A 56,326-nucleotide genomic window follows, 5' to 3' on the forward strand; every position below is an offset into this window, starting at 1 on the left:
ATGGCCGATACCGAACTCGCAGCCCGCATCAAAGCCGCCCTGAACGCCGTCGAAATCCCCGGCGGCGGTGACCTCGCGAGTTTTTCCGGCCTTTCAGAAATCATCGTCACCCCCAGCGCCGTCGCCTTTGCCGTCGGCGTGCCGCAGGGCATGGAAGCCGCCTTCGGCCCCGCTCGCGAAGCGGCCATCGAAGCGGTGAAAACCCTCTCCGGCACCCGCAAGGTGATGGTCTCCATCACCTCGGAAAAGCAGGCGGGCCCCAAATTCTCCCACGGCTCCCCCAGCCGCAGGGCAAGACCCGCGTGAAGGGCGTCCGCCGCATCATCGCCGTCGGCTCGGGCAAGGGCGGCGTCGGCAAGTCGACCACCTCAGTCAATCTCGCCCTGTCTCTCGTCGCGGAAGGCCTGAGAGTCGGCATGCTCGACGCCGATCTCTACGGCCCTTCCATTCCCAAACTGCTGGGTATCGAAGGCCGCACCGCCCTGCGCGACGACGGCATTTTTGCGCCGCACGAGGCCTTTGGCCTGAAGGTCATGTCGATCGGCTCGATGCTCGTCCCCGGCCAGGCCGTCGTCTGGCGCGGCCCCATGGCGACCTCCGGCCTCCGCCAACTGCTGCGCGAAACCGATTGGGGCGATCTCGATGTCCTCGTCATCGACCTGCCGCCCGGCACCGGCGACATCCATATCGGCCTTTTCCAGCAGACCATCGTTGATGGCGTCGTCATCGTCTCGACCCCGCAGGACCTGGCGCTAATAGACGCCCAAAAGGCCATCGACATGCTCCGCCGCATGTCTGTGCCCATCCTGGGGCTCATTGAAAACATGAGCTATTTCATCGCCCCGGATACCGGCAACCGCTACGACATCTTTGGCACCGGCGGCGCCGAAAAGGCGGCTGCGCGTCTGGAGGTACCCTTCCTCGGCGCCATCCCGCTGGTCATGTCGATCCGCGAAAATTCCGACGCGGGTGTGCCGCCCGTATCGGTGGACCCGCAGGGAGCGGAGGCGTCGGCCTATCGCCTGATTGCGCAAAGGCTGGTTGCTGGCATGCCAGTCAGCAAGGCGCCGTTCTAGGCGGATTCTTGCACCGAAATCGATTGCTGAAATCGATTGCATGACTTTTCCGAACAGGCTATCCGGCTAGTCCAACAAGGGCGCAGCGCCCGGCGGAGGGCTTATGTTTTCGATAGATCGTAAGGATTTTGGTCCGGACTTCACCTTTGGCGTCGCTACGGCCGCCTATCAGATCGAAGGCGGTCAGCGCGATGGTCGCGGCACCTCGATCTGGGACACGTTCTCGGCGACCCCGGGCAATGTTCACAATGGCGATACGGGCCTCAACGCCTGCAATCACTACGAACTCTGGCCGCAGGACCTCGATCTGATCCGCGATGGCGGCTTTGACGCCTATCGCTTTTCGCTGTCCTGGCCGCGCCTGATCCCCGAAGGCACCGGCGCCATCAACCAGGCCGGTCTCGACTTCTACGATCGCCTGATCGACGGCATGCTCGAGCGGGGCCTCAAGCCATACGCGACGCTCTACCACTGGGACCTGCCCTCGGCCCTGCAGGACCGCGGCGGCTGGATGAACCGCGACATCGCCAACTGGTTTGGCGACTACGCGACGCTGGTCGGCGAAAAGTTCGGCGACCGACTTGCCGCCACGGCAACTATCAACGAACCCTGGTGCGTCGCTTTCCTTAGCCATTTCCTCGGCATTCACGCTCCGGGCTATCGCGATATGCGCGCCGCCGCGCGCGCCATGCACCACGTGCTCTTTGCCCATGGCACCGCCATCGACGCGCTGCGTGCCACCGGTACCAAAAACCTCGGTATCGTGCTCAATCTCGAAAAATCCGAGCCTGCGACCGACAGCGAAGCAGACAAGGCCGCCTGCAATATCGGCGATGCGCTGTTCAATCGCTGGTATCTCGGCGGCGTCCTCAAGGGCCAGTATCCCACTGAACTGACCGAATGGCTCGCGCCCTATCTGCCGGCCAATTATCAGGCCGACATGTCTGTCGTGTCGCGTCCGCTCGATTGGCTGGGGATCAACTACTATACCCGCGGCCTCTATAAGGCCGCCACCGAACCCGGCCGTCCCTTCGCCCAGATCAAGGGCCAACTCGAACAGACCGATATCGGCTGGGAAATCTACCCCAAGGGCCTGTCGGACCTCCTGGTGCGCGTCTCAAACGAATACACCAAGATCCCGCTCTACGTGACCGAGAACGGCATGGCCGAGGTCGAAGGCGACGACGATCCGCGCCGCGTAAAATACTATGATGAGCACCTCAAGGCGGTGCTCGCTGCCCGCGAAGCGGGCGCCGACGTGCGCGGCTATTTCGCCTGGTCGCTGCTCGACAATTACGAATGGGCCGAGGGCTACAACAAGCGCTTCGGTCTCGTGCATGTCGACTATGAGACGCAGCAGCGCACGCCCAAGGCGAGCTATCGTTCTTTCCAGGGCATGCTGCACAACACGCGCTAGACGTGTATAGGTCCGCATCTCTTTAATGCGATGCGGACCGTAAACTGCCATGACCTCTGAACTCACCGACCTGCCGGAATCCCTGGTTCGCCTCGAAGACCTGCTGGCCGAGGCCGGCGACGAGGCCATGCTGCTTTCCGAGCTTGATGGCTTCCTGTGCTGTCTGGCCGTGGGGCCCGAGCCGATTGTCCGCGAAGAATGGTGGCCGTTCGACTGGCTGGCTGATGAGCGCGACGGCGCCAAGCCCGGCACCGGGGAGCTGGAAGCGTTGATCGTGGCACGTCTTGCCGAGATCGAGGGCGAACTCAGCGCTGGCGAATATGCGCCGCTCTACGAGGTGGACGAAGAGACCGACGAGGTCGTCTGGCAGGTCTGGATGGCGGGCTTCCAGCAAGCCATGCTGCTGCGCTTCGACTACTGGGACGAGTTTCTGCGCGAAACCAGCGACGACGCCCGCGGCGAGGCCGCCATGCTGCTCGCTTCAGGCCTGATGCTGTCTTCGCCCGATACCAAGCCTGACGATACGGCGGGCGAGGAGGAATGGGCCGAGTATGACGAAGTAATCGAGGCAATGCCCGAAAACCTCGCCGTGGCAGCCGTGCTGCTCCATCAGCTGCACAAGGCCGACTAGGCCGCGACGTCGGGCAGGCGAGCTTGCATCAGGGCCCTGGTCAGCCGGTGCTGCGGCGCTGCGAACAGGGCTGCGGGCTTGCCCTCTTCGACGATCTTTCCTGCCTCCATCACCAGCACACGATCTGCCATGGCGGCGACCATGTCGAGGTCGTGGCTGATGATGATGTAGGTGAGGCCAAACTGGTTCTGCAGTTGGGCCAGCAGATCAAGCACATCGCCACGCACCGAAACATCGAGCGCCGATACCGGCTCATCGAGCACGACGAGACTGGGGCGCGTTACAAGGGCGCGCGCGATGGCGAGGCGCTGCCGCTGGCCGCCGGAAAATTCATGTGGGAAGCGGGCGAGCATGCCTCGCTCGAGCCCGACAGATTCTATCGCATCAACAAGCCGCTGTTCGTGTTCGCCATGGTCGAGGCCCGGTACGAGCCGCAGGGGCTCCCCAAGCGACTGGGCAATGCTCAACCGCGGATTGAAACTGCCGAACGGGTCCTGGAACACCAGCGAGAGATCGGCGCGGCGAGCCGGCGGCAGATCGCTGCCGCGATAGGACGTGCCTTCGAGGTGCACCTGACCCGAGGTGGCGCTGTCGAGGCCGACGATCATGCGGGCGAGCGTGGTCTTGCCGCAGCCGGATGGGCCAACCAAAGCAAGGCATTCGCCCGCGGAAACGCGGAAGCTGACATTGTTCACTGCCAGCAATGGCTGCTGCCCCCAGCGCCAAAAACCGCCTTGCGAGAAAGCCCGCGTCAGATGGTCGACCTCTAGCAAGGTCTTGTCGGCCACGTGCGGTTCGCCCTGGCGCGGCGCCATGCGCGTCGCCGCAACCAGTTTTTGCGTATAGGCCTCAGCCGGCCGTGACAGCACCTCTTTTATCGCGCCGCTTTCGACAAGCTTGCCACCGCGCAACACGGCAATCCGATCGCAGAGAGCGGCGACGGCGCGCATGTCGTGACTGATGAAGATCAGCGTCATCTGCCGCCGGTCGCAGATTTCCCTGATGAGATCGAGCACCATGCGCTGCGTGATGACGTCGAGGGCCGAGGTGGGTTCGTCGGCAATCATCAGGTCTGGTGCGCTGGCGAGCGCCATGGCGATCATCACGCGCTGGCGCTGCCCGCCCGAGAGCTGATGCGGAAAACGCTCGGCATGGCGCGCTTCGAGCCCGACCTCTTCGAGGAGGCCGGCAACGGCGCTGTCACCATCATGGCCGGTCAGCTTGAGCGCTTCCTCGATCTGGTCGCCAACCCGCATCAGCGGATTGAGCGCCGTCATCGGTTCCTGAAAGACCATGCCGATGCGCTGGCCGCGCAGCCGCGCCATGGCCTTTTCGTCTTGCGGCAGGGGAGCACCATCGAAGAGGATGGCGCCGGATACTTCAGCATTTTCAGGCAGGAGGCCGGTGATGGCCAAGGCTGTCAGCGACTTGCCCGAGCCGCTCTCGCCGATGACGCCGAAACGGTCGCCCTTGTTGATGGTCAGGGATAGGTCCGAGATCGCCGGCTTGCCGCCAAAACTGATCGTGAGTCCTGTGATTTCAACCAGCGACATTGGCCAACCCTCGATTGCGCAGGCGCGGGTCGAGCGCATCGCGAAGGCCGTCGCCAGCAATGTTGAGCGCGATCACGATGACGACGATGGCGAGCCCCGGCGCGAGGCTGAGCCAGGGATGGATCAGGAACAGGCTTTGTGCATCGCGCAACATCAGCCCCAGACTCGTGGCAGGTGGCTGTGTGCCGAGGCCGATATAGGAGAGGCCGGCTTCAGCGAGAATGCCGAGGGAGAGCTGGATCGTGCCCTGCACGATAATGAGGCTAGCGATATTGGGCAGCAGGTGCCGCAGAGCGATCATTGGCCTGCTGAGGCCGGCTAGTCGCGCGGCGGCCACGAAATCGAGCGTCGAAATGGCCAATGCGCCGCCGCGGGCCACTTGGGCAAAAACCGGCACATTGAAAATGCCAATGGCGATCACCGCATTGCTGGCGCCGGGCCCCATCAGCGTGGCGATGAGAATAGCGATGACCACGGCCGGGAAAGCGAAGGCGAGATCGGAGAAGCGCAGCACGACCCATTCGACCGGCCCGCCATAAATGGCTGCAGCAAGCCCCAGCGGCACACCGATACCGGCCCCGATGAGGACGGCCATGGCGCCGACGGTAAAACTCGTCAGTGTGCCGGACATGATCAGCGAGAGCATGTCGCGGCCCAGTTGGTCCGTGCCCAGCCAATGCTCCGGTCCCGGCGTCGCAAAGCGCCGGGCGATGGAGATGTCGGCGATAGGGTAGGGCGTCCAGATGAGCGAGAGCAACGCGAGAATCGCGAAAAGCACTGTGGCGCTGAGCCCGATGACAAGGCCGGGATGTTTCAACATGTTGCGCCAGCTCATATCCGCCGCTCCCGCAAACGCGGATCGACAAGGCCATAGGCGAGATCGACAACGAGCATGGTGAAGCTGACGACGAGCACGAGAATGATCGTGGCGCTGCGCACCAGCACGAGATCACGCTCAGAAATAGCGGTGAAGATCAGCCTGCCGAGGCCCGGCAGGTAGAAGACGTTTTCGACGATGATCGTACCGGCGATGAGGAAGGCGAATTGTAGCCCGAGAATGGTCAGCACCGGCAAGAGCGCGTTGCGCACGCCATGGCGCCACAGCGCCTCACCAAAGGTCATGCCCTTGGCGCGGGCAGTGCGGATGAAATCCTGTGTCGAAACATCGACCAGGGCCGTGCGCATGACGCGCGCCAGAATGGCGGCCTGGGGCAGGGCGAGCGCGAGGCTGGGCAGCACCAGACCGCGGAGCGAGGCCCAGGCGTCTTCATTCCAGGGCGTAAAGCCGCCCGGCGGCAGCCAGCGCAGGGTGACAGCGAAGAGCAGCGTGAGCAGCATGCCGAACCAGAAATTGGGTATGGCGACGCCCGTCTGCGCGAGCACCATGAGCGCGGTATCGATGAGCTTGCCGCGATGGCGCGCGGCCAGAATGCCGAGCGGCAGACCGATGGCGACGGAAATCACCATGGCAAAAAGTGTCAGCGGCAGGGTGACGGACATACGCTCGGCGATGAGGCCAGCTACCGGCAATTTCTGCGTCTGCGAAAGACCAAAGTCGCCGCGCAGCATGCCGAAAAGCCAATTGCTGAAGCGAACGATGGCTGGGTCATCGAGCCCCATCTGCAGGCGCAGCGCGGCGACCGCTTCGGGCGTGGCATTGATGCCGAGGATGAAACGCGCGGGATCGCCGGGGAGGAGATCGAGCAGGAGGAAGATGACGGCAGCGGCGATCAGCAGCGTGACGAGGAAGCCGAAAACGCGGCGGAGGATATAGAGGGTCATGGGGTGCGAGCCCCACATGCCGCGGCTCCCGCCCCCTCCCCAGCCCTCCCCGCAAGGGGGAGGGTGACCGGCCGGTGGCTTTGATCAAATAGTGCCAAAAACTGGAAGCGGCACCTCCCCCTTGACGGGGGAGGTTGGGAGGGGGTGCTGGCAGGCCGGAAATGTCCAGTATGCCCTCGGCGTCGAAGTTTCTATTCAACCCAATGGACGTCGCGCAGCACCACACCTTCGACGGGTGCGTTCTGCCACATGCCTTCGAGCTTGGCGTTCCAGACGCCCGTCTGGGCGAGTTCGAACAGGAAGCCGTTGACCGCATCCTGGGCGATGATGGTCTGCATCTGTTGTGCCAGCTCCTTGCGCTTGGCCTCGTCGGTCGTGGCATTGAGCGTCTCGTTGAGGGCCTGCACTTCAGGATTGTTGTAGCCAAAATAGTAGTCGGGATTGGCATAGATGCCAATGTCGAAGGGTTCGACATGGCTGATGATGGTCAGGTCGAAGTCCTTGTTGGCAAAGACGTCTTCCAGCCACTGTGCCCATTCCATGTTGATCAGCTCGAGCTTGATGCCAACCTTGGCGAATTCGCTGGCAATGATCTGGCCGGACACGCGGGCATAGTTGACCGGCGGCAGCTTTAGGGTTGCCGAGAAACCATCGGGATAACCGGCCTCGGCCAGCAGTTCCCGCGCCTTGTCGAGGTCATAGGGATAGGTATTGGTCAGGTCGACATAATAGGGATGGTGCGGGGCGAAATGGCTGCCGATCGGCACGCCATAGCCATAGGTCGCGCCATCGATGATGTCCTGGCGATTGAGGGCATGCGCCATGGCTTGGCGCACTTCGAGCTTGTCGAAGGGCGACTTGGCGTTGTTGGTCGAAAGGATCGTCTCGCCCTCGGTCGAACCAACCAGAACCTTGAACTGCGGATTGCCGTCAAACACCGGCAGGGCTTCGGCGGCAAAATTGTAGGTGCCGTCGACATCGCCGGCGAGCAGCGCATTGGTCATCGTGGCGGTATCGCCGATGAACACATAGGTCGCCTTGGTCAGCGCCGGCTTCTCGCCCCAATAGGGACCGTACTGCTCGAGAATGACGCGGCTGCCGCGATCCCACTGCACGAAGGCGAAGGGGCCGGTGCCGATCGGGTCGGTCGCGTTATTAGCGGCACTTTCGGGGGCAACGATGACGGCATCACCGCGGCCGATATTGAAAAGGAAGAGACCATCCGGGCGCGACAGGGTGAATTCCACGGTCAGCGGATCAACAACGGTGACGGCCGAAATGGCTTCATAGAGCGCCTTCTGCGCATTGACGCTGTCTTCGGCCAGAATGCGTTCAAAAGTGAATTTCACGTCTTCTGCGTCGAAGGCGGTGCCGTCGTGGAAGGTGACGCCGTCATTGAGCGTGAAGCGATAGGTGAGCCCGTCCTCGCTGACGGTCCATTCGGACGCCAGACCCGGCTGCACTGCGCCGGTTTGATCGATACGGGTCAGCCCCTCGAAGACATTTTGATAGACGACGACGTCGATGGCCTCGGCGGCGCCGGCCGTCGGGTCGAGCGCTGGCGGCTCAAGCGGGGCGCCGACGCGGATTTCGGTCGATTGCGCGAACGCAAGGCTGGTGGCCAAAAGCAAACCGGCACTGGCCAGCGCGAAAGACTTGGTCACTCTCATATCTGTCTCCCAGAAGTCGGCGCGGCTCGGCGCCTTTCGCTAGGTATAGGCAAAGTTGCGCGCTGGTGCACCCGCATTGGGCGCTAAACTTTTCGCCTAAGCGTCTATCCGGTGGGAAGAAAGACCTTCCGCTAGTCGGTCGGCAGGTTGTCCACGAGATCGGCAGGAATTCGGAGCGAAAAGAGCACACCATTTTGGCCGGCCGGATCGACCGACAGCGAGACTGCATTGACCGCGAGGAGTGAGCGGGTGAGCGCGAGACCAACGCTCGAGCGAACCGGTGCCAGCGCCTGGCCGGTCTTGCTCAGACCATCACGGAACACCACGAAGCGTTCGGCCATGTCCACGGCGTGATTGGAGCTGTCGCGCACATGGATGGCGATGCCGCCATCGTCGAGCAGCTGCGCCGAAATGACGACCGTGCTGCCCACCGGGCTCTGGTCGATGGCGCTGGCGAGCAGGTTAAGCACGGCCTGCGCCAGCGAGGCACGATCGGCCGTCACGCGCGGCAGGGTTTCGGAAATGGCATTGCGCACGATGATCCGCCCGGCATTGGCCTGGTTGCGGATGCGCAGCACGCAGGTTTCGAGCAGTTCGGTCAGGTCGAGGCTGGCGCGTTCGGCGAGGTATTTTCCTTCACGCAAGCGCGCATAGTCTTCGAGCTCGTCCACCAGCGCCGCAATGTCATTGCCGGCGGCGGCAATGTCCTCGGCATAGGCCTCATAGCGCTCGTCGCCCAGTTCGCCAAAGGCCTTGCTGCGCAGCAGTTCGGCAAAGCCGATAATGGTGTTGAGCGGTCGCCTGACGCCGCGGCCGATGCGGGCGAGTAGCGCCGGGTCGGCATCCGGCGCGCCAAGGGCACGGCGCGGCGCGAGATTGCGCGGTCGCACCATGGCGAAATAACCGCTGACGATTCCGGCCTGTCCCTGGGCGAAAAGCACGATCTCGGACTTGTTGTCGAGCGAGCGCAGGATGATGGCGGGGCGCTCTGTCTCCGCAAAGCGACCGGGACGTTCGAGGAAGCCGCGAAGCGCAAAACCATCCTCGGACGAAATCAGTGCCGAGAGCGGTTTGCCAAGAATGGTGTTGCCGCCGCCGAGTGCCGCCGAGGCCGACGAATCGGCTAACCGAACCACCCCGGTGCGGCTCAATTCGACAAAGCCGTCGCCACGCAGTTCGGCAAAGGCCTGGGCAAAGGCGCGTACCGCATCTTCGTGACCGGTGCGGACTTCTGTCGTGCTGGCCGAAAGCATCAGCGCCGGCCGGCCCTGCCAGGAGGTCGACTGCAGGCGGGCGGTCACCGGCACGAGCGTACCATCACGCTGCACCAGATGATTGACCGGGCCAGCATCCTGTTCCCCGTTGCTGGCCGGGAAAATGGCAGTAAGCCCCGCCTGCCGCAGGGACTCCACGGACTCATAGCCAACCATTTCGGTAATGGCGCGATTGGCAAAGAGGATCTGCTGATCGCGGAAGACCAGAATGCCGAGCGGCAGGCGATTGAGTACCAGGGTCTCGCCGCCGAGACTGACCAGCGACCCGCCCGCCTTTTCAGGGCCGGCTTCTACAGTGGCCGGTATTGTGGGCGACGCTGCACCCTGCAGGCCAACGCGGTCGTTGAGAATGCGCGACAACTCGTCGAAATTGTAGCGCGAAACGCGCTCCACCAGATCGTGGCTGACTTCCGGCTCGCTTCCGGCCGGGAAGAGCGAATCGTCCTCCGGACGCTCTTCGACCACCTCGGGCAGCACGGTTGTGCGAAAGCCTCGGCCGGTGATCTTGAAAAGCCTCGGCGTGATTTCGTCCGACTGTGCAGGTTCTTCGGCAGCGGCCGACTGCGGGACTTCGTCATCCGCTTCATTGAGAGGCGTATAGAGGTCTTCGTCGGCCGCGAGACGATCCACTAGCGCGCTTAGGCTGCGGTAGAGCGGGCGTTCGTCGTTTTCCTCCGGCGCTACAGGGGGCGCCTCGTCTTCTTCGTCGAGGTCCGAAGCGTCTACCTCGTCGGTGAACACGGTCGGCTCCGCGGCGGGGGCATAGACCGTTTCAGGATCCGCATCCTGCCAATCGTGCAGCTCGCGGCTGTACGAGTCATCGGGCGCGATGGTGGCTTGAGGCGCACCGGCAATTTCGTCTTCGGGCTCGCTTTCGCTCTCGGAAAGCACCTCGATTGCCGCAGTCTCTTCAGGAGCCGGAGCGCTTGGCTCTTCGATGACCTGGTCAATCGCTGCCGCTACGTCATCCTGCGGTGATGCAGGGTCGTTCGGCGCGACTTCTGGGGAGGCTGGATCTGCCGACGATGACTCGGGTGCTGCGCTATCCGGCGACGTGCCGGCGGCGGCAAGAATTTCGGGATCGATGGGATCGACCGAGACGATGAGGAGATAGGCTTCCTCGCCTTCGAGCAGCAATGGCGTCGTGGCGCAGGTCGCCGAAGCCGGTTTGTCACCGGCATTGAACTGGAAGCGCGCGAGGCTCGTGCGGCCGGGCGAACCGAGGCGGATGGTGCGCGCCACCTGTCCCTTGAGCGGCACCGCAAGCGGGGCAAGCTTCAATCCGCTTTTCTTGAGCTTGGCCAGAAACAGGCCTGCGGCCGGGTTCGACCAGATCAGCCTTTGCCCATCCTGCGACCATAGCCAAGCCGGCCGCGCGTCTTGCGCGTGCTGCAGCACCCGGCGGGCATTCGGCGATGTGGTCCACTCGGCATTCATAGACAGCGTGTTGAGGCCATTTGTGTTTGTGCCAGAACGACACAAATTTCAGAAAGTTCTTTAAGTGTTCTTCATTATCGTGCCGCTGAAAACGAATCCAGCCCGCGGCACACATCCCGCCCATTCAATCGTCGCCATGGTTAAATGCGAGGTCCTAAGGAATGGTCACAAGGCCCACTGCAATTGGTTGAACGCGCGCTTCGCGGCGTCTGTCCACAGGGTCAAAATCGGTGCTTGTCATTGTGACGATCTCGACCTATGTTCCGCCCGCTTTCGGCAGCCACCCTTGGCGCCGTCGCGGTATGCCGCCTTAGCTCAGTTGGTTAGAGCGCTAGATTGTGGATCTAGAGGTCCCCCGTTCGATCCGGGGAGGCGGTACCACCTTCCCCCAGAAAAGTTTGAACCTCGTACGTGACCCAGGAACAGTCTGCGTCCGGCTCAGCGCGCCAGAACCTGGGGCGGGCGTCATAAGCTGCGCCCCTCGGCGCCGTGCCATAGGCTGAATCGACGTCGACTTCGCCTGTCAGTGTTCATTTTTCGCTTTCTGCGGTGGCGGGTCGTCTCGGTGGCTCCCAACCCGTCTGGCGACCTGCTCATTTTGACAAGGGAGGACACGTTTACAGGGTGAGGCGGAGCGTCTGGATGCTTTCGGCAATGTCAATAAACGCCTGCCTGAGCGCAGCGCCATTCTCAGCAAGATAGGCATGCTCGGAGCTGGTCGCGCAGCTGGACATGAAGTTGCGGGCGGCAGCGCTGTCGATGATCTGAAAGCCCACAGTGTACACGGTTATGCCGGCGGCCTTCATCGACGCGCAATACTGATTTGCCTGATAGTAGGGGTTGCCGTTGGGCGCGTTGCAATTGATATGATCAGAGGCATTGCCGCTGCCCGACGTCGAGTCCTGGCTGATGACTCCGTCGCAGTACACGCTGTTGTATTCGCCATCGGTCATGATGATGGCCATCTTGGCCACCTGCGGGTCGCCGTAGGACCCCGGGCGGTTGTCGGCGGACGGCCAGATATCACCGAAATTCGGTGACAGCATGTACCAGGTCCAGGCGACGCCCAGATGGCCGCCTGTGGATCCGCCTGCCGCGAGCGCGTTGATGCGTGTCTCCAGCAGCCCGCCGTCGTCGGTAAGCGGCGTGACGGACTGGAGTGAGCACGGGTTGCCGGAAGCAGCATAGTTGCGGCCGAGATAGGCCGTGCTGGGCGCCGCATCGGTGAAAGGCATGGCAGTACGCTCGCTGACACAAGTGCTTACCTCGAAAAAGCGCATGTTTCCTTGCATATTGCGGAAGTAATAGTAACGGCAGCCCGAGAGAACGCAGTAGGCTTCGCCGCCCGAGGTATAGTTGCTGTAGTTGGGGCCGAATGTCCCCGAAAGCGCGAAGCTGGCTCCCGTTACGGAACTGAGTTGGTAAAGCCTGTTGTTGATCTGGCTCATGCCGCCAACGTCCTTAAGGTAGACGTTTTGGCCTGTGGCGAAGTTGTGCCCGCTTGCGGTAACGACAACTTCGCATCCCGAGGCCGCGCAGGGGCGGACGGTTCCGCCGCTCGAATAGGTACCATAGGAGCGTCCGTCTACGCCTTGCAGGGTAAAGCGGTTGGTTGAGACGCTCGTAACCGTGAAGGCCTTGCCGTTGAGCTGCGTCATCCCCGCAACACCGCTGATATAGACGGAGCTGCCATTGGTCAGTCCGTGGGCCGGCGCCGTTACCACCACTGGCTGGGCCTTCGTAGCTCCCGTTATCGGCACCCCTGCACGGCTCGCCCAATAGGCGGCCGACATGGGATGTGCCGGTTCAATCGGCCCACGCGCCTGTACAGCCTGGGCGCCAAGATTGACACCGACGGAATAGGGCACCAGCGCGATACGACTCCGGCTTCCCGGCTCCACATCGGCCATAATGATGTCCACGAGTTCGTTGGCGGCCACCTTGAGGTCGGCCACCCGCTGGCCTGCCATGGACCCGGTGACATCGAGCGCCACGGCGATTTCGATATCGGTGTTGCCGCGTGCTGCCTCGGAATTGATCGCGGCCCCGAGTTGATGCACGCCGAGGAGGGCGACGAAGATAGTCGGCACCTCGGCCTGTGCGGTCAAGGTAATCGAGCCCCGCGCAAGGTCGAGGGTGGCAGACAACACGTCTACTGTAGCGGACCCGCTGACCTGACGCCTTACCAGGGCCTCGGCCTGCTGCCTTAGAGTTTTTTCATCAGGAAGGGGATCGGCATAGACGCTTGGCTGCAACGCCAGCGCGGCCGCGTCCAGTGCGACCTGCGCTTGCGAACGGGTACGCTCCAGTTCCACGAAATCGACAACCGCCCCTCCGAAGGCGACGAGCACGATCGCCATGACGCCGAACATGACGGCGAAGGCGCCGCGCTCATCGGCGAGAAAACGCCGGAACGGCGAGCGAAGAGTCAGTTTTGGCGCCATGCTGCAGCTCCCTCAAACGGGTGCACGGAGTTTTGCCGCCAAATCCTTGCTAAAGAACCACCACTTTTGTGTTCAATTGCACACGACCGTAAAGATCGATCACGTCTTCGTTGGTCATGCGGATGCAGCCGGACGAAACGTTCTGGCCGATGCTCCAGGGCTCATTGGTGCCGTGGATGCGATAAAGGGTCGAACCGAGATAAAGCGCGCGAGCGCCGAGCGGATTGTTCGGGCCGCCTTCCATGTGGGCAGGCAGGCCCGGCTGGCGCTTGCGCATTTCGGCCGGCGGGGTCCAGCCCGGCCATTCGGCCTTTCGTGAAACGCGGTGCGTGCCGCTCCATTCAAAGCCGTTGCGGGCAACGCCGATGCCGTAGCGCAGCGCTCGGCCGTCGCCGAGAACGAAGTAGAGAAAATGCGCGCCGGAATCGACCACGATCGTGCCGGAGCGTTCGCCGGTTGGATAAGGAACGACCTGTCGCAGATAGACCGGCTGGACCTGGCCGCTGGCCTGCAGCGCCAGGGCATGGCGTGGGCGCTGGTTGGTGAGGGTCACGCCGGGCGGCGGCGCGAAGCGCCAGCCTGGCTGGAAACGGGAATCTGCAAAGCCGGGCGCGACCTGGGACAGCACCATTGCCGCCGCTGCAAAGCCCAAACCAACCAACCGCATCGTCTTGACCATGATCATCGAGCCCCCTTTGGCACCGGGCGCAATTGTGCCTCGCAAGCCCCAAGGACCGGTCAACCGGCATGGTAAAGGAAGCGATAGAAGTGAGGGTTAGCAGGCGGTTAAGTCGCCAGCCGCCCTGTTGCTTCGGAGCAACACGAACGCGGCCTGCGACAGACTGTCTCACTTTGCCCTTGCCGATCACGGAGCCGCGATCTAGAAGCGCAACGTCCGCATCTGCCAACCGAGGGAGGCACTTTACATGAAAGCCATGTTTGTCCGCCGTTCGGGGAATTGGCATCATCTTACCCGTACCAACCGACATCCGGTACAGGGCTAACAAAGCCTTCGGTAAGTCTTTCGGGTTCTTTGCCCGCGGATCGTCCAACTCCTGCTGAAGCGTAGACCGACTCGTACTGCGTCCGCTCTCCGCTTTTTCCTTCCTTCATAACCAATGAGGCCGGCAGGGTTGCCCCTTGCCGGAGCAAAAATGTCTTCAAACGCGCTTTCCGAGCGCAGCGTCGTGCTGCGTCTTGAATTCTCCATCGCCGATGCCGTGCACCAGCGCGGTCTCGTCCCTGTCCTTGCCGCTGCACTCGCTGCCTGGTGGAACCGGCCCCGCGTGCCGTCCGAGCTGCCCGCTTACCTGCGGGAAGATGTCGGCCTGCCGCCGGTTGCAGAACCCGTCCAGTGGCACACTCTTCCTACGGCCTCTCTGATTCCGCATCGCAAAGGCCGGAGGGTGACGTGAGGCCCCTTGGCGGCCGGGGTCCTCCCCGGCCGCTGCCCGCACCAATAGCTGCCCAACCTGTTGTTTCCCCAAAACCGATGGGCTAGAGCAGGGGTCCCGAAGGGGGAAAGGTTTTGGCGCGCTTTGCGTGCGCAAAACCTTAGCCTGCGCCCGCCTCCCAGAGTTGTTCCGATGACCGAAAAGACCAAGCTGATAAATCCCCGCCTGCCGCGCGGTTTTGAAGACCGCACGCCCGGCGATATCGCTGCCGTCGGCCAGATGATCGAGACGATCCGCAAGGTCTATGAGCGCTATGGCTTCGACCCCGTCGAAACGCCGCTCTTCGAATTCACCGAAACGCTCGGCAAATTCCTGCCCGATACCGACCGGCCCAATGCCGGCGTCTTTTCGCTGCAGGACGATGACGAGCAGTGGATGAGCCTCCGCTACGATCTCACCGCTCCGCTCGCCCGCTATTTTGCGGAGAATTTCGAGACGCTGCCAAAGCCCTATCGCTCCTATCGGCAGGGCTATGTGTTCCGCAACGAAAAGCCGGGCCCGGGTCGCTTCCGCCAGTTCATGCAGTTTGACGCCGACACAGTTGGCGCACCGGGCGCCGAAGCCGACGCCGAAATGTGCATGATGATGGCCGACGTCATGGATGCGCTCGGTCTTGGCGGCAAATACATTGTCCGCGTCAATAATCGCAAGGTGCTGGACGGTGTGCTTGATGCCATCGGATTGGCAGACGACCCCGCTCGTCGGTTGGTCGTGATGCGAGCGATCGATAAGTTGGATCGGCTAGGCCCAGATGGTGTGCGCCTTCTGCTGGGCACCGGCCGAAAAGACGAGAGCGGCGACTTCACTGACGGCGCTGGCCTCAGCTCGGAGCAAGCAGAGTTTATCCTCGGCGTCTTGTTCTCTAACATCGCATCTGAAGAGAATACCAACAGGATTGGGGGGCCTGAAGCTGCGAGGGCATTGAGACCAAACGCCCGTTTCCCCGTGAACGATTATATCAACAATGTCAGCCCGTCTTTCACTGAGGGGATCGCCGAGCTCAGCCGAATGAAAAGTCTCTTTTATTCGGGTGGTTACGGTCCTGAACGCATCAAGATCGATCCATCCGTGGTCCGCGGCCTCGAATATTATACCGGCCCGGTTTTCGAGATCGAACTGACCTTCAAGGTGCAGAACGAAAAGGGCCAGGACGTTGTCTTCGGCTCCGTCGGTGGCGGTGGCCGTTATGACGGCCTCGTCTCCCGCTTCCGCCGCGAGCCCGTTCCGGCGACCGGCTTTTCCATTGGCGTTTCGCGCCTTGCCAATGCCCTAAAACTGACCGGCAACCTCGGCGCGAAGGAGCCCGTGGGCCCCGTCGTCGTCCTCGTCATGGACAAGGACCAGACGGCTCGCTACCAGGCCATGGTCTCTGAATTGCGAAAAGCCGGCATTCGCGCCGAAATGTTCCTGGGTTCGACCAAGAACTTTGGCAAGCAGGTCTCCTACGCCGACAAGCGCAACGCGCCGGCCGTGGTCATCGAAGGCAGTCAGGAGCGTGAGCTGGGAATTCTGCAGATCAAGGATCTGGTCGCCGGCAAGCAGGCCGCCGAAGGCATTACCGACAATGCCGAATGGAAAGCCGCGCGCCCCGGCCAGTTCGAGGTCAAGCGCGAAGACCTGGTTTCGGCCATCCAGAAACTCTTGAGCGAGCAGTGATGCTTTTTCGGCAGGGGCAAGAGCCATGACTAACGCCGCGATGCGACGGGCCCAGCTCGAAGCCCTTGTCGAAGCCCAGGGTGGCTGCCGCGCCACGCCGCCGCTCTTGCTGCCGGCCGATCCTTACTTTGATCTTGCTGGCGAGGAATTCGGCCGCCGTCTGCTGCTCACCAGCGATCTGACCGGCGCCGAGCATTGCCTGCGGCCTGAATTCACCCTGCCGATCGTGCGTGATTACATCGCCGATGGCACGCGCCAGCCGGCCGCCTTCACCTATCTCGGTCCCATTTTCCGCCAGCGCGAAACCGGTCCCGTTGAATTCGATCAGGCCGGCATCGAACTGCTCGCACAGCCCGATGGCGAAGTGGCGCTCGACCAGGTCTTTACCTTCGCTCGTGCTGCCCTCTCCATCTATGGCCTGCCTGCCCGCGTTCGTCTTGGCGGTGTTGGTCTCTTCGAGGCGCTCTTGGTGCAGGCCGATATGCCTGCCGCCTGGCGCCCACGCATTCGCCACCGTTTTGGCCACACCGAAGCCATGGAGCGCCTGCTGGCACGCCTTGAGGCGGCGCCCGACGCGCCGCGGCAGGAGCAACCCTCGCGCGATGTGCTGATCGAGGACGTTACGGCCCGCATGGTGTCATCAGGCCTCAGCCTCTCCGAAGGCCGCACGCCCGAGGAAATCGCTGATCGCTATCTCGAACAGCAGGCATTGGATGCCGCGCATGTTCCGGCCAAGACGCTGAAACTGCTGCGTGATTATCTCGCCATATCAGGCGATGTGCTCTCGGCCCTGCGTCAGATCGAGGCTTTGGCCGATAGCCACAAGCTCATTCTCGGCGCGCCCATCCGCGCCATTCGCCGTCACCTCGACAAGCTCGGCGAAGCGCGTGTGGACTTCGACGCCGGTTTCTCGCCGCGGCTCGATTACTATACCGGCATCGTCTTTGAAATGACCGGCCGTAATGGCGACGTCCTGGCTTCCGGCGGACAATATGATCGCCTGCTGGAGCGCCTCGGTGCCACGGCGCCCATCGCCGCCTCAGGCTGTGCGCTCTGGGTCGATCGCCTCGAAGCGGAGATATCGGCATGACCGGCATCACTCTCGCCGTGCCCTCCAAGGGGCGCCTGGAAGAACTGACGCGCGAGTGGTTCGCCGCGCGCGGCCTCACCATTTCCCGTCCCGGCGGCGCGCGTTCCTATCTCGGTGTCATGGAAGGCGAACCCGACGTGACGGTGCGCTTCTTCCCCGCTTCGGAAATTGCCCGCGAACTGATCCGCGGCAATATCGATATCGGCGTCACTGGCCGCGATCTCATCCACGAGACCAGCGAAACCGGCCCGGACAGCGTGCACTTTGCCCGCTCGCTCGAATTCGGCCATGCCGATGTGGTCATTGCCGTGCCTGAAGCCTGGATCGATGTCACGCATCTGCATGACCTAGCCGATGTCGCTTCGGACTTCCGCAGTCGGCACAAGCGCTGGCTGCGGATCGCGACGAAGTACATCACCATCACCCGCCAGCACTTTGCCCGCGCCGGCATTGCAGAATATCGGATCGTCGAAAGCCTTGGCGCGACCGAAGCCGCACCTGCTTCCGGCGTGGCCGATATCGTCGTGGACATTACCTCGACGGGCTCGACCCTCGCGGCCAATGGCCTGCGCGTGCTCGATGATGGCATCATGCTCAAGAGCGAGGCCAATCTCATTGTATCGCGCACCGCTGACTGGCCGGACGAGAAAAAGCGCAAGCTCAATTCTCTGCTCGCCCAGCTTGCCGCTGATCCGCTTTAGCCCGGCCCGATAGATGCTCGATCCCTTGACCCTAGTCGCCCTTGGGGGCGTCGGCCTTCTCGCCGGCTTCGTCGATGCCGTTGCCGGCGGCGGCGGCATGCTGACCATTCCGGCTCTGCTCTCGGCCGGCCTGCCGCCCATTGCCGCACTCGCCACCAACAAGATGCAGTCGGTCATCGGCACCGCCATGGCGACCTATACCTATTGGCGCAAAGGCTTCGTCTCGTTCAAGCTTCTGATACCATCGATTGCCGTGACCTATGCGGGCAGCTTTCTCGGCGCCCTCACGGTCAAGCAGATCGATACGTCATTGCTCAACCTCGTCGTGCCCTTCGCGCTGATCGGCGTCGCGCTATACTTCCTCTTTGCGCCCAATCTCTCCGACGCCGATCGGGCGGCGCGCCTCGATTTTCCCAAATGGGTGCCGCTTCTCGGCTTTGCCATCGGCTTTTATGATGGCCTTTTTGGTCCGGGCACCGGCTCGTTCTTCACCATCGGTTTCGTGCTGCTTTTCGGCCTCGGCGTGACCCGCGCCGCAGGCAATACCAAGCTGCTCAACCTGACATCGAACCTCGCCGCGTTGACTATCTTCATTCCGAGCGGCGACGTCGTCTGGCCGGCCGTGATGTGCATGGCCGTCGGGCAGATCATCGGCGGCTATGTCGGCGCGCATGCCGGCATTCGCTTCGGCGCCAAGCTGATCCGCCCACTGGTCGTGGTGATTTCCATCGCAATGGCGATCAAGCTGATCTTCTGGCCCTGAGGGCAGCGGTCTAGAGTTCGCTGCCGAAGGCAGCTTCCACTGCACGCATGGTCTGTGGCCCGAAACTGCCGTCGATCGTGCCCTTGTAAAAACCGTCGCTCTTGAGATGTTCCTGGATGCGGCGGCGGAAATTGGGCGAGGTCTCGGCCGAGCCGATTTCCTTGAGTTCATCGAGGGCAAGATCGAGCCCATTGACGAGCGCCAGATAGGCGAGATCGCCGGCCTTGCGCGAATCCATGGCAACGCCATCCCCATAGAGATAGCGCAGCGCCAGGGCCCAATGGCCGTTGGGCTCGCCTGCGTCTGAAGCACGCTGGTACCAGGCGGCGGCTTCCGTCGCATCCTTGGCCACCCCATGACCGCCGAGATAAAGCTCGCCAATGGCGTAGAGCGCGTAGGAATAGTCGTTGTCCGCTGCCTTGCGGAACCAGTTCATGGCTTCGTCATAGTCTTGGCCGACGCCTTCGCCGAGCCGGTACATGCTGGCGACATTGCTCATGGCGGCGGGAAGGCCGGCCTCTGCGGCTTTCATGTACCAATCGAAAGCCTCGAAGAAATCCTGCTCGACATGCTCGCCGCGGTCATACATCAGCGCCAGCCGGTTCATCGAATAGGCATCGCCCGCATTGGCGGCCAGCGAATACATCTCGAAGGCATAGGCATAGTCCGGATCGCCGCCATTGTCGGCGAAATAGGCTTCATCCGCCTCGGCGACGATTTCGGCGAGATCGTCGGGATCGTTGGGGTCGAGATTGGTCGTCTGGGTCTGTTCGGTCGTGGACTTGGTTTTCGTCTTCTGCGCCAGGGCCGCAGAACTGCCGCCAAAGACCAGCGCCAGCAGTGTGATTGCCATGACCAGAAAACGCATCGGAACCTCCCAAGCCCTAGATGCCTGAGAATGAAACGGCGCGGGCTTTTCTGTCAAACCACTCGGCGGTGAAAATACGCCTCGTGACCTGACGACAAAAGAAAAAGGCGCGATGTTGCCACCGCGCCTTTCCACGAAGTTCGTGACTGGGAAGAAACGAGCTTCGAAGCTACTTGGGTCGGACTTCTTAGAAGTCCATGCCGCCCATGCCGCCCATGCCGCCGCCGCCCGGCATTGCCGGTGCTGCGTCCTTGGGGGCTTCGACGATGGTGGCTTCGGTGGTGATCAGGAGCGATGCAACCGAGGCAGCGTCTTCGAGAGCGGTGCGGACGACCTTGACCGGGTCGATAACGCCCAGGGCAACGAGGTCACCATATTCGCCGGTCGCGGCGTTGTAGCCGAACGAAGCCGAAGAGTTCTCGAGGATCTTGCCAACGACGACGGAGCCTTCGGCACCGGCATTGTTCGCAATGGTGCGCACCGGTTCCTGGAGGGCGCGGCGCACGATGGCGATACCGGCTTCCTGGTCGGCGTTTGCACCCTTGACGGTGATGGCAGCAGCGGCGCGGAGGAGGGCAACGCCACCACCCGGCACGATGCCTTCTTCAACGGCAGCGCGGGTTGCGTTGAGCGCGTCGTCGACGCGGTCCTTGCGTTCCTTGACTTCCACTTCGGTCGAACCACCGACCTTGATCACGGCAACGCCACCGGCGAGCTTGGCAAGACGTTCCTGCAGCTTCTCGCGGTCGTAGTCCGAGGTGGTTTCCTCGATCTGTGCCTTGATCTGGCCAACGCGGCCCTGGATGTCGTCGGCCGAACCGGCGCCGTCGACGATCGTGGTGTTTTCCTTGGTGATTTCAACGCGCTTGGCAGTGCCGAGCATGTCGAGGGTCACGTTCTCGAGCTTGATGCCGAGATCTTCGGAGATCACCTGGCCACCGGTCAGGATGGCGATGTCTTCAAGCATGGCCTTGCGGCGGTCGCCAAAGCCCGGGGCCTTGACGGCAGCAACCTTGAGGCCACCGCGGAGACGGTTGACGACGAGGGTCGCGAGAGCTTCGCCTTCGATGTCTTCAGCAATGATCAGCAGCGGGCGCTGCGACTGAACGACGGCTTCGAGGATCGGCAGGATAGCCTGCAGGTTCGAGAGCTTCTTTTCGTGCAGCAGGATGATCGGGTCCTCGAGGACGGCGGTCATCTTCTCAGCATTGGTGACGAAGTAGGGCGAGAGGTAGCCACGGTCGAACTGCATGCCTTCGACGACATCGAGTTCGGTCTCGGCGGTCTTGGCTTCTTCGACGGTGATGACACCCTCGTTGCCGACCTTCTGCATGGCTTCCGAGATCATTTCGCCGATGGCGGTTTCGCCATTGGCAGAGATCGTGCCGACCTGCGAGATTTCCGAGGTCGAGGTGATCTTCTTGGCCGAACCCTTGAGCGAGCCGACGACTTCGGCAACAGCCAGGTCGATACCGCGCTTCAGATCCATCGGGTTGAAGCCGGCAGCGACGGCCTTGACGCCTTCGACGACGATGGCCTGGCCCAGAACGGTCGCAGTGGTGGTGCCGTCACCGGCAATGTCGTTGGTCTTGGAAGCGACCGAACGCAGGAGCTGCGCGCCGAGGTTTTCGAACTTGTCTTCGAGTTCGATTTCCTTGGCAACCGAGACGCCGTCCTTGGTGATGCGCGGGGCGCCGAAGGACTTTTCGATGACGACGTTACGACCCTTGGGGCCGAGGGTAACCTTCACCGCATTGGCGAGGATGTTGACGCCGCGCAGCATCTTTTCGCGGGCGTCGGTCGAGAACTTTACTTCTTTAGCGGCCATGTGAGGCGCTCCTTAGAATGGGTTGAACGACAAAAGGGCGAGAGGCTTAGGCCTCGATCACGCCCATGATGTCGCTTTCCTTCATGATGATCAGGTCTTCGCCGTTGAGCTTCACCTCGGTGCCGCTCCACTTGCCGAAGAGCACGCGATCACCGGCCTTGACGTCGAGGGCGGCAACCTTGCCGTTCTCGTCGCGGGCGCCGGGGCCAACGGAAACGATGATGCCCTCGGAGGGCTTTTCCTTGGCGGTGTCGGGGATGATGATCCCGCCCTTGGTCTTTTCTTCACTGTCGACGCGACGGACGACCACGCGGTCATGCAGGGGACGGAAGCCCATGATTTTTTCCTCTTGGCATCATTTCTGAATGCAATTTCGGGCCTGTTAGCACTCGAAGTGGCTGAGTGCTAGCAGGGTGCCCGGATATAGGGATGCGGCGGCGAGAGAGTCAAGGTTGGGTGAACGGAGATTTTGCTCATGCGTTAACACCGTCAGATGAACCTCATGCAAAGGAGGCTGCTGTGGCCGCCGACGAGACGACTTCCATTGTGAGCCCGATTGCCGGACGGGTGCATATCTTCTTCGACGATGGCGAAATAGCGAGCACGCTCAAGGCTTTGCGCTTGGAGGAGCCGGGCCGGAAACCACAGATTTTCGTGCCCCTCGATGCCGTGCATCCCGGGATTCTGGAGCTCTCGGAAACCCGGCGCAAGGAGCCGGGAAAGGGCGAGGCACATTACTATACGATCAAGACCCTGACCGCCGACGGGCCCGATGAAGCCTGGTACTATCCCTATGCCGACGGCGCCTATGGGCCGATCCGCGACCTCATCACCTTTGGTGGCAAGCGCGTCAAAGTCAGCGTTTCGGACGTCTAGGTGTTAGCATACTGTTAGCATCGAGACTGACGCGGGGGCGGATAAGGGCAACGGGACGCCATTTCCGCCCCACTTTCCGCTTTCTTCCGCGGCACAGGTGCTGCATAAGGCGAGACATGAGCGAACAATCTTCCTACCAGATCAAGCTGCGCCTCAAGGGCGGCAGCGGTCCCAATGCCAACTGGCACTGGGAAATCCATGATGCCGACGGCAAGGTCGTCAAGACCGGCAGCGCCGTGGGCCCCGAGCACAAGGCCTTCGCCACGGCGCGGATCGCCAAAGAGAAGCTGGAAAAAACCCAGTCCAAATAGGCCGGTCGTCCGGCCCGGATAGCGTCCCATGTCCGCCCCCGACAAAATTTCTGCCCAAGCTCTGCCCGCGCGTGCGACCAATCCCATGCGCGGCATCATGCTCAAGGTGGTGTCGGTCTTCTTCTTCGTGGGCATGGCCACCATGCTCAAGGCGACCCAGACGGTACCATCGGGACAGATGGTATTCTTCCGCTCCTTCTTCGCGCTTTTGCCGGTTCTGGCCTATCTCGGCTGGAAGGGACGGCTGGGCAATGCCTTCGCGACCAAGCGGCCCTTCGGGCATATCCTGCGTGGGCTTGTTGGCGTTGCGTCGATGAGCCTGGGGTTTTTCGCCCTGACGCGCCTGCCGCTGCCCGAGGCGACGGCGATTTCCTATGCCACCCCGCTCCTGATCGTCATCTTTTCGGCTGTGCTGCTCAATGAGCGCGTGCATTTCTTTCGCTGGACGGCTGTTGTTGTCGGGCTCGTCGGTGTCGTCATCATTCTCTGGCCGCGCCTGACCGTTTTTTCGGGCGGTGCGGCACTCGGTGATGCCGAGGCGGTGGGCGCGCTCGCGGCTCTACTGGCGGCGGTGCTCTCCGCCTTTGCGATGATGGCGGTGCGCAATCTCGTTCACACCGAGCGGACCGAAACGATCGTCACCTATTTCTTCGTCAGCGCCAGCGTGCTCTCGCTGCTGACGCTGCCCTTTGGCTGGATCTGGCCGACGCCCGAACAGACGGCTCTGCTGATTGGCGCCGGGTTCTTTGGCGGCATCGGGCAATTGCTGATGACCTCGTCCTATCGCCATGCCGATATGTCGGTGATCGCGCCCTTCGAATATGTGTCGCTGATCCTCACCATCGTGCTGGGCTATTTCATCTTCGCCGATGTGCCGACGCTGACCATGATTATTGGGGCGTTGATCATCATCGGTTCGGGCATCGCGGTGATCCTGCGCGAACATCGGCTGGGGCTTGATCGGGTCAAGTCCAAGGAAGCCAACACGCCTTGATCGCGCCGCCCACAGACCTATCTTAGGGCGACACGGGCAGGGGGCATCAATGGCAGCGACGGCAGCCGTCATCTTTTCAGCCGTGATCATTGGGCTTGCGCTGTTTCAGGCCAATCTCGCCGCCGGCGCACCCTGGGGCCGTCTTGCCTGGGGCGGGCAATATCAGCGCTTGCCTCTGGGTCTGCGCATCGGCAGCGCGGTTTCAATCCTGATTTATGTAGGCTTTGCCGCGATAGTGCTGGGGAAGGCCGGGCTCGTGGCCGTGAGCGGCGACTGGCTTGGGCCGGCGACCTGGGCCATCGCGGCTTTTCTGGCCCTAGGGACGGTGATGAACGCTATTTCGCGGAGCATGCCCGAGCGGCTGGTGATGACGCCGGTAGCCGCGGTGCTGTGCGGTGCCGCGGTGATTGTGGCGCTGGGGTAGTAGGTCCGCCCACTCCCCCAACTGTCGTCGCCACCGGGCTTGTCCCGGTGGTCCATGCTTGAGGCGAAATGGATTGCCGGGACGAGCCCGGCAATGACGATGGAGAAGGTGATTGGGTGTGGAGCCGCGCTAGCGCTTCACCCGATAGTGCGACTGGACGAGGCCGGAGGGGAAGGATTTGGTCTCGATGTGTTCGAGCGCGATGTCCTCTACCAGTGGACCGAAGAGCGGAATGCCCTCTCCGAGGAGGATGGGGATGCGGCTGATGATCATGTCTTCGATGAAGCCGGCGCGCAGGAAGGACTGGATAAGCTGGCCGCCATCGGCATAGACGCGTTGCCAGCCGCGTGAGGCGGCAAGGTCCATGGCCTCTGCGGGCGTTGCCGCAAGGACTTCCACCTTGTCCCTGAGATTGTCGGGAACTGACGCCGGGTCGAGGCTGCGGCTCAACACCAGAACCGGCTTTTCATAATACCACTGATCAAAGGTCAGCACTTTTTCATAGGTGCCGCGACCCATGATGATGCCGTCCATCCTGGCGATATGGGTGTTGTAGCCATGGTCTTCGCCAAGGCTGGAAAAGTGCGTCAGCCAGTCGATGTCGTCATTCTTGCGAGCGATATAGCCGTCGAGACTGGTGGCGATGAAGACATGGGCTGATGGCATCGGGCGCTCCTGTGAATGCACGAGATTAGGCGCGCGACGTGTCAGGGGGTGGCAGGAGCGGGCGGATAAGTGGGGTGGTGTTGGTTCGGCCCTAGGCGCCGAATCCGCAGCTATGCAATAAGGGACTTCCTTAATAGTGCCGATAAGTGGAGAGGGCGGTGACTGGAGAGACATTTCATCCAATCGTTCAGAAAGTCTCGGGTCAAGTCGCTGAGAAGCTGGGGGCGCAGGTCGCCGAGACCGTCGAGCGTTGCCTCATGGATATGCTGACGAGAACAGTCACTTATTTGCCCGATGGAACGGCATTCGTCATTACGGGCGACATTCCGGCAATGTGGCTCCGTGACTCGACTGCACAACTGGCGCCGTTCCTGCACCTTGCGCACCAGGATTCCGGGTTGGCCGATCTGATTGCGGCGGTATCGAAACGCCAGCTCGATTATGTGCTGCTCGATCCCTATGCCAATGCCTTCAACGCCAGCGGCAATGCCGCAGGGCACAAGGACGTATTTCCGCAGTCGGCCTGGGTGTGGGAGCGCAAATACGAGATCGACTCGCTCGCCTATACGATCCAGCTGGCCTATGACCTGTGGGCAACAACCCGCCGAACCGACCATCTGCAAAGCTTCGTGGATGTGGCCAAGGTCGTCATCCAAACATGGCGGACCGAGCAGGACCATGAGCGCAAGTCGACTTATCGTTTTGACCGTCTCGACTGTCCTCCGAGCGACACGCTGACGCGCGAGGGGCTGGGGCCGATCACTGGCCATACCGGCATGACCTGGGCTGGGTTCAGGCCCAGCGATGATGCATGCGTCTATGGCTACAACATTCCCGGCAACGCCTTTGCTGTGGTGGCGCTGCGATACATCGCCGAACTGGCGGTGGAGGTTTTTGACGACCGCGCCCTCGCTCAGGACGCTGATCGACTGCGCGAGGACATCGAACAGGGAATCGAGCGCTTCGGGCTGGTCGATGTCGATGGCCAAGACCCGGTCTACGCCTATGAGGTCGACGGGCTTGGCAACAGCTTTTTCGCCGACGACGCCAATGTGCCGAGCCTTCTTTCGCTCCCCATGCTGGGCTGGTGCACGGCAGCGGACCCGATCTACCAGGCGACTCGCGCCCGCATTCTGAGCAAGGCAAACCCCTACTTCTACGCCGGGACGGCTGCGTCGGGTGTCGGCAGTCCGCACACGCCGCCGGACCATGTCTGGCCGATTGCCCTGGCGGTGCAGGGGCTGACCAGCGATGATCCCGCCGAAAAGCGTGCCTTGCTGGACCTGTTACTGGCCACTGACGGTGGAACCGGGCTCATGCACGAGTCCTTCCACGTCGATGATCCCGCAAAGTTCACGCGACCATGGTTCTCCTGGGCCAATGCCATGTTTTGCGAGCTGGCGCTTGATGTTGCAGGCTTGCGCAGTTACCGCCGCGCCGCGGTCCGCAGCTAGGTAGCGGGAAGCCCATTGCGCCGAAACGGAGATTCCCGCTTTCGCGGGAATGACACCGTGGGTGTGGAGGCGTTATGGCTGGTTTCAACCCGCCTTCTGCATCTCCGCCCAGCTTTGACGCTTGCGATAGATGGTGGATGGGCTGATTTCGAGCGCCGCGGCGGCCATGGAAATATTGCCGGCGAAGGCGGCGATGGCGTCTTCGATGATTTTTTGTTCCTGCTGCCACATGGGCAGGATAGCGCGGCGGGTCTCGGCGCGCGGGGCAGGGGCTTCGACCGGCGCAAAGGCCTGGGATTCGATGTCGGCGGCATTGAGCATGCCGATATCGATATCCCCACCATCGAACATGACGACGATGCGGCGCACGAGGTTCTGCAATTGCCGGACATTGCCGGGCCAATCGGCGGCGGTCAGCTGCTGGGAGGCTTCATTGGAGAAGCCGCCAAAAACCTTGTGCTCTTCGCGCGCATAGCGCTCGAGGAAGTGGCGGGCCAGGACCATGATATCAGTCGGGCGCTGGCGCAGCGGCGGCAGGTGGATCGGCAGGACGTGCAGGCGGTAGAACAGGTCCTCGCGAAATTTCCGCTCGGTGATCATCTGCAGGGGATTGCGATTGGTGGCGCAGATGACGCGCACGTCCACCTTGCGCATGTTTGCTTCGCCGACGCGGGAAATGGTGCCGGTCTGGAGGAAGCGGAGGAGTTTTGACTGCAGGGAAAGATCCATTTCCCCGATTTCGTCGAGGAAGAGCGTGCCACCATCGGCGAGTTCCGCTGCGCCCTTGCGGTCTTCATGCGCGCCGGTAAAAGCGCCGCGGGCGACGCCAAAAAGCTCGCTTTCCATCAGGTCGCGCGGAATGGCGGCGCAATTGATGGCGACAAAACGCTTGCCCGAACGCGGGCCTTGGCTGTGGAGGGCTTCGGCGCAGACATCCTTGCCGGTGCCGCTTTCGCCGGTGATGAAGACCGGGGCGGACGACGTCGCGACGCGCCCGATCTGTTCATAGATGAACTGCATGGCGTTCGACGCACCGACAAAGCCGGCAAAATCGGGGACGGCCTGCGGCAGGCTCGTGTCGAGCCCGAGCGAGCGCGGGCGGCCGTGACGCTGGGCCAGTTCGCCGATGCGGGTGGCAAGGGTTGGGCCGGCAATGGGCTTGGTGACATAGTCATGCGCACCGGCGCGCATGGCGCCGACGGCAGCGGTTACGGAAGCGCCGCCAGCCATGGCGACAACGAGCGCGCCTTCGGCATGGCGCACGACGCGGCCCATGCCTTCATCGTCGCGCTCGGCAATGTCATTCAGGCTCGGCATATCGGCCAGAATGATGTCGAATCGGTTGGCGCGCAGCATGTCGAGGGCCTCGCGGCCGGACTTTGCGAGGGTAACGGAGGGCGTGCAGAGCAGGGCCTGGCTCAACGATTCGCCAATCTGAGAGGCCGCTTCCGCGTCGCTGTCGATCAGCAGAAGCCGTCCGCTCAGCGCGTTGTCGAGGCCGGAAATCATTGCCATTACGCCCAAATCCTAGTGTTTCGCCATGCGTCCGACCGGTGCCGGACAGCCATGACGTCTGCGGGGATTGTTGACGAACAGGGTAAATAATCCGTTCTTTACCTGTAGGATCGCGTCTCAGCGCTTTTTCCATAGCAGAGGCAATGATATGACTTGCATGTCGAATCTAGCCACAATCTGAACCTGGGACGCTATGCAGGCTCTGGTCTATCTCTTTATCGCGCTTGCTGGTTTTGCGATTGGCGCAATGACCTATTTCGCCTTGTCGTTCACGCTTGCCGAAGCGATCCTGGTTGCGCTGGTCGTTGCTTGCATTGCCACCCTGGTTACCGAACGCCGTTTGCGGCTGCGTGCGGAAAAACGCCTCGAACGCGGTATCGAGGATCTCTCCAGACTTCTGGCAACCGACGCGCAGGCCGGCTCAGTGCTCGGCCGCCGCATCAACGCCCTCTCCGAACTCAATCCCGGCCAGCGCCTCGAAACCATCGAGGCTGATATTTCCGTGCTGGGCACGGTGATCCGTCAGGTGGCTGAGGCCGTTGCCGAAATCGAGGAAAAGGGTGCCGCGCCGGCAGCCATTCCCGCCAGCGATCGATTTGTAAGCGAGGCGCCGCGGCCCGTTGCTGCGCCGCCGCGGCAAGACGAGATCGAGCCGATCATCCCCCTCGAAATGGTCCGTCAGGCGCTGGGCAACCAGCGCCTTGTCTATCATATCCAGCCCGTTGCGCGCCTGCCGCAGCGTCGTCCCGCCGGCTATGACCTCATTCCGCGCCTGATGCTGGAAGATGGCGACCTGGCAGAGCCGGTCGATTTCCTGCCGCGCCATGGCGGGGAGGATGTGCTGCAGCGGATCGATGGCACTGCGCTCAACGAGGCCGTGGCGATTGCCCGCCGCGCCCGTACCGGCGGTCAGGCGATTTCGCTCTACATTCCGCTCTCCAGTGCGACTTTGCGCGACAGCGCCGCAGTCGAGCAGTTGCTGGCCATTCTCGATGCCAACCGCGTCATTGCCACCGGCCTGATCTTCACCATTGCCGAAGTCGAATTCCAGGAACTGATGCAGACGGCGCGCACGGCGCTGCAGGCGATCCAGCGGCGCGGGGCTGGCTTCTCGCTCTCCGACACCTCCTCGCTGCGGCTCAATTTTGCCGATTTGTCTGAACTCGGCGTGCGCACGATCCGGGTTGGCGCCGGCCGGCTGATCAATTCATCAGAGACCTATACCGACTTCCACCTCTCCGATATTGCCAGCTATGTGGGTCGCTTCGACATCACCCTGCTCGCCACCGGGGTGACCGACGAGCGCCAGATCGTCGAACTTCTGGACAATGAGATTACGCTGGTGCAGGGCAATCACGTTGCCCCGGCCGGCCCTGTGCGTCCCGACCTGCTGCTCGAGCCGACCCGCACTGTGGCGCCGCCGGCCCCGCAGCGCCCGGAGGCCGCGCGCCGTCGCGCCGAGCTCTGAAATCAGCAGTTCCATCGGTTTCGGGCTTGATCGCCCGGACCGAACTGCCACATAGCAGCCTGAGACATTTTTAGACGGGAACTGACCCATGTCCGCAGCCGCGCCCCTGCCCATCATTTCCGGCCTTGCCGAACTCGCGGGGCGCTATGATGCGGTGCTGAGCGATGTCTGGGGCGTCATCCACAATGGCGTCTCGGCCTTTCCCGAGGCTGTCGAGGCGCTGGTGAACTATCGCCGTGCCGGCGGCAAGGTGGTGCTGATTACCAATGCGCCGCGGCCGTCTCCGCCCATCGTTGCCATGCTTGATCGGCTCAACGTGCCGCGCGAGGCCTATGATGCCATCGTCTCCTCGGGGGACGCGACGCGGACGATGATTTCGAAATATCGCGGGCGGGCCATTCACCACGTCGGTCCGGCAACCGAAGACGACGCGCTTTACGACGGGTTCGACCTCAAGCGCACCGGGCCTGAAGAGGCCGAAGTGGTGGTGGTGACCGATCTCGACACCGACGACGACACCCCCGAAATGTATCGCGAACGCGCCAAGTTCTGGCTTTCGCGAAAACTGCCGATGATCTGCGCCAATCCTGACAGGGTGGTCGAGCATGGCGACCAGATCATTTATTGCGGCGGCGCGCTGGGCGATCTTTATGCCGCCATGGGCGGCATGGTGCTGATGGCAGGAAAGCCCTATCAGCCGATCTATGAAGAGGCGTTCCGCCTCGGCGAACTGGCCGCGGGCAAGACGCTCGACAAGAGCCGGGTGCTGGCCATTGGCGACAGCGTGCGCACCGATGCGACGGGCGCGGCGCAATTTGGGATTGATCTTCTCTTCATTACCGGTTCGATCCATGCGGCCGAGCTTGATGCGTTCGGCAAGCCCGATCCGCAGGCGATTGCCGACCTGATCGCGCCGAGCCGGGCCCATGTCGCCGGTTTCCTGCCGCGTCTTGCCTGGGCGTCCTGAATTGAGCGATTTCGTGCGTCTTTCCGGTTTTTCGGAGCTCCCCGCGGCGCTCAGGGGGGCCTATATCGCCATCGGCAATTTCGATGGCATGCATCGGGGCCATCAGCGCGTCATTGCGGAACTGCGCGAGCGGGCACATGCCGCGGGCGTACCGGCGCTGGTTCTGACCTTCGAGCCGCATCCGCGCGACGTCTTTGCGCCGACGCCCTTCATCTTCCGTCTGACGCTGGGCGATGCCAAGGCGACCATGGCCGAGGCCCTGGGGCTTGATGGGATCATTATCCTACCCTTCGACACAGCGTTTTCGCAGATCGAGGCGGAACGGTTTGTCGCCGATTTTCTCGTCGGGGCGCTCGGGGTAAAAGGCGTTATCATCGGCTCCGATTTCCATTTCGGCCGGCAGCGGCGCGGCACGCCGAGTTTCCTGCGCGAAAAGGGCGCCGAGCTTGGTTTTGCGGTGGAAACGTTGGATCTGGTCGATGAGGGCGACGAGGTCATTTCGTCCTCGCGTATTCGCGCGGCGCTATCCGAAGGCGCGGTCACGGCGGCAAATCGGCTCCTGGGCTATCACTGGTTTTTTGAAGGCTGCGTGGTCAAGGGCGACCAGCGCGGGCGGGACCTGGGCTATCCCACGGCCAATACGATGACGCAGACGGGCTTCCAGCTCGCCCAGGGCGTCTATGCCGTGCGGGCCAAGGTCGGCGGGAAGCTGCTCGACGGCGTGGCTGCCTATGGCAAGCCCATGTTCGACAATCAGCGCCCGCCCTTTGAGACGCATCTCTTCGATTTTGACGCCGATATTTATGGGCAGACCATTTCGGTGGCGCTGATCGGCCATATCCGCGGGCAGGAAGTGTTCAAGGGGCTCGACGATCTCATCGCCGCCATGGATCGCGACAGCCGCAAGGCGCGCGCCATGATCGCCGAAGCGCGGCCGATTGGGGCGCTGGACGAGAAGCTGGGCTTTTTCGGCTAGCGCATTTCGCGCTTCATTCGGCACACTTACCCACTCGATTGCCACCTATCGAGATCTCAGGATGGGCCCCGGCCTTCGCGGGGTGACAGCCAGTGGGTGCGGGCTCTAGTCCTCGGCCAGGAGCAGCCGCATGAGGTCGGTCTGCTTGCGGACGCCGGTTTTGTCGAAAATGCTGGTCAATTGGGCACGGGCGGTTGCGTCGGAAACGCCGCGCTGGTCGGCGGCGGCTTTGCGGCTGCCGGTTTCGACCAGGGCCAGAGCCAGTGCCATCTCGGCCGCGGTCAGCCCGTAGCGCTGCTGCAATCGCGCGAACCGGCGACGCAGGCGGCTCTGCGGGTCGGAAATAATGATGATGACCGCGGGCCGGCGCCCGGCGGGATAGAGCAGACCGCCGGGATAGGGCGCGCAATGGACGCCCAACGTGCCCTCGGGTGTCGCGATCTGCATGCGACCGCCGGAGGTGTGGTCGGGCGCCTGCAGGCAGACCGCGATGAGGCGCGCCAATTGCCGGTTCGTTGCCGGGTCGTCGCAGGAGATACGGCCGTGGCGCTGGCGCAGCCGGCCGTCCTCAAAGAGCTGTCTGGCGCTCTCATTGCAGTCGAGCAGGGTGCCGCGGGCATCGAGCAGAATGGCGCCTTGTCCGGCGAGTTCGAGCACATCGAGGCTGGAGCGCGCCATGCCGCTGAACTGGCCGATGAGCTTGTTGATCTCGAGTGCGCGGGTCAGAGTCGGGAGAATGGCCTCGAAGCGGGCGATCTGGTCGGATTCGATGGCGCGCGACGCATTGACCATGAGAGCGCCATGCCAGCCGGTGCTGGTGGCAAGCCGCACTCCGAAGGCGCGGTTGTAGCGCTGGGGCACGCACCATTCGTTGTAGAAGGTATCGCGCTGAAAATCGGCAAACTGGGACAGGGACTCGTCGACGACGATTGCGCCGGGGGCATGCCCCATCATGTCGCGCATCAGCGCATTGCGATCGTGGAACGTGGTGAAATAGCGCTCGATTTCGGCGGGGTTGGTTCTCGGTGACAGCATCTGTGGGAGCGAACCGGGGGCGCCGCCGCCAAGGGTTGCCTCGACGCTGCCCAGGTAATCGGCGAGGCGCATCAACATGTCCGGCCAGGACGCGTCGTCCTCTGCCGCCTGCCGGATCGTACCGAGGATATCCTCGAAGCGTCCCATCGCCTGGCCCACATCGCGCACCGGGCGCGTGTCCCCCATCGAACATGTGTTCGATGCTGGCCCCAGCATGAGCCAGTAAAAAATCCCGGTCAATCCAGAGGGTTGGTGCCATCTCGATCACTTTTTCTTTGGCACTGTCCCGATCAGGGGAATTTCGTATGCCCGTTCGCTTCGTTGCCCTGTCCCATCGCCGACGACGGGCCCTGACGATCGGCCTGCTCCGCGGCGCCTGCCATGCCGGTTGAGACCAATCGGCCGCGTATTCTTCTGGCCTGGGAAGGTGGGGCCGGGCGGGGGCACGTGATGACCCTCAGGGACATTGCCGAGGCCCTTGGGGTCGATGCCATCTGTGACGCTGCGCTCTGCCGCATGGAGCATGCAAAGGAGCTGGAGCCCCATTGCGACACCGTATTTCAGGGCGCCCGGCTTTCGACCAATCGCGCGCGGCGCGAGGCGGCGGGCAATCCGCATGTTGCGACCTGGGGGATTTTCTCGGCGATCTCAATTTCTGGAATCCGCAATTCCTGATCGCCCAGATCAAGTGGTGGCTGGAGACGATCAAGGCGCGAAAGAGCCGGCTGCTCATCGCCGACTTTGCGCCCTGCGCGCAATTGGCGGCGCAGATCGCCGGAATTCCATCTGTTGCGGTGGGCACGGGCTATTCGGTGCCGCCTGCCGGGCTCGACAGCTTTCCCATTCTCCTGCCCGAATATTCCGAGCGGGTTTTTGCCGAGGATGAACTGTTGCGGGCGGTCAACATGGCAATGGCTTATTTTGGTGGCCGACCGCTGGCAAGACTGTCCGACATCTATGCCCAAAGCACGGCAATGCCGCGCACCATTGCCGGCCTCGACCCCTATCGGGACTGGCGACAGGCGCCGCTGCTGCCCCCGCTCAATGAAAGGCTGCCCCGTCCCGATGGCAGCGGCGACGAGATCTTCTTTTACTTCTCGACCAGCGAGACCGAAAATCACGCGCTCGTCGACGCGCTCATCGGCCTCGACCTGCCCATGCGCGCTTTCATACCCGGGGCCACGGCCAATATCAGGGAGCTTTTCGTCGAAGCCGGCGTGACCGTGGAGACGCGGCCGGTTCCCTTTGCAGAGATCAACCGGCGGTCGCGCCTGCTGCTCCATTCCGGCCAGCACGGCACGCTCTGCATGGGGCTGAGCATGGGGATCGGGCAGGTCGCCTTTCCCCAGCATCTCGAACATCTCTTCCATGCGCGGCGCGCGGCCGAACTGGCGCCCGTGCGGATCGTCAATTCCGGAACGAGGGACGCCGATGAAATCAGCGCCACGATCATGGAAGCCTATGAAATCGGCGGGGGCGATGCGGCGGCGGCAGAAAAACTGCGTCCGGACCTTTTCGGCGATGCCGGCGCCATTGCGCGCGGACGGATCCTGCCGCTCATTCAATAGGCTGCAATGCGCGGTTCGGCGTTGCCGATGGCCCTCGCCGTGGATGGCGTGGCAAAATCAACCTTTGCCCCCTTTGTCCTCACTTGCTAAAAGGCGGCCCAATCTTCCAAAACCGATTGCCGTTCCATGACCGATACCGCTGCAAGCGCGACCGAAAAAGACTATTCGGCCACGCTCTTCCTGCCCGAAACCGAGTTTCCGATGCGCGCGGGCCTGCCCGACCGCGAGCCGATCTGGCTCAAGCGCTGGCAGGACATGGATATTTACGAGCGTCAGCGCGAGCAGGCCAAGGATCGGCCGCTGTTTACGCTGCATGACGGCCCGCCCTATGCCAATGGCAATATCCATATCGGCCATGCGCTGAACAAGACGCTGAAGGACCTGGTGAGCCGGTCCATGCAGATGCTTGGCCACAACGCTGCCTATATCCCCGGCTGGGATTGTCACGGCCTGCCCATCGAATGGAAGATCGAAGAGCAGTACCGCGCCAAGGGCAAGGACAAGAATGAGGTTCCGGTGGTCGAATTCCGCCAGGAATGCCGCGCCTTTGCCGAAAGCTGGGTCGATATCCAGCGCGAGGAATTCAAGCGCCTGGGCATCCTCGGCGAATGGGACAATCCCTATCTCACCATGAGCTTTGACGCCGAAGCGCAGATCGCGCGCGAGCTGATGAAGGTGTCCATGTCTGGGCAGCTTTATCGCGGCTCCAAGCCCGTGATGTGGTCGGTGGTCGAGCGCACGGCGCTGGCCGAAGCTGAAATCGAATATGCCGATTATGAGAGCGACACGATCTGGGTGAAATTCCCGGTCAGCCGGTTTGGTGGGGTCGAGCCGGCTGAGGGAAGCAAGCTTGTTCGGCCGAGCGTGGTGATCTGGACGACCACCCCCTGGACCATCCCGGCTAACCGGGCCATCTCGTTTTCCAGCAAGATCGCTTACAGCCTTTACCGCGTGACCGCGGCCCCCGATGGGAATTGGGCGGCGGTTGGAGACCAGTACATCGTCGCGGACAACTTGGCTGAAGACGTGATGAAGAAGGCCAAGGTCGAAGCGTACGAAAAGGTCTTCCCCGTCAGTTCGGAAATGCTCGCCGGTGCGCTGGCCGAGCATCCGCTGCGCGGCCTTGCCGATGGCTACAACTTTGACGTGCCGCTGCTCGACGGTGAACATGTCACCGACGATGCCGGTACCGGCTTCGTGCACACAGCCCCGGGCCATGGTCTCGATGACTTTGGAATCTGGATGGATTCAACGCGCCTGCTGCAGGATCGCGGCATCGATCCGTCCATCCCCTATGTTGTGGGCGACGACGGCTTCTACACGTCCGAAGCGCCCGGTTTTGATGGCGCGCGCGTCATCGACGACAATGGCAAGAAGGGCGATGCGAACAATCGCGTTATCGCCGCTCTCGCCGAGCACGGCAATATCATCGCCCGTGGCCGCGTGAAGCATCAGTATCCGCATTCCTGGCGCTCCAAGAAGCCGGTGATCTATCGCAACACGCCGCAATGGTTTGTCTATATGGACAAGGCCATCGAGGGTGTGGAGGGCGATACGCTGCGTCACCGCGCGCTCAACGCGATCGATGCGACAAAGTTCTACCCCGCTGCCGGCCAGAACCGGTTGCGCGCCATGATTGCGGACCGTCCCGATTGGGTGCTGAGCCGTCAGCGCGCCTGGGGCGTGCCGATCACGGTTTTCGTGCACAAGGAAAGCGGCGAAATCCTTCGCGATGAGCTGGTCAATCACCGCATTGCCCAGAGCTTTGAGGAAGAGGGTGCCGACGCCTGGTACAAGGCCGGTGCTGCGGAGCGCTATCTCGGGGAGGGCCACAAGGCCGCTGACTACGAGATGGTGACAGACGTTCTCGACGTCTGGTTCGATTCCGGTTCGACCCACGCCTTTGTGCTGCGCAACAAGCAGAAGTGGCCGCACCTGAAATTCCCGGCCTCGATGTATCTCGAAGGCTCGGATCAGCATCGCGGCTGGTTCCATTCGTCGCTGCTCGAAAGCTGCGCGACCAATGGCTACGCGCCCTATGACAGCGTTCTCACCCATGGCTTTACCATGGATGGCGAAGGCAAGAAGATGAGCAAGTCGCTCGGCAATACCGTTGCCCCGCAGGACATCATCAAGCAGTACGGCGCCGATATCCTGCGCCTTTGGGTGGCTTCGTCGGACTATTCGGAAGACCTGCGCCTCGGCAAGGAAATCATCCAGACGACGGTGGATGCGTACCGAAAACTGCGCAATACGCTGCGCTGGCTGCTGGGCAATCTTGCCCACTTCAAGGCTGACGATGTCGTTGATTTCCGCGACATGCCCGAGCTTGAGCGTCTGATGCTGCACCGTCTGGCGCAGCTCGATGCCGGCGTGCGCTCGGCCTACAAGGAATATGACTACCGCAAGGTCGTCTCGCTCTTGTCGAACTTCATGAACATCGAGCTTTCGGCGTTCTACTTCGACATCCGCAAGGACACGCTCTATTGCGATCCGATCTCGTCGGCAAAACGCCGTTCTGCGCTGACCGTGCTCGACCATCTGTTCAACGCGCTGACCGCCTGGCTGGCGCCGATCCTGGTCTTCACCATGGAAGAGTGCTGGCTGGAACGGCATCCGGGCGAGAACGAGTCGGTCCATCTGCGGCTCTTCCCGGACATTCCGGCGGAATGGCTTGATGACGATCTCGCCGACAAGTGGCAGCTCATCCGCGGCGTGCGTCGCGTGGTGACCGGGGCGCTCGAAATCGAGCGTCGCGAAAAGCGCATCGGTTCGTCGCTGGAAGCGGCGCCGAAGGTGTTCGTCTCGGACGCGCGCTATATCGAGGCGCTCGAAGGGCAGGACCTGGCCGAGATCGCCATCACCTCGGCGATTGCCGTGTCGCAGGGCGAAGGCCCGGCCGAAGCGTTCAAGCTTGACGATGTGCCGGGTGTTTCCGTGGAGCCGGCTCTGGCCGAAGGCAGGCGCTGCGCCCGTTCGTGGAAGGTGCTGCCCGAAGTCGGATCCGATCCCGAATATCCGGACGTGACCTTGCGCGACGCTCAGGCGCTGCGTGAGCGTGCGGCGGCCGGGCTCTAACCCGGTGGCCGTCACGAGGGCAGCTTCGCCCGCCATTTACACCTCGCTTGTCGCGGCCGTGCTCGCCTTTGGGCTCGACCGCGCGCAAAAGGGCTATCATATCGCGGCCGAATGCTATGGCATCGGGCAGGCGAACTGCGTCGAGATCTTCACCAACTACGTCCCGTTCTCGATGACCGGCTGGCGGGGTGGCGAAATCGTGCCGGTGACCTCGTTCTTCGACTATGTGCTCGTTTGGAATACCGGGATTTCGTACGGCCTGCTCGATGGCCTGCCGGTGTGGACCTTGGGCGCGATCATGATGGTGGCGATCATCGGGCTTTCGGTCTGGTGGTGGCGAGCCGATGCGCCGCTGGTGCGGCTGGGTCTGGCCTTTGCCATAGGCGGAGCGCTCTCCAATGCGCTCGACCGGCTGATTTTTGGCGCAGTCGCCGACTTCTTCCATTTTCATTGGGGAAGCTGGTCATTCTACATCTTCAACATCGCCGATATGGCGATCACGCTGGGGGTGATCCTGTTGCTGATCGACCTTGTTGGCTTCGGGAAAAGCAAGCCAAAGCCGGCCGATTGAGGCTCGCGCACCATTGTGCTGCCCGAATCTGGCCTTAGGGCCTCAAATGCGCTATAAGCGCCGCCATTATCGTAAGGGACGTTTCATGCGTATTGGATTGACCGGCCACAATGGCCGTATTTCGGCCGCGGCGCGTGCAGTGCTGGCAGGGCTGGCCTTGGCGGCGACTTTGGCCCTGGGCGCCTGCACCACGGTCGAAGGCACCAATGCGCTGACCGATTTCGGCACCTTTGAACGCGACGTGTTGAACACGACCGCGCGCGGTGTTGGTCTTATCCCTGGCGAAGCACCTAAGGAAGATTTGACCGCGGCCCGCGCTCCGCTGGTGCTGCCGCGATCGGGCAACAACCTGCCGGCACCGAGCACGCAGGTCGCTGCGGCGCAGCTGCCGGCTGACAGCAATACCGTGCAGATCGATACCTCCAATCTTAGCGAGGCCGATATCCAGCGCCTGCGCAATGCCAAGGTCGTTGACCTGCGTTCGCTTTCCGGCCGTCCGCTGACGCCGGAAGAAGCCCGCGCCCTGACCGCTCGCATGAGCGCAGCAGGCATGCAGGTGACGGGAACCGCTGGCCGGCCGCTCTATCTGCCGCCGGATGAATATTTTACCCGCGTGGGTAGTGCTGATCTCGTTTGCCGGGCCGCCAGCGGCGAGCTCGTTCCGCTCAGCGATGCGCGTTGCCCAGAGGAAGTGCGCCGTGCTCTGCGAGCGCAAGGTCCGAGCAGCACGATGCTGAGCGGTGGCGCCAGCGCCAAGCTGACCACGAACGAAGTTACCAACCAGTAGTACCAGATCTACTGGAGCTGACCCCTGTTTGGCGGCCGGATGATCCGGCCGCCTTTCGCTTTCTCCGCGCCGCCCAAAATGGGTCCCGCATGACATGGAAGTCCTGTTCGCATGAGCGACACACCAAAACCCGAAACCGCTGATCGTCTCGCCAAGGTCATGGCCCGCGCCGGCCTCTGCTCCCGCCGCGATGCCGAAGGCTGGATTGCCGCCGGCCGCGTCATGGTCAATGGCAAGAAGGTCATTACCCCGGCCTTCAACGTCACGAGCCGCGACAAGATCACGGTAGACGGACAGCCGCTGGCCGAGCGCCAGGGTACCCGCATCTGGCTCTACCACAAGCCCGCCGGGCTGGTGGTGACCGAGAAGGACCCGGAGGGTCGCCCGACGATTTTTGAGGCTCTCGAAGAGCAGGGCCTGCCGCGCGTCGTTACCGTGGGCCGTCTCGATATCAATACCGAGGGCCTGTTGCTCCTCACCAATGATGGTGGGCTCAAGCGCGTGCTTGAATTGCCGTCTACCGGCTGGCTGCGCCGCTATCGCGTGCGGGCCTATGGTTTTGTGACCCAGGCGCAGCTCGACGCGCTCAAGGACGGCATCACCGTCGAGGGTATCAATTATGGCCCCATCGAAGCCACGCTCGAACGCGAGCAGGGGCACAATGTCTGGATCGTCGTGGGTCTGCGCGAAGGCAAGAACCGCGAAGTCAAGAATGTGCTCGGGGCGCTGGGTCTTGAAGTGAACCGCCTGATCCGCGTTTCCTATGGTCCGTTCCAGCTCGGCGACCTCAAGGAAGGTCAGATCGAGGTGGTGAAGGCCAAGATGCTCAAGGACCAGCTTGGCAAGAAGCTGGCCGAGGCGGCCAATGTCGATTTCGACAGCGATATGCCCGAAGGTCTGTTCCCGCCCCCACGGCCCAGCAGCGAATCGCCGCGTGGCCGCTCGCCCCGCGGTGCCCCGGCCGGTGGCGGGCGCTTTGATTCTCGCGGTGGGTCCGATGACCGCCGCTCGTTCCGCGACGATGATCGTCCGGTGCGGCCGCGCCGCATTCATTTTGACGACGATGGCCGCGCGCCGGAAGAATATGAACCCAAGGGTCCGGGCCGTCCGGCGCGTGCGCGCGTTGACGCTGACGACCAGCCGGCGAGCAATTATGGCCGTCCGCCGATCCGGGCGCCGCGGCCGGATCGTGCCGATCGCCCGGCGGGTGACCGCAAATCGTTTGGCGACAAGAAGCCTTACGGGGATAAGAAGCCGTATGGGGACAAGAAGCCTTACGGCGAGCGCGATCGCAAGCCCTATGGTGACAAATCGTTCGGTGACCGGCCGCAGCGCAGCCGTCGTCCGGATGGCGATGAGCGTCCAGCCCGCAGCTTTAACGATCGTCCGCCGCGTCGCGATGATGACCGTCGCGGTGGTGGCGAGCGCCCGCAGCGCGGCTTTGGTGACAAGCCAGCGCGTAGCTTCGGCGATCGTCCGGCGCGCGGTGGTGATCGTCCGTTCGGAGACAAGCCGGGTCGTGGTTTTGGTGACCGTCCATCTCGTGGTGGTGGCGAACGTCCCGCACGCCCGTTTGGCGACAAGCCGGGCCGCAGCTTTGGCGATCGTCCGGCCCGTGGCGGCGAGCGCCCGGCACGTTCGTTTGGTGACAAGCCCGGCCGTAGCTTCGGTGATCGCCCGGACCGCGGCGACCGTCCCTCGCGTCCGTTCGGCGACAAGCCCTCGCGTGGCCCCCGCTCGGATCGTCCGCAGCGTGCTTTTGACGATAGCCGGCCACAGCGCCGCGATGATCGCCCGGGTCAGGGCCGCCCGCAGGGTGGTCGCCCCGGTGGCCGACCCGAAGGAGGCCGCCCCGGCGGTCGGCCCGAAGGCGGACGTCCCGGCGGCGCGCGCCCGACGGGTGGTCGCCCCGGCGGACGCCCAGAGGGCGGCAAGCCATTTGGTGGCAAGCCGAGCGGCGGTGGTCGTCCTTCCGGCCCGCGCAAGCCGCGCGGCTAAGCCATGCGGATTGTCGCCGGTAAGTTTCGCGGCAAGCAGCTCAATTCGCCGTCGGACGATTCCATTCGCCCGACGGCAGACCGCGTGCGCGAGAGCATGTTCAATATATTGGGGTCACGGCTCGGGCCGGTGCTGGAGGGCAAGCGGGTGCTTGACCTTTTTGCCGGCACCGGGGCGCTGGGGCTCGAAGCCCTGTCGCGCGGTGCGTCCCATGTCACCTTTGTCGATGTCGGTGCGGAATCGCGCGGGCTGATCCGCGATCACATCCAGGCTTTTGGCGTGGCGGGGATTACCAAGCTGCTGCGTCGTGACGCGACGGGGCTGGGGACGCCGGGCACGTTCGGGCAGTTCGATCTTGTTTTTCTTGATCCGCCCTATGGGCAGGGTCTTGGCGAGAAGGCGCTGGCTGAATTGGCCGGCAATGGCTGGCTGAAACCCGGCGCGACGCTGGTCTGGGAAGAGAGCGTCGATGTGCCGGTGACGGTGCCAGAAGGCTTTACGCTCGATGACGAGCGCGAATATGGCGCTGCAGCGGTGCGGTTTCTGACGTTTGGAGAGGCGGCCTAGTTCAGGCCGCCTTTTTGAGGCAATCCGCGCAGCGGCCGCGGATTTCCATAGTGGTGCGTTCCACCTTGAAGCCGCCCGTGCGGGCCCATGAGCCCAGCCGCTCTTCGATCACTTCATCGGCGAATTCATCAACCTTGCCGCAGCTTTCGCAGATGGCGAAGGCGATGAGGCCCTTGCGATGGCAATGCATGTCGGCGCAGGCGACGAAGGCGTTGAGCGATTCAAGCCGATGGGCGAGGCCCCGGTCCACGAGCTTGTCGAGCGCGCGATAGACCTGCAGTGGCGCGCGCAGGCCATCGCCACGCAGCTTGTCCAAAATGTCATAGGCGCTGAGCGGGCCCATCGAGGCCGTCAGCGTGCCTAGCACGAGTTCCTGATTGCGGGTGAGGTCCGTCGGAATGTCGTGACTATGCGCCATGGCTTTCTCTCCTGCCGAACAATCTTGCGGTCGGTACCGTGAGCGAGACGAGGAAGATCAGCAGCGCCGCGACGACAATGGACGGTCCTGAAGCGGTATCCCAGGTGAGCGAGCCGTACAAGCCAGCGATGACGGATGCGGCACCAAGAACTGCTGCCACCAGCGCCATGATTTCAGGCGTGGCGCTGAGGCGGCGGGCGGTGGCGGCGGGAATGATCAGGAGCGAGGTGATGAGGAGGACGCCGACGAGCTTCATGGCAATGGCAATGACCGAGGCCATGAGCAGCATGAGGAGGATGCGGCTGACCTCCGGCTTCAGCCCTTCGGCTTCGGCGAGCTCGGGGCTGACCGTGGCGGCGAGAAGCGGGCGCCAGTTGAGCGCGAGGATCGCGAGGATGGCGATGCCGCCGCCATAGATGATGTAAATATCCTCCATCGAGACGGCGAGGATGTCGCCGAAGAGGAAGCCCATGAGGTCGATGCGGACCTGCGTGAGAAAGCCCACAAGCACGAGGCCGACGGCGAGGGAGGAGTGGCTGAGGATGCCGAGGAGGGCGTCGGTGGAGAGCGTGTTCTGGCGTTGTAGGAGGAGCAGCGCACCGGCGACGAGGGCGGCGACGGCGAAGACGCCAAGGGTCATGTTGATCGAGAGCAGGATCGAGATGGCGACGCCGAGCAGGGCCGAATGGGCCATGGTGTCGCCAAAATAGGCCATGCGGCGCCAGACGACGAAACAGCCCAGCGGGCCGGTGACGGCGGCGAGGCCGATGCCGGCGACAAGGGCGCGGGAGAAGAAATCACCGAGCATGGTCGTGCTCCGAGTGATCGTGATGCACATGCCCGTGCGGGTGCTCGTGCTCGCCATGCTTGCCGACGAGGCAGCCGTCGTCGTGGTGTTCGTGATCGTGATGATGCTCGTAGATGGCGAGCGTGTCGGCGGCGCGGGCGCCGAACAGGGCGAGGTATTCCGGGCTGCGCTTGACGGCGGCGGGGGTGCCGCGGCAGCAGACGTGGCCGTTGAGGCAGATGACAGTATCGGTTTCGGCCATGACGACGTGGAGATCGTGGCTGATCATCAGGATGCCGGCCTGGGTGGTGTCGCGGATGCTGCGGACCAGCTCGTAAAGCGCCACTTCGCCGGAGAAATCGACGCCCTGCACCGGCTCATCGAGGACAAGGAGATCGGGCTTGCGGATCATGGCGCGGGCAAAGAGCACGCGCTGGAATTCGCCGCCAGAAAGCTCCTGCACGGCGGCGTGAAGCAGGCGACCGGCACCGACGGCGGCGAGGGCAGCTTCGATCTCAGGGCGGGAGAACCGGCCGGTCAGGTTCATCAGGCGCTCGACCGTCAGCGGGAGCGTCCAGTCGATGCTGAGCTTTTGCGGCACATAGCCGATCTTGAGGCCGGGTTTTCTCGATACCGTACCGGTCGAGGGCTTCAGGACACCCGTCGCCATTTTGGCGGTGGTCGATTTTCCCGAGCCATTGGGGCCGATGAGCGTGACGATTTCGCCGCGCGCGATGGAGAGGTCCACGCCCTCGACGAGGACGCGGCCGCCACTGCGAACCCCGGCATTGGTGAGCGTGATGAGCGTTTCGCCCTTCATGCGCATGTCCATGAATGTTTCCACAAGTGCACTTGACGCTGTCATTTACGTTATAGCATAACACTGCCGCAAGCGTAATAACATAACATATCGTTCGCGATATGGAGCAGACAAGAGGTGCCTTCATGAACCGGCTGATCCCCTTTGCCACACTCGCAGGCCTTTTGCTGACCGGCACGGCCATGGCGGCGCCCAATGTGGTGGCCTCGACAAAGCCTGTGCATTCACTGGTTTCGGCTGTGATGGCCGGGGTGGGCGAACCCAGCCTGATCGTCAAGGGCGCGGCCTCGCCACACACCTATTCGCTGCGGCCTTCCGATGCCTCGGCGCTCGAAAATGCCGATATCGTGTTCTGGACCGGGCATGGCATGGAACTGTTCCTTGCCGATGCGCTGGAGACGCTGTCGACCAAGGCGCAGACGGTGGAGCTGGCGGAATCGGAGGGGGATTGAGCTGCTGCCCATGCGCGAGGGCGGGGCATTCGAGGCGCATTCGCATGGCGATGAGGATCATGCTCACGAAGGGCACAGCCATGACGATCATGGCGGAGACCACGCGCATGAACACGAAGAAGGCGACATGCATTTCTGGCTCGATCCGGAAAATGCCAAGCTGATGGTGGCGAACATTGCCCAGGTGCTAAGCGCGGCTGACCCAGAGAACGAGGCGACCTATCAGGCCAATGCCGAAGTCGAAATCGAAGCGCTGGGTGCGCTCGAAAACGAGATTTCGCGGACGCTGGACGGGGTCAAGGACAAGCCCTTCATCGTCTTCCACGATGCCTACCAGTACTTCGAGAGCCGCTTTGGGCTTGAAGTGGCGGGGACGATCACCGTTTCGCCTGAGGCCATGCCGGGCGCGGCGCGGGTCGATGAACTGCGCAAGAAGGTGAGCGAGCTGGGCGCCACATGCGTGTTTGCCGAGCCCAATTTCGAGCCGGCGATTGTCAGCACGATCGTGGAGGGCACCGAGGCCAAGGCCGGGGTGCTTGATCCTGAGGGAAGTGCGCTGGCGGAAGGGCCCGGGCTTTATGGTGATCTGCTGCGGGGTATCGCGGCGGGGCTGGTGGACTGCCTGGGGTAGGACGGTTCCCGCGAAAGCGGGAAGCTCCCAACGCCAAAACAGAGATTCCCGCTTTCGCGGGAATAACGCGGTGGGCTTGAAGGCCTGATAGCGACCCGGAATGGACGCTGCCCTTTGACGGGGAATGCCTTTGCTCGCCCAAATTTTCGCCTTTCAACGTAACGTTCTAACATATCGGAGCATCTATGCGTCATATCCTTACGTCTCTTCTTCTTGCCACGGCGCTGACTGTGCCGGCCATGGCCGATGATGTCACTGCGTGGCGGCTGTTCGTCAGTGATCATGCCGAGGGTAAGGTGACTGCCCTCGATGCAGTCAGCGGCGATGTCCTGGGCAGTTTTGCCCTGAAAAGTCCGGCTTCGCTCGTTGCCAGTGAATCGGGCGAGGCGGTGTTTGCCGTGCAGGGCGCGGGCAATCAGGTTTCGGCCATTCGCTCGGGCATTGCCGTGGATGATCATGGCGATCACGGCGATATCGAGGTTTCCGAACCGACCCTGGTCGACGCCGTACTCGAAGGCGAAAAGCCGGCGCATTTTGTCCAGCATGATGGCAAGGTCGCGCTGTTCTTTGACGGGTCGGGCAAGGTCGATCTCTTCAGCCCGCATGAATGGGCGGATGAGGGCAAGATCACAGCCACCCAGCTCGACAGCGGCACGCCGCATCACGGGCTTGCCGTGCCGTGGGGTGATTTCACGCTGGTTTCGACGGCCAATGCCGAAGACGAGAAGAAGCCACGGATCGGGCTCAATGTGATCGACGCGGCGGGCAATCTGGTGGGTGAGACCCATGCCTGCCCCGATCTTCATGGCGAGGCTGCCTCGGGCAATCTGCTTATCGTTGGTTGCGGCGATGGCGTGCTGATTGTTTCAGGCTCAGGCGAACCGCAGGTGACCAAGCTCGACTATGCCGGCCTGCCGGAGGGCAAGACCACGACGCTCATCGGCGGCAAGGGGATGCAGTATTTCCTCGGCAATTATGGAGCCGACAAGGTGGTGATCATCGATCCTGCCGAGGCCGCGCCCTATCGTCTCGTCGACCTGCCGACGCGGCGCGTGCATTTCGTCGCCGATTCTGTGCGGCCGAAATTTGCCTACATTTTCACCGAGGACGGCTTTTTGCGGCAACTCGATGTGGTGAGTGGGGAACTGGTGCAATCGGTCAAGGTGACCGAGCCCTATTCCATGGATGGCGAATGGAGCCTGCCGCGGCCGCGCATTGCGGTGGCGGGCGACAAGGTTGCGGTGACCGATCCGCTGAAGGGTGTGGTGCATATGGTGGACGTGACTGATTTTGCCCTCGCGGGTGAAATCGCGGTCGACGGCGCGCCCTACAATATCGTCGCCGTCGGTGGCTCGGGCAGCCAGCACTGATCCCAAGCAGGAGGGGCCGCTACTTTAGCGGCCCCTTGAAGATGAAGAAGGCGCCGAGTGCGATGAGCGCGAAGCCGATGCCATGGTTCCAGGTGAACTTTTCGCCCAAATAGAAGACGGCAAAGAGCACGAAGACCGAGAGGGAAATGACCTCCTGAATGGTCTTGAGCTCGGCGCCCGAATAGACGCCATAGCCGATGCGATTGGCGGGGACGGCGAGCCAGTATTCGAAGAAGGCAATGCCCCAGCTGATGAGCACGACGGTCCAGAGCGTGGCGCTCGGGAACTTGAGATGCCCATACCAGGCAAAGGTCATGAAGACATTGGACGCGATCAGCAGGCCGATCGGTGCCAGCGTGGCAAAGTTGAAGCCCAAGGCTTCCTCCAGCAAGAGCAGATGATTCCGGGGCTCCTCATAGCATTGCCGCGGCGTGCCAGGCCCCAAGAATTTCGCTTAGCTACCAGGCGAAATAGAACATGGATTTGGCGAGAATCACGATCAGCACCATGTGGATGAAGACGCTGATATGGGTGAGCCGGAACCGCTCGGAGGTCATGCAGCCGGTTGAGGCCGCCCGCATGGCAGTGATGAAGTGGACGAGGACGCTGAGGGCCAGCGTAATCTTGATGGCCAGGAGCACCGAGAAGGAATTGTTCCAGTGAAGGCCCGAGGACGAAAACTGCTCGTAGCCTAGGTAGAAGCCGCTGAGGAACAGCGTCCCCACGACCCATGGCATGATCTGGCGGGCGCGGCGCACGAGGCTGGTTTCGACCGCCTCCATGGTGGCATGGCCCAGATGAGGGCGCATGCCTTCGAGAATAAAGACCTCGAAGAACACCACGCCGATAAAGGCGGTGGCGCATAGAAGGTGGATGATGACCGCATAGGGATAGAGCATGGCCGGCCCCAGATAAGCTGATTATCTGAGTAGGGTTTGGCCGGCCACGCCGTCAAGCACGCCCCTAGCGCAGATGCTTGGTGGGTTGCTCCAGCGCAAAGATCTCGTCGGAGAGGCTTTCCACCTGCTTGCGGATCAACGCCTGCGCGTCATAGAGGCCGCGATTATAGTAATAGGCGCCCATCTTGTCGGCGAAGAACTGCATCAGCATTTCGGCCGGAATGGCACCGATGGACTGATCCAGCTCCAGGCGAAAATAGTCCTGAATCTCGCCGACAATGGCCTTGGTCTCTTCACGGTCGAACTTGATCGGTTTCATGGAAAAACTCCTTCAGCACCGGTTCATAGCGCGAGTCGCCAATTGTCGGCACGCGCAAGCTCGGCCAGAATGCCGCAGCTTGAGGAGGACATTTTCATGATCGCCCGCATTTCGCTGCTTGCCCTGAGCCTTGCTCTTGTTGCCGTGCCCGCCGTGGCCAAGGACAAGGCGAAAACAGCGCCGGCCGCGCCAGTCGCTGTGACCTGCGATGGCGTTTTCGGGCCGAAGAGTTCGGATACGCTGGTGCGGGAAACCTTTGGCGAGGACAATGTCGAGACGGGCATGGTCTATGGTGTTGAAGGCATCGAGTTCATGGCGACGACTGTCTTTCCCAACGAACCCGACCGCGTCATGCAGTTCAGCTGGTGGGACGAGGAAAAGCTCGAATATCTCAGTTCTCTCGAATTGGCGCCAAGTCAGGAAACCCCGACCGGCATCAAGATCGGCATGAGCGTCAAGGAAGTGGAGGCCATCAATGGTGAGCCTTTCACCATTGGCGGTTTCTGGTGGGACTATGGTGGCGGTGCCGTGTTCGAAACGGGGGCGCTGGCCAATCCCGAGGCTGGCTGCGGCTTTTGGTTCCGCTTTGCGCCGACGGACGACTATTCTGAGGACGTGGATGTGACGCCCGTCTCCGGCGAAGTGACGGTGCCGTCGTCAGAGCCGCTGCTGGAAACGCTCGATGTGCGCGTGCAATCGATCAACTTGGGCTATCCATGGCCTGAGGAACTTCCGCAACCGGACTATTGAGGCGGGAACGGCATGCACAACACGATCATCTATCTTATCGGCCACTATGGCGTGGGCAAGCTCACGGTCGCCAAGCGGATTGCCGCGACGACCGGTGCGCGGCTGTTCGACAATCACCTGGCCAATAACGTCATCTTTTCGCTGATCCGCGAGGACGGAAGGACAAAGATCCCTGACGGCGCCTGGGACCTGATCATGACCATCCGACGCCAGGCGCTGACCGCAATGGCCGAGATCGCTTCGGCCGAGGCGAGTTTCGTGCTCACCAACGCCCTGATGGGGGACGATCCGCTGGATCGTCTGATTTATGACGAAGTGGTAGCGACCGCGGCGCGGCGGGGCAGTGTTTTCGTGCCGGTATTTCTGTCGGCCTCGGCGGCCGCCCATGCCGTCCGCATCCCTTCGGCCGAGCGCGAAGAGCGGCTGAAAATGACCGATGAGGCGGGCGCCGCCCATGTGCGCAAGATGCGGCCGCTATTGGCTGTAGACCATCCTCACCGGATCGATCTTGAAACCACCGACCTGCCGCCGGAGGAAGTCGCACGGCGCATCATCGCCCATGCAGAGCACTGTGCTCAGCAGATCGCGACCAGCGAGGCGGTCAGCTGATCGACCAGAGGATCGAGTTTTGGCCGGTCTGACTGAGCATAGTCGAGCCGGAGCGCGGCATAGCTCTGGCCATCGCAAAGCGCGATCATGCGCTGGTGCAGCACGCGGCCAGATTTGGTCGCCGACCAGATGGCCCAGGTGGGTGTGGTTGACTGCGCGGTGAGGCCCCAGCCGGCGCCGGTGTCTTCGGCCAGGCGGGCATGGGCCTCGGATTCAAAATCCGGCTCGGTGACGAAATAGCCGCCCCAGACCGTCAGGCGCGCAACGCGGCCATCGAAGAGGAACACCTGGCCATCACCATTGGTGCTTTCGCCTTGGCCTTCGAAACCGGGCGGGATGTCGATGCCATAGGCGTAGCGCGCGTTTTCATAATAGCCCCAGATGGCCTGGGCCATGGCTGGCATGGCGAGGGCAAGGGCGGCGATAGCGGCGAGAACGAAGCGCATGGCGCGATTCTGACTGCGTCGCGAGCGAGCGGCAAGGGGGCAACGACCCAATCGTTTGCCGCCGCTTCCCCAAAACGCGATTGTCCCTCCGGCGAAGGTCGGGGTGACATCCGGGGACTAGAAACCGGGCAAGGCGATCGTCGCTAAACCACCACGATCCCGGCATGCTTGGCCTTGTTTTCCGGCTCGACATGGATGGTGATCTGCACGTCCTTCACGGCCTCGCGCAGTTTCGCTTCGATGCAATCGCAGATGGTGTGGGCGGCTTCGACGGTCATGGCGCCGGGAACGACGAGGTGAAAGTCGATAAAGGTCAGCTTGCCGGCCTGGCGGGTGCGAATGTCGTGGGCCTCGATGGCGCCATCGGCATTCTGCGAGATCACCTCGCGGATGGTTTTCTGCGTTTCCGGGGGCAGGGCGACGTCCATCAGGCCGCCGACGCTTTCGCGGATCACGGCCCAACCGGACCAGAGGATGTTGAGCGCGACGAGCGCCGCGAGCACCGAGTCGAGAATGGCAAGGCCGGTGGCGTAGACAAGCGCAAGGCCGACCAGAACGCCAAACGTTGAAACCACGTCGGTCATCAGGTGCTTGGCATCGGCCTCAAGGGCAGGCGAGCGGACGCGGCGGCTATGGCGCCGCAGGACCACGGCCCAGACCAGATTGATGATGGTTGCGACGACGCTGACGGCAATACCCTGGACGCCGGCCTCGGGCAGTTCGGGGGCAATGAAGCCGAAATAGGCTTCGCGCAGGATCAGGATGGCGGCGACGATGATCATGACGCCGACAAGCACGGCCGAGAAATATTCGGCCTTGTGATAGCCATATTGCAGCGCGGCATCGGCAGGGCGCTGCGCCAGCCGCACGGCGATCAGCGCGGCGATGGATGTCACCACATTGACGATCGATTCGAGCGCATCGGAATAAAGCGCGATCGAGCCTGTCAGATACCAGGCGAGAAATTTCAGGCCCAGCACGGCAAGGCCTATGCCCAGACTGGCCACGGCAATGGCGAGTGTGCGGTCGGTGATGGCCATGGGGAGCTCCGCAATGGATTGCCACCCGCCATAGCGGTAATGGTGGAGTCTCGCAAGTCGTTGTATTTGCGAGTGATTTTCAGAAGCATTTGTATCTAAGCCGCGCCCGGGCAAGCCCTTGATTGCGCAGACTCTTCCGCTGGGCGCCTTAAGTCGGCGCCGCGCCCTTCATGGTCAGTGGCAGGCCGGCGGCGACGAAATAGACGTCGTCGCACACTTCGGCCAGGCGTTGGTGGGCGGAGCCGGCGAGATCGCGAAATGTGCGGGTCATGGCATTTTCGGGCTCGATGCCGAGGCCGACCTCGTGGCTGATGAGGATCACCTTGGCCTCGCGGAATTCCATCAGCGTAGCGCAAAGCTCGCCGACCGCGGTGGCGACGTCTTCGTTGGCCATCAAGAGGTTGGTGATCCAGAGCGACAGGCAATCGACGAGTACGGCATCGTGTTCCTGGCCGGCTTCGATAAGCGCACGGGAGAGCAGAAGTGGCTCTTCACGGGTGGCAAAACGGCCGGTCCGGCCGGTGCGGTGGCTCTCGACGCGCTCGCGCATGTCGCCGTCCAGAGCCTTGGTCATGGCCAGATAAAGGGGTCTCTTGCCCGAATGGAGGGCGAGCCGTTCGCCAAAGGCGGTCTTGCCTGAGCGCGCGCCGCCCAGAACCAGTGCGTGGCGCATGGATTTTCATCCTCCGAAAGCCGTCGCTGTGGCGATAAAACCCATCGGCAGGCCAAGGCGTTCCAGCCTCAAGCGCATTTGCGTGAACCTGCCATGCGAAACCTGGCCTTGGCTGGTCGATTTTGTCCGATATGCTACTTTCGTCTTAGCTTCTTTCGCATTATGGTCCGCGCCGAAACGACACCTTAGGGTGTGGCTCTGCGTCGGGTAGGGCAAGGTCCAATCCGGCGATTCCCGTAGCCCATCCCCCTTATGGAGAGACTGCGTGCCCCGATATTATCTTGGCGTCGACGGCGGTGGCACCAATTGCCGCGTGCGTTTGGCCGACGAGAATCTGGTGACGCTGGCCGAAGTGAAGAACGGCCGTTCCAATCTGCAGATTGATGCCGGCGATCCCGCCTATAAGGCGATCAGCGACGGCACGCGCGATGTGTTCAAGGCGGCCGGTGTCGATTTCGCCGAAACCGCCAATACCTATGCCTGCTTCGGCATGGCGGGCGGCCGCATGGACACGGCCCGCGCGGAGTTTGCCGCGCGGCCCTGGCCCTTTGCGGGCGCAAAAGTCTATGACGATATCGACATCGCCCATGCCGGCGCGCTGGGTGGCGGCGAGGGTGGCGTTGTCATCATCGGCACCGGTTCGGCGGCCATGTCGATCGTTAATGGTACGCGCTATCAAGCCGGCGGCTGGGGCTTTCACATCGGCGACCAGATGTCGGGCGCTATCCTTGGTCGGGAACTGGCACGTTACACGGTCGAGGCCGAAGATGGCCTTGCCGAAGGTTCGCCCCTGACCAAGGCGGTGGCCAATGCGCTCGGCGGCGACAATCAGGGCATCATGACATGGTCGTTTGCGACGGCCATGGACCTGAAGCTCTTGAGCGACGATGGATCCGAAGGGTGCGACGACGCGCTGATCGGCCGGGCGCCGGGCGAATATGGCAAGCTGATGCCGCTCTGGTTCGACTATCTCGAGCAGAACGACCCAGTTGCGCTCAAATTGCTCGACGTGCAGATGGGCTATATCGACACCTATGTGCGCTGGTTCAAAAGCCACGGCGCCGAGGTGATGGCCATTGTCGGCGGTCTCGGCCAGCGGCTCTTCCCGCGGCTGACCGAGCGCTACGGCAATTTTGTCGCCCTGCCGCAATTCGAACCCCTGCATGGCGCTGTTATTCTCGCCAAGCAAAACTTCGCCTCAAACTAGGGACTACGCCTCGTGTCCAGCCGCATCATTCCTGTTCCCGCTTTCGACTATGTGGTGTTCGGCGCCACCGGCGACCTGACCAAGCGTAAGCTCATTCCGGCGCTCTACCACCGTTTCAAGGACGGCCAGTTCGACGAGAACAGCCGCATCATCGGCGCGTCGCGCTCGAAACTCACCGAGGCCGATTTCCAGAAGACGGCGCGCGAGGCCATCCAGCAGTTCGTCGAGAGGGAATATCAGGACCAGGCGGTGATCGACCGCTTCATCAAGATATTCACCTATGTGCCGGTCGATGCCAGCAAGCCTGAGGAATCGGGCGATCTCGGCGCGGCGCTGCGCGATGATCCCGCGATTGTCCGCGCCTTCTATCTTGCCGTGGCGCCCGATCTCTTCGAGCCCATCGCCGAATATCTCGATGCCAAGAAGCTCTATCGCCGTGATGCCCGCGTCGTGATCGAAAAGCCGCTCGGCCACGATCTCGAATCGTCCATCGCGATCAATGACGGCGTGTCGAAAATCTTCCAGGAAGATCAGGTCTACCGCATTGACCACTATCTCGGCAAAGAGACGGTGCAGAACCTCTTGGCGCTGCGCTTTGCCAATACGCTGTTCGAGCCAGTCTGGAACTCGGCCCATATCGACCACGTGCAGCTGACCGTCGCTGAAAGCGTCGGCGCCGGCACGCGCGGCTACTATGACGAATCCGGCGCTCTGCGCGACATGATCCAGAACCACATGCTGCAGCTCCTGTGCCTTGTGGCCATGGAGCCGCCCGCCAGCGACGACGCCAATGCGCTGCGCGACGAAAAGCTCAAGGTCCTGCGGGCCCTGCGCCGCATCACCAATGGCGACGTGGCCAAGAACACCGTGCGCGGCCAGTATCGCGGCGTGAAGTCGGAAACCGTATCGGTCGCCGGCTATCAGGATGAACTGCCCGAGGACAAGAAGGGCAGCCGCACCGAGACTTTTGTGGCGCTGAAGGCCGAAATCGAAAACTGGCGCTGGTCCGGCGTGCCGTTCTACCTGCGCACCGGCAAGCGCATGGCCGAGCGCGTCTCGGAAATCTGCATCCAGTTCAAGCCTATTCCGCACTCGATCTTCGACCATGCCGAAGGCGCGCCGCGGCCCAACAAGCTCATCATCCGCCTGCAGCCCGACGAGGGCGTCAAGCTCATGCTGATGAACAAGGATCCGGGTCCGGGCGGCATGCGCCTGCGCGAAGTGGCGCTGAACCTCTCCTTTGCCCAGGCTTTCAACGAACGTACGCCGGAGGCCTATGAGCGCCTGCTGATGGACGTGGTGCGCGGCAGCCAGACGCTGTTCATGCGTCGCGACGAACTGGAAGCGGCCTGGATGTGGGTCGACCCGATCCGTGAAGCCTGGGACCGTTCGAGCGAACCGCCGCAGAGCTATACCGCCGGCACCTGGGGCCCAAGCGGCGCCGTGGCCCTGATCGAGCGCGATGGCCGCTCCTGGTATGAGGGCCCCCTCTCGTGAGCATCGACCGCCGCAGCTTTGCCGACAAGCCGACTCTCGCCAAGGAACTGGCCGAAGCCATTGCCGACCGCATCCGCCATGCCATTGCGGAGCGCGGCGAGGCTGCCATTGCGGTAAGCGGCGGTTCGACGCCCGGAAAATTCTTCATGGCGCTCGGCAAGATGCGGGATATCGACTGGACCAAGGTCATCGTCACCCTCGTCGACGAGCGCTGGGTCGATGAGACCAGCGACCGCTCCAATGCTCTGCTGGTCAACGAGAAGATGCTGCAGGGTCCCGCGGCCGTGGCGCGTTTCTTCCCGCTCTATTCGGGTGGCGACGAACCCACCGCGGAACAGGTAGCCAAGACCAATGCGCTGGTCTCGACGCTGCCAAAACCCTTTGCGGCCGTGATCCTCGGCATGGGTAATGACGGGCATACGGCGAGCTTCTTTCCGGGCGGCGACACGCTCGAGGAGGCTCTGACAGCGCAGGGCCCGACCCTTGCCATTCGCGCCCCAGGCGCGGGCGAGCCACGCATTACCTTTACGCTGCCGCGTCTGATCGAGACCGACGGCCTCTATCTCCACATCGAAGGCGACGAAAAAGCCGCGGTGCTGGACAAGGCGCTGGGCGATGGTCCCGTCGAGGACATGCCCATTCGCGCCGTGCTGCGCTCGGATGCGCCGCTAGCTGTTTACTGGTGTCCGTAAAACCCCTGGGGCGGTCCCCAATCGACCGCCCTGGCCGTTGAACGCACCAGTCATCGTTGCAAGGAATACCGCGCCAGCGGCCCCCTTTGGCGCGCCCTTGCCCTATAGGAGCGTAGAACCATGACCGTCCGCCAGGCAATCCAGGACGTGACCGACCGCATTGCGGCCCGCAGCCGCGACACGCGCCGCGACTATCTCAATCGCCTCGACGCCGCGCGCGAAGCCGGCGTTTATCGATCGACGCTCTCCTGTGGCAATCTCGCCCATGGCTTTGCCGCCTGTACGCCTTCGGAAAAGGCGGCGCTCGCCGGCAACAAGACGCTCAATCTCGGCATCGTCACCAGCTACAACGACATGCTGAGCGCCCATCAGCCCTATCAGTTCTATCCCGACATCATCAAACAGGCGGCGCGCGAAATCGGTGCTACGGCCCAGGTGGCGGGTGGTGTACCGGCCATGTGCGATGGCGTGACCCAGGGCATGCCGGGCATGGACCTGAGCCTGTTCTCGCGCGATGTGATCGCCATGGCGACGGCCATTGCGCTCTCGCACAACATGTTCGACGCGGCCGTCTATCTTGGTATCTGCGACAAGATCGTGCCCGGTCTGGTCATCGGTGCGCTGAGCTTTGGCCACCTGCCTGCCGTGTTCATTCCCGCCGGGCCCATGCCCTCGGGCCTGCCGAACGACGAGAAGAGCAAGATCCGCCAGCTCTATGCCGAGGGCAAGGTTGGTCGCGCCGAACTCCTCGAAGCCGAAAGCAAGTCCTATCACTCGGCCGGTACGTGCACGTTTTACGGCACCGCCAATTCGAACCAGATGCTCATGGAAATCATGGGCCTCCACCTGCCGGGCGCCAGCTTCGTCAATCCCGGTACGCCGCTGCGCGATGCGCTGACCCGCGAGGCGACCAAGCGCGCGCTGTCGCTGACCGCGCAGGGCAATGACTATACGCCCATCGGCCACATCATGGACGAGAAGGCCTTCGTGAATGGTCTCGTCGGCCTTCATGCCACGGGCGGCTCGACCAACCACACCATGCACCTGATCGCCATGGCCGCCGCTGCCGGCCTGCAGGTGACCTGGGACGATATGAGCGACCTCAGCGATGCGACCCCGCTCCTCGCTCGCGTCTATCCCAATGGCGTAGCCGACGTGAACCATTTCCACGCGGCCGGCGGCATGGGCTTCCTCATGCGCGAACTGCTCGATGACGGTTATCTGCATGACGATGTGAAAACCGTCTGGGGCAATGGGCTGCATAATTACACGGTTGAAGCCAAGCTGATCGAAGACAAGCTGGCGTTTGAACCGGCTCCCGCCGAAAGCGCGCTGCCGAAAGTGCTGACCAGTACCAAGACGCCGTTCCAGACGACGGGCGGGCTAAAACTGCTCACCGGCAATCTCGGCCGCTCCGTGATCAAAGTGTCGGCGGTGAAGCCTGAGCATCGCGTGGTGGAAGCGCCGGCGCGCGTTTTCCATAGCCAGGATGGGCTGCAGGCGGCGTTCAAGGCGGGCGAACTGACCGGCGATTTCATTGCCGTGGTGCGTTTCTCCGGCCCCAAGGCCATCGGCATGCCGGAACTGCACAAGCTGACGCCGTCGCTCGGCATCATGCAGGATCGCGGTTTCAAGGTGGCGCTTCTCACCGATGGCCGCATGTCGGGTGCTTCCGGAAAAGTGCCGGCGGCGATCCATATGACGCCGGAAGCCAATGATGGCGGCCCCATCAGCAAGATCCGCGATGGCGACATGATCCGGCTCGATGCCAATGAAGGCACGTTGACCTTCCTTGGCGACGAGAAGGAGTTCTTCTCGCGCACTCCGGCCAGCGAAGACCTACGTCCCTCGCACTACGGCATGGGCCGCGAACTCTTTGCTGGGTTCCGTAGCCTGGTGGGTGTCGCCGATCGCGGGGCGAGCGTTTTTAACTAGGCAGGTCGCCGACATAGCGGGCGCGCGGCCTGATCAGCGCGCCCGTTTCAATTTGCTCCAGCGCATGGGCGAGCCAGCCGACGCAGCGCGCCAGGGCAAAAATCTGCAGCGGCGCATCGTCGGGCAGGTCATGCGCAGCGACGAGGGCGGAGAGGGCGAAGTCGATATTCGGCTTTTCGCCGCTGAGCCTTTCGCCGGTTTCGGCCAATTCAGCAAAGAGCGCGGGAACGGCGAAGGTCGCCATCAGGGCCGGGGCGCGCACGTCGTGGTCGGGATAAAGCCGGTGCCCGAAACAGGGCAGGGGGCGGCCCTGTCGCAATAGGCTGGAGATGGCGGTTTCGACGCCGTAGCGCTTTGCGTCGCGCACAAGGGCGCCCATGCTGAGGCTGGCTGTGCCGTGGAGCGGTCCGGACAGGGCGGCAAGGCCAGCGAGCACGGCGGCGGCCAGTGGGGCGCCGGTGGATGCGGTGACGCGGGCTGCAAATGTGGAAGCATTCAATTCATGCTCGGCCAAGAGGACGAGGGCGCAGCGCAGGGCGTTGGCGGCCTCGGGGCGCTGCCACTGGGCGGCTAAGCGCTCGTGGACCGGGCCGGTTCGCGCGCCGGTAATGGCGGAGGCGACGAGGGACACGACAAGCGTAGAATCCTTGATGAGGACACTGCGCGCCCGTCCCGAGGGCGGCATCTGGGTGGCAGCGAGTTCCGCCACTTGCCGATAGGCGGCGATGAGGCCGGTATCGGCGCCCGTTGTGGTCATGGTGCCGAAATCGACCGGAGCGGATGTGCTCCAGAGCAGTTTTGCCATGTCTTCGAGCGTCGCCGTCTTGGCAAGCTCCGCGGCGTCCTGGCCCCGGATGTAGAAGTGGCCGTTGGCAACCGTGG

53 protein-coding genes, 1 tRNA gene and 1 pseudogene (1 of these 55 cut by a window edge) are annotated in these 56,326 nt (G+C 62.7%); 32 read left to right on the forward strand and 23 right to left on the reverse strand.

The window, feature by feature from the left end; genetic code table 11:
- From NVV77_RS03040 to NVV77_RS03055, 4 genes are all read left to right on the forward strand, one after another.
- Window positions 1–306 (forward strand): iron-sulfur cluster assembly protein (locus tag NVV77_RS03040; RefSeq protein WP_295410612.1); only part of this gene is annotated, 306 nt, incomplete at its 5' end.
- Window positions 303–1,076, forward strand: a complete 774-nt coding sequence (locus NVV77_RS03045) for an Mrp/NBP35 family ATP-binding protein (protein WP_295410614.1) — start codon at window positions 303–305, stop codon at window positions 1,074–1,076. The genes NVV77_RS03040 and NVV77_RS03045, both read left to right, overlap by 4 nt.
- Window positions 1,077–1,179: 103 nt before the next feature.
- A complete protein-coding gene (locus NVV77_RS03050) occupies window positions 1,180–2,493 on the forward strand; it encodes a GH1 family beta-glucosidase (protein WP_295410616.1) in 1,314 nt (437 codons plus the stop codon).
- Between the two features lie 49 nt (window positions 2,494–2,542).
- Window positions 2,543–3,124: a UPF0149 family protein gene (locus NVV77_RS03055; protein ID WP_295410618.1), complete on the forward strand. Its 582-nt coding sequence runs from the start codon at window positions 2,543–2,545 to the stop codon at window positions 3,122–3,124.
- Here the strand turns inward: NVV77_RS03055 and NVV77_RS03060 are convergent.
- The 5 genes from NVV77_RS03060 to NVV77_RS03080 form a co-directional block, all read right to left on the reverse strand.
- Window positions 3,121–4,677: an ABC transporter ATP-binding protein gene (locus NVV77_RS03060; RefSeq protein WP_295410620.1), complete on the reverse strand. Its 1,557-nt coding sequence runs from the start codon at window positions 4,675–4,677 to the stop codon at window positions 3,121–3,123. The two genes, NVV77_RS03055 and NVV77_RS03060, sit on opposite strands and share 4 nt — an antisense overlap.
- Window positions 4,664–5,512 carry an ABC transporter permease gene (locus NVV77_RS03065; RefSeq protein ID WP_295410622.1) on the reverse strand — a complete coding sequence of 283 codons (849 nt, stop codon included), beginning with the start codon at window positions 5,510–5,512 and terminating at the stop codon, window positions 4,664–4,666. The genes NVV77_RS03060 and NVV77_RS03065 overlap by 14 nt, the downstream gene beginning before the upstream one ends.
- Window positions 5,509–6,459 (reverse strand): ABC transporter permease, encoded by a 951-nt coding sequence (locus NVV77_RS03070; protein ID WP_295410624.1) that lies wholly within the window; start codon window positions 6,457–6,459, stop codon window positions 5,509–5,511. Before NVV77_RS03070 ends, NVV77_RS03065 begins: the two co-directional genes overlap by 4 nt.
- Window positions 6,460–6,650: 191 nt before the next feature.
- Window positions 6,651–8,129, reverse strand: coding sequence for an ABC transporter substrate-binding protein (locus NVV77_RS03075; protein ID WP_295410627.1), 1,479 nt, complete (start codon window positions 8,127–8,129; stop codon window positions 6,651–6,653).
- 131 nt (window positions 8,130–8,260) lie between these two features.
- The gene (locus tag NVV77_RS03080; protein ID WP_295410629.1) at window positions 8,261–10,840 is read right to left on the reverse strand and encodes a histidine kinase dimerization/phospho-acceptor domain-containing protein; all 2,580 of its coding nucleotides are present in this window, start codon (window positions 10,838–10,840) and stop codon (window positions 8,261–8,263) included.
- Window positions 10,841–11,144: 304 nt separating this feature from the next.
- Here NVV77_RS03080 and NVV77_RS03085 point away from each other — a divergent pair.
- Window positions 11,145–11,221, forward strand: a tRNA-His gene (locus NVV77_RS03085).
- A 236-nt stretch (window positions 11,222–11,457) separates the two neighbouring features.
- On the opposite strand, the gene NVV77_RS03090 is transcribed toward NVV77_RS03085, so the two are convergent.
- Both NVV77_RS03090 and NVV77_RS03095 read right to left on the reverse strand, forming a co-directional pair.
- Window positions 11,458–13,284 carry a ubiquitin-activating E1 FCCH domain-containing protein gene (locus NVV77_RS03090; protein ID WP_295410631.1) on the reverse strand — a complete coding sequence of 609 codons (1,827 nt, stop codon included), beginning with the start codon at window positions 13,282–13,284 and terminating at the stop codon, window positions 11,458–11,460.
- 49 nt (window positions 13,285–13,333) lie between these two features.
- Window positions 13,334–13,963: a L,D-transpeptidase gene (locus NVV77_RS03095; RefSeq protein WP_295410793.1), complete on the reverse strand. Its 630-nt coding sequence runs from the start codon at window positions 13,961–13,963 to the stop codon at window positions 13,334–13,336.
- 475 nt (window positions 13,964–14,438) lie between these two features.
- Between NVV77_RS03095 and NVV77_RS03100 the strand changes: the two genes are divergently transcribed.
- The 5 genes from NVV77_RS03100 (at window position 14,439) to NVV77_RS03120 (ending at window position 18,948) form a co-directional block, all read left to right on the forward strand.
- On the forward strand, window positions 14,439–14,699 hold the full coding sequence (locus NVV77_RS03100; RefSeq protein ID WP_295410633.1) for a hypothetical protein: 261 nt from the start codon (window positions 14,439–14,441) through the stop codon (window positions 14,697–14,699).
- Window positions 14,700–14,870: 171 nt separating this feature from the next.
- Window positions 14,871–16,394: a histidine--tRNA ligase gene (gene hisS / locus NVV77_RS03105; protein WP_295410635.1), complete on the forward strand. Its 1,524-nt coding sequence runs from the start codon at window positions 14,871–14,873 to the stop codon at window positions 16,392–16,394.
- A 25-nt stretch (window positions 16,395–16,419) separates the two neighbouring features.
- Window positions 16,420–17,484: an ATP phosphoribosyltransferase regulatory subunit gene (locus NVV77_RS03110; RefSeq protein WP_295410637.1), complete on the forward strand. Its 1,065-nt coding sequence runs from the start codon at window positions 16,420–16,422 to the stop codon at window positions 17,482–17,484.
- Window positions 17,481–18,185, forward strand: a complete 705-nt coding sequence (gene hisG / locus NVV77_RS03115; RefSeq protein ID WP_295410639.1) for an ATP phosphoribosyltransferase — start codon at window positions 17,481–17,483, stop codon at window positions 18,183–18,185. The genes NVV77_RS03110 and hisG overlap by 4 nt, the downstream gene beginning before the upstream one ends.
- 25 nt (window positions 18,186–18,210) lie before the next feature.
- Window positions 18,211–18,948 (forward strand): TSUP family transporter, encoded by a 738-nt coding sequence (locus NVV77_RS03120; RefSeq protein ID WP_295410641.1) that lies wholly within the window; start codon window positions 18,211–18,213, stop codon window positions 18,946–18,948.
- A 10-nt stretch (window positions 18,949–18,958) separates the two neighbouring features.
- Here NVV77_RS03120 and NVV77_RS03125 read toward each other — a convergent pair whose 3' ends face one another.
- The 3 genes from NVV77_RS03125 to NVV77_RS03135 all read right to left on the reverse strand — a co-directional run bounded on the left by NVV77_RS03125 (window position 18,959) and on the right by NVV77_RS03135 (window position 21,981).
- Window positions 18,959–19,816 carry an SEL1-like repeat protein gene (locus NVV77_RS03125; RefSeq protein WP_295410643.1) on the reverse strand — a complete coding sequence of 286 codons (858 nt, stop codon included), beginning with the start codon at window positions 19,814–19,816 and terminating at the stop codon, window positions 18,959–18,961.
- Window positions 19,817–20,003: 187 nt separating this feature from the next.
- Window positions 20,004–21,644 (reverse strand): chaperonin GroEL, encoded by a 1,641-nt coding sequence (gene groL, locus NVV77_RS03130; protein ID WP_295410644.1) that lies wholly within the window; start codon window positions 21,642–21,644, stop codon window positions 20,004–20,006.
- 46 nt (window positions 21,645–21,690) lie between these two features.
- The gene (locus NVV77_RS03135) at window positions 21,691–21,981 is read right to left on the reverse strand and encodes a co-chaperone GroES (RefSeq protein ID WP_291420245.1); all 291 of its coding nucleotides are present in this window, start codon (window positions 21,979–21,981) and stop codon (window positions 21,691–21,693) included.
- A 182-nt stretch (window positions 21,982–22,163) separates the two neighbouring features.
- Here NVV77_RS03135 and NVV77_RS03140 point away from each other — a divergent pair, with 182 nt between their 5' ends.
- The 4 genes from NVV77_RS03140 (at window position 22,164) to NVV77_RS03155 (ending at window position 24,249) form a co-directional block, all read left to right on the forward strand.
- The gene (locus NVV77_RS03140) at window positions 22,164–22,520 is read left to right on the forward strand and encodes a DUF427 domain-containing protein (RefSeq protein ID WP_295410648.1); all 357 of its coding nucleotides are present in this window, start codon (window positions 22,164–22,166) and stop codon (window positions 22,518–22,520) included.
- Window positions 22,521–22,636: 116 nt separating this feature from the next.
- Complete coding sequence (locus tag NVV77_RS03145) at window positions 22,637–22,831, forward strand: hypothetical protein (protein WP_295410649.1); 195 nt, start codon at window positions 22,637–22,639, stop codon at window positions 22,829–22,831.
- Between the two features lie 28 nt (window positions 22,832–22,859).
- Entirely contained in the window at window positions 22,860–23,825 is a 966-nt protein-coding gene (locus NVV77_RS03150) for a DMT family transporter (RefSeq protein ID WP_295410652.1), read from the forward strand.
- Window positions 23,826–23,874: 49 nt separating this feature from the next.
- On the forward strand, window positions 23,875–24,249 hold the full coding sequence (locus NVV77_RS03155) for a hypothetical protein (protein WP_295410654.1): 375 nt from the start codon (window positions 23,875–23,877) through the stop codon (window positions 24,247–24,249).
- A 129-nt stretch (window positions 24,250–24,378) separates the two neighbouring features.
- Here NVV77_RS03155 and NVV77_RS03160 read toward each other — a convergent pair whose 3' ends face one another.
- A complete protein-coding gene (locus NVV77_RS03160) occupies window positions 24,379–24,915 on the reverse strand; it encodes a dihydrofolate reductase family protein (protein WP_295410655.1) in 537 nt (178 codons plus the stop codon).
- Between the two features lie 158 nt (window positions 24,916–25,073).
- Between NVV77_RS03160 and NVV77_RS03165 the strand changes: the two genes are divergently transcribed.
- A complete protein-coding gene (locus tag NVV77_RS03165) occupies window positions 25,074–26,369 on the forward strand; it encodes a glycoside hydrolase family 125 protein (protein WP_295410657.1) in 1,296 nt (431 codons plus the stop codon).
- Between the two features lie 84 nt (window positions 26,370–26,453).
- On the opposite strand, the gene NVV77_RS03170 is transcribed toward NVV77_RS03165, so the two are convergent.
- Window positions 26,454–27,884, reverse strand: coding sequence for a sigma-54 dependent transcriptional regulator (locus NVV77_RS03170; RefSeq protein ID WP_295410659.1), 1,431 nt, complete (start codon window positions 27,882–27,884; stop codon window positions 26,454–26,456).
- A gap of 193 nt (window positions 27,885–28,077) precedes the next feature.
- On the opposite strand from NVV77_RS03170, the gene NVV77_RS03175 reads away from it, so the two are divergent.
- The 3 genes from NVV77_RS03175 (at window position 28,078) to NVV77_RS03185 (ending at window position 31,295) form a co-directional block, all read left to right on the forward strand.
- Entirely contained in the window at window positions 28,078–29,352 is a 1,275-nt protein-coding gene (locus tag NVV77_RS03175) for an EAL domain-containing protein (RefSeq protein ID WP_295410661.1), read from the forward strand.
- A gap of 88 nt (window positions 29,353–29,440) precedes the next feature.
- Window positions 29,441–30,319, forward strand: a complete 879-nt coding sequence (locus tag NVV77_RS03180) for a TIGR01459 family HAD-type hydrolase (RefSeq protein ID WP_295410663.1) — start codon at window positions 29,441–29,443, stop codon at window positions 30,317–30,319.
- Between the two features lies 1 nt (window position 30,320).
- Window positions 30,321–31,295, forward strand: a complete 975-nt coding sequence (locus NVV77_RS03185) for a bifunctional riboflavin kinase/FAD synthetase (RefSeq protein WP_295410666.1) — start codon at window positions 30,321–30,323, stop codon at window positions 31,293–31,295.
- A 105-nt stretch (window positions 31,296–31,400) separates the two neighbouring features.
- Here the strand turns inward: NVV77_RS03185 and NVV77_RS03190 are convergent, their stop codons facing one another.
- On the reverse strand, window positions 31,401–32,516 hold the full coding sequence (locus tag NVV77_RS03190) for a hypothetical protein (RefSeq protein WP_295410668.1): 1,116 nt from the start codon (window positions 32,514–32,516) through the stop codon (window positions 31,401–31,403).
- A gap of 359 nt (window positions 32,517–32,875) precedes the next feature.
- Between NVV77_RS03190 and NVV77_RS03195 the strand changes: the two genes are divergently transcribed.
- From NVV77_RS03195 to rsmD, 6 genes are all read left to right on the forward strand, one after another.
- Window positions 32,876–33,898 (forward strand): hypothetical protein, encoded by a 1,023-nt coding sequence (locus NVV77_RS03195; protein WP_295410670.1) that lies wholly within the window; start codon window positions 32,876–32,878, stop codon window positions 33,896–33,898.
- 126 nt (window positions 33,899–34,024) lie between these two features.
- Complete coding sequence (gene ileS / locus NVV77_RS03200; RefSeq protein WP_295410672.1) at window positions 34,025–36,976, forward strand: isoleucine--tRNA ligase; 2,952 nt, start codon at window positions 34,025–34,027, stop codon at window positions 36,974–36,976.
- A 4-nt stretch (window positions 36,977–36,980) separates the two neighbouring features.
- Entirely contained in the window at window positions 36,981–37,547 is a 567-nt protein-coding gene (lspA, locus tag NVV77_RS03205; RefSeq protein ID WP_295410674.1) for a signal peptidase II, read from the forward strand.
- A gap of 85 nt (window positions 37,548–37,632) precedes the next feature.
- A complete protein-coding gene (locus tag NVV77_RS03210) occupies window positions 37,633–38,334 on the forward strand; it encodes a hypothetical protein (RefSeq protein ID WP_295410676.1) in 702 nt (233 codons plus the stop codon).
- Between the two features lie 111 nt (window positions 38,335–38,445).
- Window positions 38,446–40,332: a pseudouridine synthase gene (locus tag NVV77_RS03215; RefSeq protein ID WP_295410678.1), complete on the forward strand. Its 1,887-nt coding sequence runs from the start codon at window positions 38,446–38,448 to the stop codon at window positions 40,330–40,332.
- Between the two features lie 3 nt (window positions 40,333–40,335).
- On the forward strand, window positions 40,336–40,899 hold the full coding sequence (gene rsmD, locus NVV77_RS03220; protein WP_295410680.1) for a 16S rRNA (guanine(966)-N(2))-methyltransferase RsmD: 564 nt from the start codon (window positions 40,336–40,338) through the stop codon (window positions 40,897–40,899).
- Window position 40,900: 1 nt separating this feature from the next.
- Here the strand turns inward: rsmD and NVV77_RS03225 are convergent, their stop codons facing one another.
- From NVV77_RS03225 to NVV77_RS03235, 3 genes are read right to left on the reverse strand one after another with little or no spacing between them, the layout of a single operon-like run.
- Entirely contained in the window at window positions 40,901–41,317 is a 417-nt protein-coding gene (locus NVV77_RS03225) for a Fur family transcriptional regulator (protein WP_295410682.1), read from the reverse strand.
- Window positions 41,307–42,125 (reverse strand): metal ABC transporter permease, encoded by an 819-nt coding sequence (locus NVV77_RS03230; RefSeq protein ID WP_295410683.1) that lies wholly within the window; start codon window positions 42,123–42,125, stop codon window positions 41,307–41,309. The genes NVV77_RS03225 and NVV77_RS03230 overlap by 11 nt, the downstream gene beginning before the upstream one ends.
- A complete protein-coding gene (locus tag NVV77_RS03235; protein WP_295410685.1) occupies window positions 42,115–42,936 on the reverse strand; it encodes an ATP-binding cassette domain-containing protein in 822 nt (273 codons plus the stop codon). Before NVV77_RS03235 ends, NVV77_RS03230 begins: the two co-directional genes overlap by 11 nt.
- A 170-nt stretch (window positions 42,937–43,106) precedes the next feature.
- Between NVV77_RS03235 and NVV77_RS03240 the strand changes: the two are divergent.
- Window positions 43,107–44,007: pseudogene (locus NVV77_RS03240) on the forward strand (zinc ABC transporter substrate-binding protein).
- Window positions 44,008–44,192: 185 nt separating this feature from the next.
- A complete protein-coding gene (gene aztD / locus NVV77_RS03245) occupies window positions 44,193–45,377 on the forward strand; it encodes a zinc metallochaperone AztD (RefSeq protein ID WP_295410687.1) in 1,185 nt (394 codons plus the stop codon).
- Between the two features lie 19 nt (window positions 45,378–45,396).
- On the opposite strand, the gene NVV77_RS03250 is transcribed toward aztD, so the two are convergent.
- The 3 genes from NVV77_RS03250 to NVV77_RS03260 form a co-directional block, all read right to left on the reverse strand.
- Window positions 45,397–45,753: a DMT family protein gene (locus NVV77_RS03250; protein WP_295410689.1), complete on the reverse strand. Its 357-nt coding sequence runs from the start codon at window positions 45,751–45,753 to the stop codon at window positions 45,397–45,399.
- A gap of 82 nt (window positions 45,754–45,835) precedes the next feature.
- Window positions 45,836–46,276, reverse strand: coding sequence for a hypothetical protein (locus tag NVV77_RS03255; RefSeq protein WP_295410690.1), 441 nt, complete (start codon window positions 46,274–46,276; stop codon window positions 45,836–45,838).
- Between the two features lie 64 nt (window positions 46,277–46,340).
- A complete protein-coding gene (locus NVV77_RS03260) occupies window positions 46,341–46,595 on the reverse strand; it encodes a DUF2164 domain-containing protein (RefSeq protein ID WP_295410692.1) in 255 nt (84 codons plus the stop codon).
- Window positions 46,596–46,691: 96 nt separating this feature from the next.
- Here NVV77_RS03260 and NVV77_RS03265 point away from each other — a divergent pair, with 96 nt between their 5' ends.
- Window positions 46,692–47,345 (forward strand): hypothetical protein, encoded by a 654-nt coding sequence (locus NVV77_RS03265; RefSeq protein WP_295410694.1) that lies wholly within the window; start codon window positions 46,692–46,694, stop codon window positions 47,343–47,345.
- 12 nt (window positions 47,346–47,357) lie between these two features.
- On the forward strand, window positions 47,358–47,954 hold the full coding sequence (locus NVV77_RS03270) for a hypothetical protein (RefSeq protein WP_295410696.1): 597 nt from the start codon (window positions 47,358–47,360) through the stop codon (window positions 47,952–47,954).
- Here NVV77_RS03270 and NVV77_RS03275 read toward each other — a convergent pair.
- From NVV77_RS03275 to cobU, 3 genes are all read right to left on the reverse strand, one after another.
- Window positions 47,921–48,400 carry a hypothetical protein gene (locus NVV77_RS03275; protein WP_295410699.1) on the reverse strand — a complete coding sequence of 160 codons (480 nt, stop codon included), beginning with the start codon at window positions 48,398–48,400 and terminating at the stop codon, window positions 47,921–47,923. The two genes, NVV77_RS03270 and NVV77_RS03275, sit on opposite strands and share 34 nt — an antisense overlap.
- A gap of 143 nt (window positions 48,401–48,543) precedes the next feature.
- Window positions 48,544–49,440, reverse strand: coding sequence for a cation diffusion facilitator family transporter (locus NVV77_RS03280; RefSeq protein WP_295410701.1), 897 nt, complete (start codon window positions 49,438–49,440; stop codon window positions 48,544–48,546).
- Window positions 49,441–49,588: 148 nt separating this feature from the next.
- Complete coding sequence (cobU, locus tag NVV77_RS03285) at window positions 49,589–50,113, reverse strand: bifunctional adenosylcobinamide kinase/adenosylcobinamide-phosphate guanylyltransferase (protein WP_295410703.1); 525 nt, start codon at window positions 50,111–50,113, stop codon at window positions 49,589–49,591.
- Window positions 50,114–50,378: 265 nt separating this feature from the next.
- On the opposite strand from cobU, the gene NVV77_RS03290 reads away from it, so the two are divergent.
- The 4 genes from NVV77_RS03290 to edd all read left to right on the forward strand — a co-directional run bounded on the left by NVV77_RS03290 (window position 50,379) and on the right by edd (window position 55,444).
- A complete protein-coding gene (locus tag NVV77_RS03290) occupies window positions 50,379–51,320 on the forward strand; it encodes a BadF/BadG/BcrA/BcrD ATPase family protein (RefSeq protein ID WP_295410705.1) in 942 nt (313 codons plus the stop codon).
- A gap of 12 nt (window positions 51,321–51,332) precedes the next feature.
- On the forward strand, window positions 51,333–52,817 hold the full coding sequence (zwf, locus tag NVV77_RS03295) for a glucose-6-phosphate dehydrogenase (protein WP_295410707.1): 1,485 nt from the start codon (window positions 51,333–51,335) through the stop codon (window positions 52,815–52,817).
- Window positions 52,814–53,509, forward strand: a complete 696-nt coding sequence (gene pgl, locus NVV77_RS03300; protein ID WP_295410709.1) for a 6-phosphogluconolactonase — start codon at window positions 52,814–52,816, stop codon at window positions 53,507–53,509. Before zwf ends, pgl begins: the two co-directional genes overlap by 4 nt.
- A 120-nt stretch (window positions 53,510–53,629) precedes the next feature.
- Window positions 53,630–55,444: a phosphogluconate dehydratase gene (gene edd / locus NVV77_RS03305; RefSeq protein WP_295410712.1), complete on the forward strand. Its 1,815-nt coding sequence runs from the start codon at window positions 53,630–53,632 to the stop codon at window positions 55,442–55,444.
- Here edd and NVV77_RS03310 read toward each other — a convergent pair.
- On the reverse strand, window positions 55,437–56,326 hold the 3' portion of the coding sequence (locus NVV77_RS03310; protein ID WP_295410714.1) for a citrate synthase. It continues 241 nt past the right edge of the window; 890 of the gene's 1,131 nt are visible here — the last part of the coding sequence; its start codon lies beyond the right edge, outside the window — the gene reads right to left on this strand; the stop codon is at window positions 55,437–55,439. The genes edd and NVV77_RS03310 overlap by 8 nt on opposite strands.

Source organism: Devosia sp. (assembly GCF_024707125.1).
Taxonomy (GTDB): domain Bacteria; phylum Pseudomonadota; class Alphaproteobacteria; order Rhizobiales; family Devosiaceae; genus Devosia.

Bases quoted from the DNA above. Each gene is read 5' to 3' on its own strand.
- NVV77_RS03170 (WP_295410659.1), bottom strand. From the start codon at position 27,884: ATGGCAATGATTTCCGGCCTCGACAACGCGCTGAGCGGACGGCTTCTG.
- NVV77_RS03150 (WP_295410652.1), top strand. From the start codon at position 22,860: ATGTCCGCCCCCGACAAAATTTCTGCCCAAGCTCTGCCCGCGCGTGCG.
- NVV77_RS03190 (WP_295410668.1), bottom strand. From the start codon at position 32,516: ATGGGGGACACGCGCCCGGTGCGCGATGTGGGCCAGGCGATGGGACGC.
- NVV77_RS03135 (WP_291420245.1), bottom strand. From the start codon at position 21,981: ATGGGCTTCCGTCCCCTGCATGACCGCGTGGTCGTCCGTCGCGTCGAC.
- NVV77_RS03260 (WP_295410692.1), bottom strand. From the start codon at position 46,595: ATGAAACCGATCAAGTTCGACCGTGAAGAGACCAAGGCCATTGTCGGC.
- NVV77_RS03090 (WP_295410631.1), bottom strand. From the start codon at position 13,284: ATGGCGCCAAAACTGACTCTTCGCTCGCCGTTCCGGCGTTTTCTCGCC.
- NVV77_RS03265 (WP_295410694.1), top strand. From the start codon at position 46,692: ATGATCGCCCGCATTTCGCTGCTTGCCCTGAGCCTTGCTCTTGTTGCC.
- hisS (WP_295410635.1), top strand. From the start codon at position 14,871: ATGACCGAAAAGACCAAGCTGATAAATCCCCGCCTGCCGCGCGGTTTT.
- NVV77_RS03160 (WP_295410655.1), bottom strand. From the start codon at position 24,915: ATGCCATCAGCCCATGTCTTCATCGCCACCAGTCTCGACGGCTATATC.
- NVV77_RS03125 (WP_295410643.1), bottom strand. From the start codon at position 19,816: ATGCGTTTTCTGGTCATGGCAATCACACTGCTGGCGCTGGTCTTTGGC.
- NVV77_RS03180 (WP_295410663.1), top strand. From the start codon at position 29,441: ATGTCCGCAGCCGCGCCCCTGCCCATCATTTCCGGCCTTGCCGAACTC.
- NVV77_RS03080 (WP_295410629.1), bottom strand. From the start codon at position 10,840: ATGAATGCCGAGTGGACCACATCGCCGAATGCCCGCCGGGTGCTGCAG.
- NVV77_RS03155 (WP_295410654.1), top strand. From the start codon at position 23,875: ATGGCAGCGACGGCAGCCGTCATCTTTTCAGCCGTGATCATTGGGCTT.
- NVV77_RS03275 (WP_295410699.1), bottom strand. From the start codon at position 48,400: ATGCGCTTCGTTCTCGCCGCTATCGCCGCCCTTGCCCTCGCCATGCCA.
- groL (WP_295410644.1), bottom strand. From the start codon at position 21,644: ATGGCCGCTAAAGAAGTAAAGTTCTCGACCGACGCCCGCGAAAAGATG.
- NVV77_RS03215 (WP_295410678.1), top strand. From the start codon at position 38,446: ATGAGCGACACACCAAAACCCGAAACCGCTGATCGTCTCGCCAAGGTC.
- NVV77_RS03210 (WP_295410676.1), top strand. From the start codon at position 37,633: ATGCGTATTGGATTGACCGGCCACAATGGCCGTATTTCGGCCGCGGCG.
- NVV77_RS03145 (WP_295410649.1), top strand. From the start codon at position 22,637: ATGAGCGAACAATCTTCCTACCAGATCAAGCTGCGCCTCAAGGGCGGC.
- hisG (WP_295410639.1), top strand. From the start codon at position 17,481: ATGACCGGCATCACTCTCGCCGTGCCCTCCAAGGGGCGCCTGGAAGAA.
- NVV77_RS03065 (WP_295410622.1), bottom strand. From the start codon at position 5,512: ATGAGCTGGCGCAACATGTTGAAACATCCCGGCCTTGTCATCGGGCTC.
- edd (WP_295410712.1), top strand. From the start codon at position 53,630: ATGACCGTCCGCCAGGCAATCCAGGACGTGACCGACCGCATTGCGGCC.
- NVV77_RS03095 (WP_295410793.1), bottom strand. From the start codon at position 13,963: ATGGTCAAGACGATGCGGTTGGTTGGTTTGGGCTTTGCAGCGGCGGCA.
- NVV77_RS03230 (WP_295410683.1), bottom strand. From the start codon at position 42,125: ATGCTCGGTGATTTCTTCTCCCGCGCCCTTGTCGCCGGCATCGGCCTC.
- cobU (WP_295410703.1), bottom strand. From the start codon at position 50,113: ATGCGCCACGCACTGGTTCTGGGCGGCGCGCGCTCAGGCAAGACCGCC.
- NVV77_RS03235 (WP_295410685.1), bottom strand. From the start codon at position 42,936: ATGGACATGCGCATGAAGGGCGAAACGCTCATCACGCTCACCAATGCC.
- NVV77_RS03110 (WP_295410637.1), top strand. From the start codon at position 16,420: ATGACTAACGCCGCGATGCGACGGGCCCAGCTCGAAGCCCTTGTCGAA.
- NVV77_RS03280 (WP_295410701.1), bottom strand. From the start codon at position 49,440: ATGGCCATCACCGACCGCACACTCGCCATTGCCGTGGCCAGTCTGGGC.
- NVV77_RS03050 (WP_295410616.1), top strand. From the start codon at position 1,180: ATGTTTTCGATAGATCGTAAGGATTTTGGTCCGGACTTCACCTTTGGC.
- rsmD (WP_295410680.1), top strand. From the start codon at position 40,336: ATGCGGATTGTCGCCGGTAAGTTTCGCGGCAAGCAGCTCAATTCGCCG.
- NVV77_RS03175 (WP_295410661.1), top strand. From the start codon at position 28,078: ATGCAGGCTCTGGTCTATCTCTTTATCGCGCTTGCTGGTTTTGCGATT.
- NVV77_RS03100 (WP_295410633.1), top strand. From the start codon at position 14,439: ATGTCTTCAAACGCGCTTTCCGAGCGCAGCGTCGTGCTGCGTCTTGAA.
- NVV77_RS03255 (WP_295410690.1), bottom strand. From the start codon at position 46,276: ATGCTCTATCCCTATGCGGTCATCATCCACCTTCTATGCGCCACCGCC.
- NVV77_RS03070 (WP_295410624.1), bottom strand. From the start codon at position 6,459: ATGACCCTCTATATCCTCCGCCGCGTTTTCGGCTTCCTCGTCACGCTG.
- NVV77_RS03075 (WP_295410627.1), bottom strand. From the start codon at position 8,129: ATGAGAGTGACCAAGTCTTTCGCGCTGGCCAGTGCCGGTTTGCTTTTG.
- aztD (WP_295410687.1), top strand. From the start codon at position 44,193: ATGCGTCATATCCTTACGTCTCTTCTTCTTGCCACGGCGCTGACTGTG.
- NVV77_RS03270 (WP_295410696.1), top strand. From the start codon at position 47,358: ATGCACAACACGATCATCTATCTTATCGGCCACTATGGCGTGGGCAAG.
- NVV77_RS03060 (WP_295410620.1), bottom strand. From the start codon at position 4,677: ATGTCGCTGGTTGAAATCACAGGACTCACGATCAGTTTTGGCGGCAAG.
- ileS (WP_295410672.1), top strand. From the start codon at position 34,025: ATGACCGATACCGCTGCAAGCGCGACCGAAAAAGACTATTCGGCCACG.
- NVV77_RS03225 (WP_295410682.1), bottom strand. From the start codon at position 41,317: ATGGCGCATAGTCACGACATTCCGACGGACCTCACCCGCAATCAGGAA.
- NVV77_RS03055 (WP_295410618.1), top strand. From the start codon at position 2,543: ATGACCTCTGAACTCACCGACCTGCCGGAATCCCTGGTTCGCCTCGAA.